This window comes from Variovorax sp. E3, assembly GCF_016082275.1.
In the GTDB taxonomy this organism is placed as follows: Bacteria; Pseudomonadota; Gammaproteobacteria; order Burkholderiales; family Burkholderiaceae_C; genus Variovorax.
In genome coordinates this window covers 56,720-112,479 of sequence record NZ_MOWM01000008.1, presented here as the reverse complement: position 1 = coordinate 112,479, position 55,760 = coordinate 56,720, and the positions used below count along the sequence as shown (strand labels likewise).

49 protein-coding genes and 13 pseudogenes (2 of these 62 running past the window's edge) are annotated in these 55,760 nt (G+C 66.2%); 12 read left to right on the top strand and 50 right to left on the bottom strand.

The features are described from left to right. Both BMG07_RS05245 and mscL read left to right on the top strand, forming a co-directional pair. On the top strand, positions 1-1,880 hold the 3' portion of the coding sequence (locus tag BMG07_RS05245; RefSeq protein WP_198083654.1) for a tetratricopeptide repeat protein. The gene continues 625 nt to the left of window position 1, outside the view; only the last 1,880 of its 2,505 coding nucleotides appear in the window; its start codon lies beyond the left edge, outside the window; the stop codon is at positions 1,878-1,880. A 59-nt stretch (positions 1,881-1,939) separates the two neighbouring features. After that, on the top strand, positions 1,940-2,374 hold the full coding sequence (gene mscL, locus BMG07_RS05240; protein ID WP_198083653.1) for a large conductance mechanosensitive channel protein MscL: 435 nt from the start codon (positions 1,940-1,942) through the stop codon (positions 2,372-2,374). A 13-nt stretch (positions 2,375-2,387) separates the two neighbouring features. On the opposite strand, the gene pdxA is transcribed toward mscL, so the two are convergent. Both pdxA and BMG07_RS05230 read right to left on the bottom strand, forming a co-directional pair. Further along, positions 2,388-3,431, bottom strand: a complete 1,044-nt coding sequence (gene pdxA / locus BMG07_RS05235) for a 4-hydroxythreonine-4-phosphate dehydrogenase PdxA (protein WP_198083652.1) — start codon at positions 3,429-3,431, stop codon at positions 2,388-2,390. Further along, positions 3,428-4,201 (bottom strand): Nif3-like dinuclear metal center hexameric protein, encoded by a 774-nt coding sequence (locus BMG07_RS05230; RefSeq protein ID WP_198083651.1) that lies wholly within the window; start codon positions 4,199-4,201, stop codon positions 3,428-3,430. The genes pdxA and BMG07_RS05230 overlap by 4 nt, the downstream gene beginning before the upstream one ends. Before the next feature lie 103 nt (positions 4,202-4,304). Here BMG07_RS05230 and BMG07_RS05225 point away from each other — a divergent pair, with 103 nt between their 5' ends. After that, the gene (locus tag BMG07_RS05225) at positions 4,305-5,465 is read left to right on the top strand and encodes a trypsin-like peptidase domain-containing protein (RefSeq protein ID WP_198083650.1); all 1,161 of its coding nucleotides are present in this window, start codon (positions 4,305-4,307) and stop codon (positions 5,463-5,465) included. A gap of 238 nt (positions 5,466-5,703) precedes the next feature. Here BMG07_RS05225 and tatC read toward each other — a convergent pair whose 3' ends face one another. The 9 genes and pseudogenes from tatC to BMG07_RS05180 form a co-directional block, all read right to left on the bottom strand. Continuing rightward, a complete protein-coding gene (tatC, locus tag BMG07_RS05220; RefSeq protein ID WP_198083649.1) occupies positions 5,704-6,519 on the bottom strand; it encodes a twin-arginine translocase subunit TatC in 816 nt (271 codons plus the stop codon). A 66-nt stretch (positions 6,520-6,585) separates the two neighbouring features. Beyond that, positions 6,586-7,053 carry a Sec-independent protein translocase protein TatB gene (gene tatB / locus BMG07_RS05215; protein WP_198083648.1) on the bottom strand — a complete coding sequence of 156 codons (468 nt, stop codon included), beginning with the start codon at positions 7,051-7,053 and terminating at the stop codon, positions 6,586-6,588. A 13-nt stretch (positions 7,054-7,066) separates the two neighbouring features. Continuing rightward, positions 7,067-7,315 (bottom strand): Sec-independent protein translocase subunit TatA, encoded by a 249-nt coding sequence (gene tatA, locus BMG07_RS05210; RefSeq protein ID WP_198083647.1) that lies wholly within the window; start codon positions 7,313-7,315, stop codon positions 7,067-7,069. Between the two features lie 65 nt (positions 7,316-7,380). Then, a pseudogene (locus tag BMG07_RS05205) lies at positions 7,381-7,739 on the bottom strand (histidine triad nucleotide-binding protein). Positions 7,740-7,744: 5 nt separating this feature from the next. Continuing rightward, entirely contained in the window at positions 7,745-8,113 is a 369-nt protein-coding gene (locus tag BMG07_RS05200; protein WP_198083646.1) for a hypothetical protein, read from the bottom strand. Then, a complete protein-coding gene (locus tag BMG07_RS05195) occupies positions 8,110-8,517 on the bottom strand; it encodes a phosphoribosyl-ATP diphosphatase (protein WP_198083645.1) in 408 nt (135 codons plus the stop codon). The genes BMG07_RS05200 and BMG07_RS05195 overlap by 4 nt, the downstream gene beginning before the upstream one ends. Next, entirely contained in the window at positions 8,514-8,903 is a 390-nt protein-coding gene (gene hisI / locus BMG07_RS05190; protein WP_081266437.1) for a phosphoribosyl-AMP cyclohydrolase, read from the bottom strand. Before hisI ends, BMG07_RS05195 begins: the two co-directional genes overlap by 4 nt. A gap of 38 nt (positions 8,904-8,941) precedes the next feature. Next, positions 8,942-9,721, bottom strand: coding sequence for an imidazole glycerol phosphate synthase subunit HisF (gene hisF, locus BMG07_RS05185; RefSeq protein ID WP_198083644.1), 780 nt, complete (start codon positions 9,719-9,721; stop codon positions 8,942-8,944). Positions 9,722-9,741: 20 nt separating this feature from the next. Next, entirely contained in the window at positions 9,742-10,575 is an 834-nt protein-coding gene (locus BMG07_RS05180; RefSeq protein ID WP_198083661.1) for a D-hexose-6-phosphate mutarotase, read from the bottom strand. A 168-nt stretch (positions 10,576-10,743) separates the two neighbouring features. Between BMG07_RS05180 and BMG07_RS05175 the strand changes: the two are divergent. After that, positions 10,744-12,050 (top strand): annotated as a pseudogene (locus tag BMG07_RS05175) (dicarboxylate/amino acid:cation symporter). Between the two features lie 11 nt (positions 12,051-12,061). After that, the gene (locus BMG07_RS05170; RefSeq protein ID WP_269758663.1) at positions 12,062-12,985 is read left to right on the top strand and encodes an amino acid ABC transporter substrate-binding protein; all 924 of its coding nucleotides are present in this window, start codon (positions 12,062-12,064) and stop codon (positions 12,983-12,985) included. A gap of 27 nt (positions 12,986-13,012) precedes the next feature. Here BMG07_RS05170 and BMG07_RS05165 read toward each other — a convergent pair whose 3' ends face one another. The 7 genes and pseudogenes from BMG07_RS05165 to BMG07_RS05135 all read right to left on the bottom strand — a co-directional run bounded on the left by BMG07_RS05165 (position 13,013) and on the right by BMG07_RS05135 (position 18,398). Further along, positions 13,013-14,194, bottom strand: coding sequence for an AAA family ATPase (locus BMG07_RS05165; RefSeq protein WP_198083643.1), 1,182 nt, complete (start codon positions 14,192-14,194; stop codon positions 13,013-13,015). A gap of 19 nt (positions 14,195-14,213) precedes the next feature. After that, entirely contained in the window at positions 14,214-14,954 is a 741-nt protein-coding gene (gene hisA / locus BMG07_RS05160) for a 1-(5-phosphoribosyl)-5-[(5-phosphoribosylamino)methylideneamino]imidazole-4-carboxamide isomerase (RefSeq protein ID WP_198083642.1), read from the bottom strand. A gap of 63 nt (positions 14,955-15,017) precedes the next feature. Continuing rightward, positions 15,018-15,677: an imidazole glycerol phosphate synthase subunit HisH gene (gene hisH / locus BMG07_RS05155; protein WP_198083641.1), complete on the bottom strand. Its 660-nt coding sequence runs from the start codon at positions 15,675-15,677 to the stop codon at positions 15,018-15,020. 19 nt (positions 15,678-15,696) lie between these two features. Continuing rightward, positions 15,697-16,305 (bottom strand): imidazoleglycerol-phosphate dehydratase HisB, encoded by a 609-nt coding sequence (hisB, locus tag BMG07_RS05150; protein WP_198083640.1) that lies wholly within the window; start codon positions 16,303-16,305, stop codon positions 15,697-15,699. Continuing rightward, a pseudogene (gene hisC, locus BMG07_RS05145) lies at positions 16,302-17,391 on the bottom strand (histidinol-phosphate transaminase). Before hisC ends, hisB begins: the two are co-directional and overlap by 4 nt. A 22-nt stretch (positions 17,392-17,413) precedes the next feature. Continuing rightward, entirely contained in the window at positions 17,414-17,731 is a 318-nt protein-coding gene (locus tag BMG07_RS05140) for a hypothetical protein (protein WP_269758662.1), read from the bottom strand. Positions 17,732-17,741: 10 nt separating this feature from the next. Further along, positions 17,742-18,398 carry a hypothetical protein gene (locus BMG07_RS05135; RefSeq protein ID WP_269758661.1) on the bottom strand — a complete coding sequence of 219 codons (657 nt, stop codon included), beginning with the start codon at positions 18,396-18,398 and terminating at the stop codon, positions 17,742-17,744. Positions 18,399-18,401: 3 nt separating this feature from the next. Between BMG07_RS05135 and BMG07_RS41520 the strand changes: the two genes are divergently transcribed. Next, the gene (locus BMG07_RS41520) at positions 18,402-18,539 is read left to right on the top strand and encodes a hypothetical protein (RefSeq protein WP_269758660.1); all 138 of its coding nucleotides are present in this window, start codon (positions 18,402-18,404) and stop codon (positions 18,537-18,539) included. 47 nt (positions 18,540-18,586) lie between these two features. Here the strand turns inward: BMG07_RS41520 and hisD are convergent, their stop codons facing one another. From hisD to BMG07_RS44000, 17 genes and pseudogenes are all read right to left on the bottom strand, one after another. Further along, complete coding sequence (gene hisD, locus BMG07_RS05130) at positions 18,587-19,909, bottom strand: histidinol dehydrogenase (protein ID WP_198083639.1); 1,323 nt, start codon at positions 19,907-19,909, stop codon at positions 18,587-18,589. A 20-nt stretch (positions 19,910-19,929) separates the two neighbouring features. Further along, positions 19,930-20,571 (bottom strand): ATP phosphoribosyltransferase, encoded by a 642-nt coding sequence (gene hisG, locus BMG07_RS05125; RefSeq protein ID WP_099795302.1) that lies wholly within the window; start codon positions 20,569-20,571, stop codon positions 19,930-19,932. After that, positions 20,568-21,856, bottom strand: a pseudogene (gene murA, locus BMG07_RS05120) (UDP-N-acetylglucosamine 1-carboxyvinyltransferase). Before murA ends, hisG begins: the two are co-directional and overlap by 4 nt. Before the next feature lie 42 nt (positions 21,857-21,898). Beyond that, positions 21,899-22,141, bottom strand: coding sequence for a BolA family protein (locus BMG07_RS05115; RefSeq protein ID WP_007835251.1), 243 nt, complete (start codon positions 22,139-22,141; stop codon positions 21,899-21,901). A gap of 119 nt (positions 22,142-22,260) precedes the next feature. Then, a complete protein-coding gene (locus BMG07_RS05110; RefSeq protein ID WP_198083638.1) occupies positions 22,261-23,025 on the bottom strand; it encodes an ABC transporter permease in 765 nt (254 codons plus the stop codon). Beyond that, positions 23,022-23,969, bottom strand: coding sequence for an ABC transporter ATP-binding protein (locus tag BMG07_RS05105; RefSeq protein WP_198083637.1), 948 nt, complete (start codon positions 23,967-23,969; stop codon positions 23,022-23,024). Before BMG07_RS05105 ends, BMG07_RS05110 begins: the two co-directional genes overlap by 4 nt. A 161-nt stretch (positions 23,970-24,130) precedes the next feature. Beyond that, positions 24,131-24,406, bottom strand: a complete 276-nt coding sequence (locus tag BMG07_RS05100) for a lipid asymmetry maintenance protein MlaB (RefSeq protein WP_198083636.1) — start codon at positions 24,404-24,406, stop codon at positions 24,131-24,133. A gap of 13 nt (positions 24,407-24,419) precedes the next feature. Then, positions 24,420-25,076, bottom strand: coding sequence for a phospholipid-binding protein MlaC (locus BMG07_RS05095; RefSeq protein ID WP_198083635.1), 657 nt, complete (start codon positions 25,074-25,076; stop codon positions 24,420-24,422). A 164-nt stretch (positions 25,077-25,240) separates the two neighbouring features. After that, positions 25,241-25,957: a VacJ family lipoprotein gene (locus BMG07_RS05090; RefSeq protein ID WP_198083634.1), complete on the bottom strand. Its 717-nt coding sequence runs from the start codon at positions 25,955-25,957 to the stop codon at positions 25,241-25,243. Between the two features lie 26 nt (positions 25,958-25,983). After that, positions 25,984-26,475, bottom strand: a complete 492-nt coding sequence (gene mlaD / locus BMG07_RS05085; protein WP_198083633.1) for an outer membrane lipid asymmetry maintenance protein MlaD — start codon at positions 26,473-26,475, stop codon at positions 25,984-25,986. A 39-nt stretch (positions 26,476-26,514) separates the two neighbouring features. Next, positions 26,515-27,297 (bottom strand): lipid asymmetry maintenance ABC transporter permease subunit MlaE, encoded by a 783-nt coding sequence (mlaE, locus tag BMG07_RS05080; RefSeq protein WP_198083632.1) that lies wholly within the window; start codon positions 27,295-27,297, stop codon positions 26,515-26,517. Further along, entirely contained in the window at positions 27,294-28,154 is an 861-nt protein-coding gene (locus BMG07_RS05075) for an ABC transporter ATP-binding protein (protein ID WP_198083631.1), read from the bottom strand. Before BMG07_RS05075 ends, mlaE begins: the two co-directional genes overlap by 4 nt. A gap of 66 nt (positions 28,155-28,220) precedes the next feature. Then, a pseudogene (locus BMG07_RS05070) lies at positions 28,221-29,697 on the bottom strand (glutamate synthase subunit beta). A gap of 170 nt (positions 29,698-29,867) precedes the next feature. After that, entirely contained in the window at positions 29,868-30,677 is an 810-nt protein-coding gene (locus tag BMG07_RS41515) for a hypothetical protein (RefSeq protein WP_269758666.1), read from the bottom strand. A 333-nt stretch (positions 30,678-31,010) separates the two neighbouring features. After that, positions 31,011-34,606: pseudogene (locus BMG07_RS05065) on the bottom strand (glutamate synthase-related protein); the annotation flags it as partial. A 185-nt stretch (positions 34,607-34,791) separates the two neighbouring features. Then, positions 34,792-35,486: pseudogene (locus BMG07_RS05060) on the bottom strand (transposase). A 37-nt stretch (positions 35,487-35,523) separates the two neighbouring features. After that, a complete protein-coding gene (locus BMG07_RS44000; RefSeq protein ID WP_198083630.1) occupies positions 35,524-35,808 on the bottom strand; it encodes a hypothetical protein in 285 nt (94 codons plus the stop codon). A gap of 5 nt (positions 35,809-35,813) precedes the next feature. On the opposite strand from BMG07_RS44000, the gene BMG07_RS43995 reads away from it, so the two are divergent. Further along, positions 35,814-36,269, top strand: a complete 456-nt coding sequence (locus BMG07_RS43995) for a DUF1266 domain-containing protein (protein WP_198083629.1) — start codon at positions 35,814-35,816, stop codon at positions 36,267-36,269. Positions 36,270-36,284: 15 nt separating this feature from the next. On the opposite strand, the gene BMG07_RS05045 is transcribed toward BMG07_RS43995, so the two are convergent. The 11 genes and pseudogenes from BMG07_RS05045 to BMG07_RS04995 form a co-directional block, all read right to left on the bottom strand. Then, the gene (locus tag BMG07_RS05045) at positions 36,285-37,172 is read right to left on the bottom strand and encodes an SAM-dependent methyltransferase (RefSeq protein ID WP_198083628.1); all 888 of its coding nucleotides are present in this window, start codon (positions 37,170-37,172) and stop codon (positions 36,285-36,287) included. Next, positions 37,169-37,744 (bottom strand): DUF1415 domain-containing protein, encoded by a 576-nt coding sequence (locus BMG07_RS05040; RefSeq protein ID WP_198083627.1) that lies wholly within the window; start codon positions 37,742-37,744, stop codon positions 37,169-37,171. The genes BMG07_RS05045 and BMG07_RS05040 overlap by 4 nt, the downstream gene beginning before the upstream one ends. Further along, a pseudogene (locus tag BMG07_RS05035) lies at positions 37,741-38,991 on the bottom strand (CynX/NimT family MFS transporter). Before BMG07_RS05035 ends, BMG07_RS05040 begins: the two are co-directional and overlap by 4 nt. Then, positions 38,988-40,114 (bottom strand): annotated as a pseudogene (locus BMG07_RS05030) (deoxyguanosinetriphosphate triphosphohydrolase). Before BMG07_RS05030 ends, BMG07_RS05035 begins: the two co-directional pseudogenes overlap by 4 nt. Then, a complete protein-coding gene (gene aroB / locus BMG07_RS05025) occupies positions 40,111-41,220 on the bottom strand; it encodes a 3-dehydroquinate synthase (protein ID WP_198083626.1) in 1,110 nt (369 codons plus the stop codon). Before aroB ends, BMG07_RS05030 begins: the two are co-directional and overlap by 4 nt. Before the next feature lie 34 nt (positions 41,221-41,254). Then, a pseudogene (locus BMG07_RS05020) lies at positions 41,255-41,802 on the bottom strand (shikimate kinase). Positions 41,803-41,825: 23 nt separating this feature from the next. Next, positions 41,826-43,970, bottom strand: a complete 2,145-nt coding sequence (gene pilQ, locus BMG07_RS05015; RefSeq protein WP_198083625.1) for a type IV pilus secretin PilQ — start codon at positions 43,968-43,970, stop codon at positions 41,826-41,828. 16 nt (positions 43,971-43,986) lie between these two features. Continuing rightward, positions 43,987-44,526 (bottom strand): pilus assembly protein PilP, encoded by a 540-nt coding sequence (locus BMG07_RS05010; protein ID WP_198083624.1) that lies wholly within the window; start codon positions 44,524-44,526, stop codon positions 43,987-43,989. After that, the gene (locus BMG07_RS05005) at positions 44,523-45,200 is read right to left on the bottom strand and encodes a type 4a pilus biogenesis protein PilO (RefSeq protein WP_198083623.1); all 678 of its coding nucleotides are present in this window, start codon (positions 45,198-45,200) and stop codon (positions 44,523-44,525) included. The genes BMG07_RS05010 and BMG07_RS05005 overlap by 4 nt, the downstream gene beginning before the upstream one ends. Before the next feature lie 6 nt (positions 45,201-45,206). Further along, the gene (locus tag BMG07_RS05000) at positions 45,207-45,830 is read right to left on the bottom strand and encodes a PilN domain-containing protein (protein WP_198083622.1); all 624 of its coding nucleotides are present in this window, start codon (positions 45,828-45,830) and stop codon (positions 45,207-45,209) included. Then, a complete protein-coding gene (locus tag BMG07_RS04995; RefSeq protein WP_198083621.1) occupies positions 45,827-46,906 on the bottom strand; it encodes a pilus assembly protein PilM in 1,080 nt (359 codons plus the stop codon). Before BMG07_RS04995 ends, BMG07_RS05000 begins: the two co-directional genes overlap by 4 nt. Positions 46,907-47,145: 239 nt before the next feature. On the opposite strand from BMG07_RS04995, the pseudogene BMG07_RS04990 reads away from it, so the two are divergent. Continuing rightward, positions 47,146-49,553: pseudogene (locus tag BMG07_RS04990) on the top strand (penicillin-binding protein 1A). Between the two features lie 9 nt (positions 49,554-49,562). Here the strand turns inward: BMG07_RS04990 and cyaY are convergent. Continuing rightward, a complete protein-coding gene (gene cyaY, locus BMG07_RS04985) occupies positions 49,563-49,898 on the bottom strand; it encodes an iron donor protein CyaY (RefSeq protein ID WP_198083620.1) in 336 nt (111 codons plus the stop codon). Between the two features lie 157 nt (positions 49,899-50,055). Between cyaY and BMG07_RS04980 the strand changes: the two genes are divergently transcribed. The 4 genes and pseudogenes from BMG07_RS04980 to lysA all read left to right on the top strand — a co-directional run bounded on the left by BMG07_RS04980 (position 50,056) and on the right by lysA (position 52,675). After that, the gene (locus tag BMG07_RS04980; RefSeq protein ID WP_198083619.1) at positions 50,056-50,457 is read left to right on the top strand and encodes a hypothetical protein; all 402 of its coding nucleotides are present in this window, start codon (positions 50,056-50,058) and stop codon (positions 50,455-50,457) included. 611 nt (positions 50,458-51,068) lie between these two features. Next, positions 51,069-51,200: pseudogene (locus BMG07_RS43990) on the top strand (hypothetical protein); the annotation flags it as partial. 15 nt (positions 51,201-51,215) lie between these two features. After that, the gene (locus tag BMG07_RS43985) at positions 51,216-51,392 is read left to right on the top strand and encodes a hypothetical protein (protein ID WP_307866874.1); all 177 of its coding nucleotides are present in this window, start codon (positions 51,216-51,218) and stop codon (positions 51,390-51,392) included. Then, positions 51,389-52,675 (top strand): diaminopimelate decarboxylase, encoded by a 1,287-nt coding sequence (lysA, locus tag BMG07_RS04970; RefSeq protein ID WP_198083617.1) that lies wholly within the window; start codon positions 51,389-51,391, stop codon positions 52,673-52,675. The genes BMG07_RS43985 and lysA overlap by 4 nt, the downstream gene beginning before the upstream one ends. A 16-nt stretch (positions 52,676-52,691) precedes the next feature. Here lysA and BMG07_RS04965 read toward each other — a convergent pair whose 3' ends face one another. From BMG07_RS04965 to ccsB, 3 genes and pseudogenes are all read right to left on the bottom strand, one after another. Continuing rightward, complete coding sequence (locus BMG07_RS04965; RefSeq protein WP_198083616.1) at positions 52,692-53,357, bottom strand: sulfite oxidase heme-binding subunit YedZ; 666 nt, start codon at positions 53,355-53,357, stop codon at positions 52,692-52,694. A gap of 28 nt (positions 53,358-53,385) precedes the next feature. After that, a complete protein-coding gene (gene msrP / locus BMG07_RS04960) occupies positions 53,386-54,408 on the bottom strand; it encodes a protein-methionine-sulfoxide reductase catalytic subunit MsrP (protein ID WP_198083615.1) in 1,023 nt (340 codons plus the stop codon). 116 nt (positions 54,409-54,524) lie between these two features. Beyond that, positions 54,525-55,760 (bottom strand): annotated as a pseudogene (ccsB, locus tag BMG07_RS04955) (c-type cytochrome biogenesis protein CcsB) (it continues 80 nt past the right edge of the window).

Sequence of the window (55,760 nt, the reverse complement as noted above, 5' to 3'; positions counted from 1 at the left end):
TGACGTCGCTCGAGCGGGCCGCCGCCGACCCGCTGGACTTCGAGGCCTCGTACCTGCTGGCCCGGGCGCTGCTCAGCGGCGGCCGCGCCGAAGACGCCATCGCGCCGATGCAGCATGCCATGCGCAGCTGGTCCGCGGAAGACCGGCACAAGGTGCTGTCGGACCCCGAAGGCATCACCGCGCTGTACGGCGTGTGCGGCACGCTCGAAGGCGCGTCGATGCGCTTCGACGAATCGGCCGAGCTCTACAAGCTGGCGCTCGAAAGCCTGCCCGAGAACGAGCTGCTGCTGAACAACCTGGGCACGGTGAACTTCCGCCAGGGCGACTACGACAAGGCCATCGAGGTGCTCAGGAAGGCCCTCGAGGCCCACCCGCGCCAGGTGCTCGCGCGCTGCAACCTGGGTGTGACCTACGTGATGGCCGGGCAGTCGGAAGCGGCCATCGCCGAGTTCGAGCAATGCCTGCGCGACGATGCGAACTTCATGCCCGCGATGGTCTGGATGCTCGGCGAAAAATCGCATATCGCGCGCTGGGACGGCGTGCCCGAGCTGCGCGCCCGCATCGCCTCGCTGCTGGACAACCCGACCAATGACCAGGCGGTGTCGTCGTTCATCCTGATGTCGAACTACGACGACGCGCGCCGACTGATGAGCTGGACCCATCGCTCCGCCACGCTGGCCGACAAGAGCTCGACCATCAGGCCTTTCGCCGACGCCGACGCCGGGGCGCGCCGCACCGCGCCGCGCATCCGCGTCGGCTACTACTCCTTCGACTTCCGCAACCACCCCGTGGCCCACTTGACGGCCGAGCTGTACGGCCTGCACGACCGCAAGGACTTCGAGGTCTTCGTGTACTCCTACGGCCCCGACGACGGCCATCCGGCGCGCGCGCGCATCGCGGCGTCGGTCGAGCACTTCGTCGACATGCACGGCCAGTCGATCCAGCAGATGGCCGAGCGCATCCGCGAGGACGAGATCGACATCCTGATCGACCTGTCGGGCGACACGCGCGGCGCCAAGCCGCAGGTGATGGCCTACCACACGGCGCCCGCGCAGCTCATGTGGCTGGGCTACATGGGCACCAGCGGTTCCGCCAACTACGACTACCTGGTGTCCGACAACTTCCTCTCGCCGCCGGGCACGGAAGACTGCTACACCGAGAAGCTGCTGCGCCTGCCCGAGACCTTCCAGGTGATCGACACCAGGCGCCCCGTCAACCCGCTCAAGGCCACGCGCGCGGCGCACGGCCTGCCGGACGACGCGTTCGTGCTGTGCAACTTCTCGCAGTCCTTCAAGATCCAGCCCGAGACTTTCGACGCCTGGACGCGCATCGTGCAGGGCATTCCGAATGCGGTGCTGTGGCTGGCGCAAGGACCGAACGGCTTCGAGCAGAACCTGCGCGCGCAGTGGCACAAGGCCGGCTTGGCGGCCGAGCGCCTGATCGTGTCGCCGCGCATGCCGGTGGACCAGCACCTGGCGCGCATCGGGCTGGCCGACCTGTTCATCGACACCTTCCCCTACAGCAGCGGTGCCACCGCGAACGACGTGCTGTGGTCGGGCGTGCCGCTGCTCGCGCTCACCGGCTCGACGATGGTGTCGCGCATGGCCGGCAGCCTGCTCGGGGCCATCGGCCTGCCGGAGCTGGTGGCCACCAACCACGCGGAGTACGTGCAGAAGGCCATTCACTACGCCACGCATCCAAACGAGCTGGCCGCGCTGCGCGCACGGCTCGTCGCCACGAAGGACGCGCGCCGGGGCTACTTCGACACGCCGCGCCTCGTGCGCCACCTGGAAGACGGCTTCCGGCAAATCGCCGCCAGAAGTCGTGAAGGGTTGCCCGCGGCACACGTCAGCGTGGCGCCACGCCCGCTGGAGAAGTGAGCAATCGCGGGCATACTCGGACCTCCTTCAACAGCAGAGCTCCAGCAGCCTTTTGAATCATGAGCATCCTCAGTGAATTCAAGGAATTTGCCGTCAAGGGCAACGTGATCGACCTGGCGGTCGGCGTGATCATCGGCGCCGCCTTCGGCAAGATCGTCGACTCGCTCGTGGCCGACATCATCATGCCGCTGGTCGGCGTGGTGTTCGGGAAGCTCGACTTCTCCAACCTCTACGTGGTGCTCGGCACCGCGCCGGCCGGTGTGGCGAACACGCTGGCCGACCTGAAGAAGGCCGGCGTTCCCGTGCTGGCCTATGGCAACTTCATCACCATCGCGGTCAACTTCGTGATCCTGGCCTTCATCATCTTCATGATGGTCAAGCAGATCAACCGCCTGCGGCGCACCGAAGAGCCGGCACCCGCCGCCGCGCCCGCAACGCCCGAAGACATCGTGCTGCTGCGCGAGATTCGCGACAGCCTCAACAAGCGCCCCTGAGCGCCCGGGGGGCCTACGCGCCCTTGAGCGCGCGGGCCATGCGCAGCGCCTCCACGAGGCTGGCCGCATCGGCCTGCCCCGTGCCCGCGATGTCGAACGCGGTGCCGTGATCGGGGCTGGTGCGCACCAGCGGCAGCCCCAGCGTCACGTTCACGCCCTTCTCCACGCCCAGGTACTTGACCGGGATCAGGCCCTGGTCGTGGTACATCGCAACCACCACGTCGAACTCGCCGCTGGACGCCACGCCGTGCTTGGCGCGGGCGCGCATGAACACGGTGTCGGGCGCATAGGGCCCGTGGGCGTCGATGCCTTCGGCGCGCGCGGCCTCGATGGCGGGCAAGATGATTTCGCGCTCTTCCGAACCGAACAAACCGCCCTCGCCCGCATGCGGGTTCAGGCCCGCCACGCCGATGCGCGGCACGCGGCCCAGCGCATGCGTCAGGGCCCGGTGCGTGATGCGCAGCGTTTCGAGCACGCCCTCGAAGCGCACGGCCTCGATGGCATGGCGCAGCGACATGTGGATGCTGACGAGCACGGTGCGCAGCTCGTCGTTGGCCAGCATCATGCGCACCGGCACGTCGGCCACGGCGCGGCCCAGGTGCGCGGCCGCTTCGGCCTGCAGCAGCTCGGTGTGGCCGGGGTACGGAAAACCAGCGGCGGACAGCGCCTCCTTGTGCAGCGGCGCGGTCACGATGGCGGCGATTTCGCCGCGCAATGCGGCCCGCGCGGCCCAGACCACGCATTCGCCCGCCACGCGGCCGGCCTCGGCGCTGACCTGGCCGATGTCGATGTGTGATGGCGGCGCGATCACCTGCAGCACGGGAATGCAGCCCGGCGGCGCGCTGGCGGCCTCGGCGACGGATTCGATCTCGAGCACCGGCCACGCCGGCTGGCCCGAAGCAGCCAGCGCCTGCGCGGCCCGGCGCATCGTGCCGACGTCGCCGGCCACGAAAGTGCCGCGCGCGGCCTCGGGCGCGTCGCGAAAGGCCTTGGCGATGATCTCGGGGCCGATGCCCGCGGGATCGCCCAGGGTGATGGCGATGGACGGGTTGCTCATGCCGGGTTGTCGATGTCGATGAATTCGTGCTGCAGCCCCAGCTGCGCCGCCACATGCCCGGCCACCGCCTGCGCGCCATAGCGCTCGGTCGCGTGGTGGCCGCAGGCCAGGAAGGCCACGCCCATCTCGCGGGCGTAGTGGGCCTGCGGCTCCGAGATCTCGCCGGTGATGAAGGCGTCGGCGCCGGCCGCGATGGCGGCCTCGAAGTAGCCCTGGGCGCCGCCCGTGCACCAGGCGATGGTCTTGATGGGGCGGTGCGCCGTGTCCAGCAGCGTGACGGGGCGCTTCAGCACGCCCTCGACGTGCGCGGCGAGCGCCTTGGCGTCGGCAAAACCCTCGCCGTTTTCAGGCGTGCCCAGAAAGCCCAGCTCCTGCTCGCCGAAGCGTCCGGTCGCGCCGGCATGGGCGACGAGCCCCAGCTGCAGCCCGAGTTGCGCGTTGTTGCCCAGCTCCGGGTGCGCATCGAGCGGCAAGTGGTAGGCGAACAGATTGACGTCGTCGCCCAGCAGCAGGCCCAGGCGCTGCTTCATCCAGCCGGTGACGCAGCCGCTCTGGCCGCGCCAGAACAGGCCGTGGTGGACGAAGATGGCGTCGGCTTCGGCGCGGATGGCGGCTTCGATCAGCGCGCGGCTGGCGGTCACGCCCGAGACGATCTTGCGGACCACGGTGCGCCCCTCGACCTGCAGGCCGTTGGGTCCGTAATCCTTGAAGCGCCCGGGGGCGAGCAGCAGGTCGAATGCGTGCAGCAGTTCGTGGCGGGTGGTGCTCATCGCGACATTGTCGCGCGGACCACGGGCCGTGCCGTTGAGGGACAATCGCAGACAGTGCCGCGCCCGGAATGGCGCCCTCCGAACGTCTTTTGATCAAGTTTTCATGAAACGCACCTGGCTGCTCTTTGCCCAAGCCGTGACTGTCCTGCTCGCGGCTTATTTCGTCGTTGCGACGCTCAAGCCCGAGTGGCTCAACAAGCGCGCGACCTCGCTGGGCGGCGTGGTGTCGGTCGTGCAGGCGCCCAGCGGCGGCCCTGTCATGCCGGCCCCCGGCAGCCTGAGCGTGCCGGCCAAGAAGGCCTCGCCGGCGGTGGTGAGCATCAACACCAGCAAGGCCGCGCAGCGCCACCCGCGCAGCAACGACCCGTGGTTCCGCTTCTTCTTCGGCGACCAGGACGACCAGCCCCAGGTGGGCCTGGGCAGCGGCGTGATCGTCAGCACCGACGGCTACATCCTCACCAACAACCACGTGGTCGAGGGCGCCGACGAAATCGAAGTGACGCTGAACGACAGCCGCCATGCGCGCGGCAAGGTGATCGGCACCGACCCCGACACCGACCTGGCCGTGCTCAAGATCGAACTCGACAAGCTACCGGTGATCGTGCTGGGCGACTCCGACGCGCTGCAGGTGGGCGACCAGGTGCTGGCCATCGGCAACCCCTTCGGCGTGGGCCAGACCGTGACCAGCGGCATCGTGTCGGCCCTGGGCCGCAACCAGCTGGGCATCAACAATTTCGAGAACTTCATCCAGACCGACGCGGCCATCAACCCCGGCAATTCGGGCGGTGCGCTGATCGACGTCAACGGCAACCTGCAGGGCATCAACACCGCGATCTACTCGCGCTCGGGCGGCAGCATGGGCATCGGCTTCGCGATTCCGGTGTCGATGGCCAAGATCGTGCTCGAGGGCATCGTCAAGGAAGGCCAGGTTCGCCGCGGCTGGATCGGCGTGGAGCCGAGCGACCTGTCGCCCGAACTGGCCGAGACCTTCGGCGTGAAGGCCGATGCGGGCGTGATCATCACCGGCGTGCTGCAGAACGGCCCCGCGGCCAAGGCCGGCATTCGCCCGGGCGACGTGATCACCTCGGTGGGCGAGAAAAAGACCGACAACGTGCAGGCGCTGCTGACCGCCGTGGCCGGCCTGAAGCCGGGCAGCACCTCGCGCTTCGCGCTGCAACGCGGCAGCGACAAGATGGAACTGGATGTGACACCGGGGCTGCGGCCGAAGAGCCCGGTCAAGCAAGTCCCCAACCAAACGGAATAGGGCTCGCCCCCAGGCTGCGCGCACTTCGTGTCGCTTCGCCTTCCCCCTGCCGGGGGCAACACCTGAGGCCTGGCGAAGCCAGTTCCTCGGTGTTTTTGGGCTCGCCCCCAGCTGCGCGCACTTCGTGTCGCTTCGCCTTCCCCCTGCCGGGGGCAACACCTGAGGCCCGGCGAAGCCAGTTCCTCGGTGTTTCTGGGCTGAATTCCTGAGCCTCTTCTCGGGGCTCGGGGGAGTTGGGTCAGCTGGAAGCTGAATCCGCGCTCTGCTCTTCTTCGTCTTCCGGCTTCCGGCCGGAGCTGGCGAAGTACTTGGCACCGATGATGCCGACCTCGTACAGCAGGCACATGGGCACGGCCAGCGCGAGTTGGGACACCACGTCGGGCGGCGTGAGCACGGCGGCCACCACGAAGGCCACCACGATGAAGTAGCCGCGGAAGGACTTCAGCTTCTCGATGGTCACCATGTTGAAGCGCACCAGCAGCATCACCACGATCGGCACCTGGAAGGCGACGCCGAAGGCGATGTAGAGCGACAGGATGGCCTCGACGTAGGACGAAATATCCGGTGTCGCCTGCACCGCCGCGGGCGCGAAACGCTGGATGAAGCTGAACATCTTGTCCAGCACGAACAGCTGCACGAAGGCAATGCCCGCATAGGCCAGCAGGCTGCCGAAGAAGATCAGCGGCAGCGCGAACTTCTTTTCGTGGCTGTACAGGCCTGGCGCCACGAACATCCACGCCTGGTACATGAGCCAGGGCAGCGCCAGCAGCACGGCCGCCATCATCAGCACCTTCAGCGGCACGAAGAAAGGCGAGAACACGCCGATGGCGATGAGCTTCGCGTCGTGCGGCATGTGGGCCTTGATCGGCATGGCGATCAGGTCGATCAGCCCGCCGGGGCCCGGCCAGATGGCCAGCAGGATGCCGGCGACCACCAGCCCGTAGACGCAGTAGAGCAGACGGTCGCGAAGCTCGACCAGGTGCGCCACGAACGGCTGCTCGGTGCCCGCCAGCTCGTCTTCTTTATCTTTGTTCTTGTTGTCGGAATCGGCCATTGGAAAAGAAGAAAGCGTGACGTCGGCCGGCGTGCGGCGCGTGCAGAACGCGGTGTTGGGGAAGCGCTAGTTGATCTTGTTGATCGTGTGCGGGCGGAAGCGGGCCACCCGCGCCGCGCCCGACAGCGCCTTGGTGCGCACGCCGTTGCGCGCCTTGTACCACTGCGGCGTGGCGCCCTGCTTCAGGCGCCAGTTCTTGCGCGGGTGCTTGTATTCGGGCACCGACTGCTCCGGCTCGGCCAGCGCCGAGAGGGTTTCGCCCGAACCGGAGAACTGCTTTTCGAACTCGCTCGCGCCGGTGTGGATGCTGTGCTCGACGTCGCGCGCCGCATCCTCCACCGTGGTCTTCATCTTGCGAAGCTCGTCCAGCTCCATCGAGCGGTTGACTTCGGCCTTGACGTCGTTCACGTAACGCTGCGCCTTGCCGAGCAGGGTGCCGACGGTGCGCGCCACGCGCGGCAGCTTCTCCGGGCCGATGACGATCAGCGCCACGACGCCGATCAGCGCCAGCTTCTCAATGCCGAGGTCGAGCACGTGCGGTCCGCGCTCAGGACTTCTGGCGCGCTTCGACGTCGATCGTCGACTTGTCGCTGTTGGCCGGCTGGCCGGTCACTTGCTGGGCGGGGGCCGACGAGGCGGCGGGCGCGTCGGACGAGGAACCGTCCTTCATGCCGTCCTTGAAGCCCTTGACGGCGCCGCCAAGGTCCGAACCCATGTTCCGCAGCTTCTTGGTGCCGAAGATCATGACCACGACGAGCAGCACGATCAGCCAGTGCCAGATAGAAAAAGAACCCATGGAAGACTCCTAAGAATGTGTCCGATTTTAGTCGGGCGTAATGTGACAGTTTGGCTTAATGCGGCTCAGCCGCGAAGCCATGGCCGGGGACCGCCCATGACATGGACATGGAGATGATGAACCTCCTGCCCACCTTCGCGCCCGTATTGACGACGACCCGGTAGCCGCCGTCCGGATAGGGCCTGCAGCCCTGCTCCAGCGCCAGCCTGGGGGCCAGCGTCATGATCTTGCCCATCAGGGCCGCGTCGTCGGGCGTCAGCTGGGCCATCGAGGCGATGTGCTTCTTGGGCACCAGCATGAAATGCACCGGCGCCCAGGGCGCGATGTCGTGGAAACCGAACAGGTCTTCGTCTTCGTAGACCTTGCGCGAGGGAATCTTGCCCTCGATGATTTTGCAGAAGATGCAGTTGGGATCGTGTGACATGGTGGTTAGACAGCCATCGGCTTGCGTTCGCTCCAGTTCAGCCAGCCCTTGACCAGGCGGTAGATCATCCATACGGCCGTGGCGAAGAGGATGACGAAGCCCACCAGGATCCAGATGGTGATGAAGCCCACGATGGACCAGCACAGCCCCCACCAGAAGGTGCGGATCTGCCAGGTGAAGTGGCTCTGGTAGAGCGTGCCCTGGGCGTCTTCGCGCTTGATGTAGTTCAGCACGATGCCCACGATGCCCGTCAGGCCGCCCGTGAACCACGACAGCGCATACAGCACATAGACCGCCAGGGTGATCTGGCGCAAGCTTTCGAGCTGTTCGGGCGTCTTGCCGGAAAAGTCTTCGGTTGCGGTGAGCTCGTTCATGGGGAGGCCTCCTCGCCTTTTTCGTCGCTGGCGCGCTGCTGCACCTTGCGCAGCGCCTTTTCCTCGATGCCGCTGGTGCCCTCGCGGCGCTCCAGTTCGGCGACCACGTCGGCCGGCGAAAAACCGTAATGCGCCAGCGCGACCATGGTGTGAAACCACAGGTCGGCCACTTCGTAGACTATTTTCGAGCGGTCGCCGCCGTGATCGGCGTCCTTGGCGGCCATGACGACCTCGGTGGCTTCCTCGCCGATTTTCTTGAGAAAGGCGTCAGGGCCCTTGTGCAGCAGGCGCGCGACGTAGCTTTTCTCGGGGTCGCCGCCGCGCGCGGGCAGGCGGCCCTCGATGACGGCGGCCAGGCGCGCCAGGGCGTCGGAAGTGTGGGTACTGTTCACGGTGCCGGTCATTTGTAGATCGACTCCGGGTCTTTCAAGACGGGTTCGACCACGGTCCAGTTGCCGTTTTCGTACTTGCTGAAGAAGCAGCTGTGGCGGCCGGTGTGGCAAGCGATGCCGGGCTCGTGGCCGAGCTGGGTGACCTTGAGCAGCACCACGTCGTTGTCGCAATCGAGGCGGATCTCGTGCACGGTCTGCACGTGGCCCGACTCTTCGCCCTTGAACCAGAGCTTGTTGCGCGAGCGGCTGAAATACACGGCGCGGCCCAGCTCGGCGGTCTTTTCAAGCGCCTCGCGGTTCATCCACGCGAACATCAGGACGTCGTTGCTGCCCTGCTCCTGCGCGATGACCGGCACCAGGCCGTTCGCGTCCCACTTCACTTCATCGAGCCAATTCATGGAGGTATTGTCGGGGATAGAAAAAGACCCTCAAAGGCTCAGCTGCGCACGGGGATTCCGCGCTCGGCCATCCGGGCCTTGGCCTGCCCGACGGTGTATTCGCCGTAGTGGAAGATGCTGGCGGCCAGCACCGCGTCGGCGCCGCCGGTCTGGATGCCGTCGGCCAGGTCGTCCAGGTTGCCCACGCCGCCTGAGGCGATCACCGGCACGCCGACCGCGTCGCTCACCGCGCGGGTCAGGGCCAGGTCGAAGCCGCTCTTGGTGCCGTCGCGGTCCATGCTGGTCAGCAAGATCTCGCCGGCGCCGCGGCGGACCATCTCGGCGGCCCATTCGACGGCGTCCAGGCCGGTGTTCTTGCGCCCGCCGTGGCTGTACACGTCCCAGCCGGCGCCACGGGTGGCGGCTTCCTCAGGGGTGCGGCGCTTGGCGTCGATGGCCACCACGATGCACTGCGAGCCGTATTTCTGCGAGGCGGCATCGATCACGTTCGGGTCGGCAATGGCGGCCGAGTTGAAGCTGGTCTTGTCGGCGCCCGCGTTGAGCAGCCGGCGCACGTCGGCCACGGTGCGCACGCCGCCGCCCACGGTCAGCGGAATGAAGACCTGCGCGGCCACGGCCTCGATGATCGGCAGAATCAGGTCGCGGCCGTCGCTGGTGGCGGTGATGTCCAGGAAGGTCAGCTCGTCGGCGCCCTGCGCGTTGTAGCGCGCGGCAATTTCGACCGGGTCGCCGGCATCGCGCAGTTCGAGAAAGTTGACACCCTTGACGACACGGCCGCCGGTGACGTCGAGGCAGGGAATGATGCGTTTGGCAAGCATGGGGATGAACCGGAAAAGAATCAGAGAACGCAAAGCTGTTGCCAGCCCTGCCATTGGGCGCCGGGTGCCAGCAACACCGGCTCGTCGATGCGGGCCGCCTCGACGCAGAGCATGTGGCGAAAGCCGTCTTCGGGCATGTCCGCGAGTTTCGCACCGAGCACGGCGCCCGGGTTCCAGACCACGGTTTCGGTGCAGTTCGGGCTTTGCGAGATTTCAAGCGTGCCGGCCGGCTGCACCAGCCGCAGCGGCTGGGCGGGCGCGGCGTAAACGCTGTCGAATTCGGCATCGAAATGCAACGCCGCCGCGGTTTCCTCGTAGCGGTCGTCGCGCAGCGAATCCCAGCGTTTGGCGCCCTGCAGGCCCTCCAGGCGCACATCGGCGATGTCGTCGACGCGCAGGTAGGTGTGCAGCGCGGCGGCAAAGGTCCAGGGGGCGCTGTCCACGTTGACGAGGGTGAGCGAGGTGTGCAGCTGTCCGGCCGACAGGCGCGCTTCGAGATGCGCCTCAAAAGCGTGCGGCCAGAGCTGGCGGGTGGCTTCTGTGTCGCGCAGGGTCAGGCGCAACGTGCCGGGCGTGCCCGAAGCCTCCGGGGCCCAAGGCAAATTGCGCATGAAGCCATGCTTGGGCAGCATGCCGCGCTGGTTGAACTGGGGGCAGCAGATCGGCACGCCGCCGCGGATGGCGGCCTGCCCGTCGAACACGGCGCGCGGGCTCAGATAGAGCCTTTCCACCCCGTCGGCCGTGGTCCAGGAGAGCACTTGCGCGCCATGCAATGCCACGGTGAGGGCACTGCCGTCGGCGCCCACGGCACGGACGGCGGGCTGGCCGCGAAACTCGATCGAGCTGATTTCCATGCAAGGAATTGTAGGCAGCGCACGCCGCATGGCACGGAATTGGCTGCAGGGCCATTGCGTGCCCGGGGCCTTCTTGGATACCCTGTGGCTGCTTGCATCGGGGGACAACGTGCAGGTCGGCCCCGTGCACCCGAGAAAAAACACTCTTACACGTCAAAGGGGATACGCATGAAGAAGAAGCTGCCGATGGCCGCCTGGATCCTGATCGCCATGGTGCTCGGCATCATCGTGGGCTACATGATCTTCTCGAGCTTTCCGGACAAGAAGGCCGCGAAAGAGATCGCGGACTACGTCTCCATCGTCTCGGACGTGTTCCTGCGCCTGATCAAGATGCTGATCGGCCCGCTGGTGTTTTCCACGCTGGTGGTGGGCATCGCGCACATGGGCGACGCCAAGTCGGTGGGCCGCGTGTTCGGCAAGGCCATTGGCTGGTTCCTCACGCGTCGCTGATCTCGCTCGTGATCGGCCTGATCATGGCCAACCTGCTCGAGCCCGGCGAGAACCTGGGCCTGCCGCTGCCCGACATCGGCGCCTCGGCCAACCTGGCCACCGCCAAGTTCACGCTGAAGGACTTCGTGAGCCACACGGTGCCCAAATCGTTCGTCGAGGCCATGGCCAACAACGAGATCCTGCAGATCGTGGTGTTCTCGATGTTCTTCGGCGTGGCGCTCGCCTCGCTGGGCGACAAGGCCAAGACGCTGGTGGCGGCCATCGAGGAGCTGTCGCACGCCATGCTCAAGATCACGGGCTACGTCATGAAGCTCGCGCCCCTGGCGGTGCTGGCCGCCATGGCCGCCACGGTGGCCGTGAACGGCCTGGGCATTCTGCTGAAGTTCGCGGTGTTCATGGGCGACTTCTACCTGGGCCTGTTCGTGCTGTGGAGCGTGCTGGTGCTGGCCGGGTTCCTGTTCCTGGGCCCGCGCGTGTTCAAGCTGCTGGTGCTCATCAAGGAGGCCTTCCTGCTGTCTTTTGCCACGGCCAGTTCGGAGGCGGCGTACCCCAAGATCCTGCAGGCGCTCGACCGTTTCGGCGTGAAGCGCAAGATCTCCAGCTTCGTGATGCCGATGGGCTACTCGTTCAACCTCGACGGCTCGATGATGTACTGCACCTTCGCCGTGCTGTTCATCGCGCAGGCCTACAACATCCACATGCCGATCAGCACGCAGGTCACGATGCTGCTGATCCTGATGCTCACCTCCAAGGGCATGGCCGGCGTGCCGCGCGCCTCGCTGGTGGTGATTGCCGCCACGCTCAACCACTTCGACATTCCGGAGGCCGGCCTGCTGCTGATCCTGGGCGTGGACACCTTCCTGGACATGGGCCGCTCGGCCACCAACGCGGTGGGCAACTCCATCGCCACGGCGGTGGTCGCCAAGTGGGAGGGCGAGCTGCTCTCCGAGAGCGACGCCGACATCAACGCCAGGGCGCTCGACGAGGAGGCCAACGCCACCCTCGCCCACCCAGCGCACGCGTAAGCCGCGACGCCATGAGTCGCAATGCCATGAGCCGCAACGCCGTGAAGCGCATCGGCCTGCTGTTCGCCACCGCGGTGCTGCTGGCCGCGGCGGTGGTTCCGGTGCAGGCGCAGGAGCTCACCGGCACGCTGGCCAAGGCGCGCCAGACCGGCACCATCGCCATCGGCTACCGCGAGTCGTCGGTGCCGTTCTCCTACCTCATCAATACGCGCAAGGAGCCGATCGGCTATTCGATCGAACTGTGCCGCTCGCTGGTGACGTCCATCGAGGACGCGGTGAACAAGAGCCTCAAGATCGATTGGGTGCCCGTGACCTCGGACTCGCGCATCGACGCGGTCGTGAACGGCAAGGTCGACCTGGAGTGCGGCTCCACCACCAACAACCTGGAGCGCCAGAAACGCGTGAGCTTCTCGCCGACGATGTTCGTCTCGGGCACCAAGGTGCTGGTGAAGAAGGGCTCGCCGATCAAGTCGTTCCGCGACCTCGCGGGCAAGAAGGTGGCGGTGACGGCCGGCACCACCAACGAGAAGACGCTGCGCGACCTGTCGGAGAAGTTCAAGCTGAACATCGACCTGCGGGTGGCGCGGGACCATGCGGAGTCGTTCGGGCTCGTGAAGAGCGGGCAGGTCGACGCGTTCGCGACCGACGACGTGCTGCTCTACGGCCTGATCGCGCAGGACGCGGCCAAGTCGCAGTACGAGGTGGTCGGCGACTTCCTCTCCTACGACCCCTACGGGATCATGTACCGCAAGAACGACCCGCAGCTCGACAAGCTGGTCGTCGACGCCTTCCAGGTGCTGGCGGAAGACGGCGAGATCGAGCGGCAGTACAAACGCTGGTTCCTGCGCAAGCTGCCCACGGGGGAAAGCCTGAACCTGCCGATGAGCGCGCAGCTGGAGACGATCATCCAGACGATGTCGGTGAAGGCCGAGTAGGCCTTTTCCGGCTTTCTTCGCCCGGCCCTACCGCGCGGGCCACTCCCAGCGCGGGATTTCGCTCATGTCCAGGTTGGCGATGCGCGTTTCGCCGAACTGCTTCTCCAGCACCACCGGCTGCATGCCGTCGCTGTCGTCCAGCGCGGCGATCAGCCGCGCGGCGTGCGACACCACGATCACCTGCGAATGCCGCGCGGCCTGCGCGATGAGGCGGCCCAGCGCGGGCAGCAGGTCGGGGTGCAGGCTGGTCTCGGGCTCGTTGAGCACCAGCAGCGCGGGCGGGCGCGGCGTGAGCAGCGCCGCGATCCACAGCAGGTAGCGCAAGGTGCCGTCGGACAGCTCGGCGGCCGTGAGGGCGCGCAGCAGGCCGTGCTGGTGCATCAGCGTTTCGAAGCGGTCGTCCACCACTCGAATCTCGATACGAGCACCCGGAAACGCATCTTCCACGGCACGGTCCAGTGCTTCGTCGTCGCCAATTTCGCGGATGGTCTGAAGGGCCGCGGCCAAGTCCATGCCATCGTTCGCGAGAACGGGTGTGTAGGTGCCGAGCTGCGGCTGCCGTGCAGGAGCCTCGGCATCCGAACGAAAGTGGTCGTAGAAGCGCCATGAACGCATCTGCTCGCGCAGCGTGAGCATTTCGGGCGCGTCGCGCGGGTCGGCGTACTCGGTCATCATGCTGGCGAAGGCAGGAATCGGCCGGCCCACGGCCTGCCAGCCCCTGCCTTCACGCAGGCGCAGCGCAGCGCCTTTGCGATCGACCAGATGGGTCGCGGGGCGCAGCAAAGGGCCGCTCCAGATAGCCTCGTGCTTGATTTCCGGATCGTGCGAAAAAGCCGTCGGCGGCATGGGAGGCGATGGCGGCGGCAGGCCGATATCGATGGCGTAGCCGAAGTCGTCGGAGGTGGTACCGGCAAAGCCGAGCTTGAGCGCCACCGGCTCGTTGCGCCGCGTGCCCTGCACCGGCAGCTCCCCGCGCAGCATGGCTGCCGAAAAGCGCTCGGGCCCGGCCCACAGCGTCGATGAAAGCCCGCCTTCGCGCACCAGCGACCGGATCACGCCGCCGTTGGCGATGTCGGCCAGGAGCCGCATCGCCCGGTACACGCTCGACTTGCCGCTGCCGTTGGCCCCGGTCACGACCGTGAGCCGGCCCAGCGGCACCGTCAGTTGCCGCAGCGAGCGGTAGTTGGCAATGGCGAGCGCGGAAAGCACGCGCTGCGCCGTGGGGACGTCAGGCCGCCAGTTCGTCCGCGCGGGCTTGCGCGGCGGCGAAATCGAGGTCGCCCGAATAGATCGCGCGGCCGCAGATCACGCCTTCGACGCCGTCGGACTCGACCGCGCAGAGCTTGTCGATGTCCAGCATGTTCGACAGGCCCCCCGAGGCGATCACCGGAATGGTCAGCGCCTGCGCCAGCTTGACGGTGGCCTCGATGTTGATGCCCGAGAGCATGCCGTCGCGGCCGATGTCGGTATAGATGATCGACTCGACGCCGTAGTCCTCGAACTTCTTGCCCAGGTCGGCCACTTCGTGGCCCGTGAGCTTGCTCCAGCCGTCGGTGGCGACCTTGCCGTCCTTGGCGTCCAGGCCCACGATGATGTGGCCGCCGAAGGCGCTGCAGGCGTCCTTCAGGAAGCCGGGGTTCTTGACCGCGGCGGTGCCGATGATCACGTAGCGCAGGCCGTCGTCGATGTAGCGCTCGATGGTGTCGAGGTCGCGGATGCCGCCGCCCAGCTGCACCGGAATGTCGTCGCCCACCTCTTTCAGGATCGCCTTGATCGCCGCGTGGTTCTGCGGCTTGCCGGCGAAGGCGCCGTTCAGATCGACCAGGTGCAGCCGCCGCGCGCCGGCCTCGACCCATTTGCGGGCCATGGCAGCGGGGTCTTCGCTGAAGATGGTGGACTGGTCCATGTCGCCCTGCTTGAGGCGAACGCAGTGGCCGTCTTTGAGATCAATGGCGGGAATGAGGAGCATGGAAGTGACGCGAGTGAGCTGAAGCCGGGCTTTGAAGGTTTCGGCCCGGTCGGAAAAATAGGTTCAGGGATTCCAATGGAGGAAATTGCGATAGAGCTGCAACCCGTGGTCCGCACTCTTCTCCGGGTGGAACTGGGTGGCAAAAATGTTATCGCGTGCAATGGCTGCGGTAAAGCTCGCGCCGTAATCGGCCTCGCCCACGCTGTGCCGGGCGTCGGCCGGACGGGCGTAGAAGCTGTGCACGAAGTAGAAGTAGCTCAGGTCGGGAACGCCCGCCCACACCGCGTGCGGCCGGGCCTGGCGCACCTGGTTCCAGCCCATCTGCGGCACCTTGAAGCGGCTGCCGTCGGCCTGCAGGCGACCGGCCAGGTCGAACTTGACGACCTCGCCCGGAATGAGGCCCAGGCCGTCGGTCGGGCCCTCGTCGCTGCGCGACAGCATCATCTGCATGCCCACGCACACGCCGAACAGCGGCTTGCTGGCCGCCGCCTCGAGCACCGATTCCTGCAGGCCCGAGTCGCGCAGCTCGCGCATGCAGTCGGGCATGGCGCCCTGCCCCGGCAGCACCACGCGGGTGGCCTTGCGGACCACGTCGGGGTCGGAGGTGACGAACACCTCCACGCCCACCTGGTCTGCCGCGTGGCGCACGGCCTGCGACACCGAGTGCAGGTTGCCCATGCCGTAGTCGACGACCGCGACCGTATTTGCTGCTACAGATTTCATAGCTGTTCGCCGGGGAGTTTCAGAGCGAACCCTTGGTCGATGGAATCACCCCGACCGAGCGGGGATCGAGCTCGAGCGCGCCGCGCATGGCGCGGGCGAAGGCCTTGAACACCGTCTCGCACTGGTGGTGCGCATTGACGCCCTTGAGGTTGTCGATGTGCAGCGTGACGAAGGCGTGGTTCACGAAGCCCTGGAAGAACTCGTAGGTGAGCTGGCTGTCGAAGCCGCCGATCATGCCGCTGGTGAAGGGCACGTGCATCACCAGCCCCGGGCGGCCCGAGAAGTCGATGACGACGCGGCTCAGGGCCTCGTCGAGTGGCACATAGGCGTGGCCGTAGCGGCGGATGCCCTTCTTGTCGCCGATGGCCTTGGCCACGGCCTGGCCGAGCGTGATGCCGACGTCTTCCACCGTGTGATGGCCGTCGATGTGCAGGTCGCCCTGGCAGTCGATGTCCAGGTCGATCAGCCCGTGGCGGGCGATCTGGTCGAGCATGTGGTCGAAGAAGCCGATGCCGGTGGCCAGCTTGGCCTTGCCGGTGCCGTCCAGGTTGACGCTGACGGTGATCTTCGTTTCGGCGGTATTGCGGGTGACCGACGCGATGCGGTCGGCGGGCTGTGGGGTGGTCATAGTGAGGCTTCGAGCGCCGCGAGCATCCGCGCGTTCTCGTCGGACGTTCCGACGGTCAGGCGCAGGCAATTTGCGAGCAGTTCGTGCATTTTAGAAACGTTCTTCACAAGAACCCCGTGAGCCTTCATGCCTTCGAAGGTCTTGGCGGCATCGGGCACGCGCAAAAGGATCATGTTGGCGTCGCTGGGCCAGGTCTTCACGCCCGGCAGGCGGCCGAGCCCCGTCATCAGGCGCTCGCGCTCCTCGCGGATCTGGCGGGCCTGGGCCTCGAACACCGCGGTGTGTTCCAGCGCGAACAGCGCGCACTCGCAGTTCAGCACGCTGATGTTGTACGGCGGGCGCACCTTGTCGATTTCCGCGACCAGCGCGGCCGGCCCCATGAGGTAGCCCAGGCGGATGCCGGCCAGGCCGAACTTGCTGAGCGTGCGCATCAGCAGCACGTGGCGGTGCTTCGCCAGCCGGTCGATGTAGCTGCGGGCGGCAAAGGCTGGTAGGCCTCGTCGATGACGACCAGCCCGCCTTGCGCGCCCTGGGCTTCGACGATCTTCTCGACGACGGCGTCGTCCCACAGGTTGGCGGTCGGGTTGTTCGGGTAGGCCAGGTAGACGATGGCGGGCTTCTCGCGCGCGATGGCGGCCAGCATGGCGGCCTCGTCGAGCTCGAAGTCGGCCGTGAGCGGCACGCCGCTGAACTTCAGGCCCTGCAGCTGCGCGCTCATGGCGTACATGACGAAGCCGGGCACGGGCGCCAGCACGGTCGCGCCGGGCAGGTCGCAGGCAATGGCCAGCAGCGAGATCAGTTCGTCGGAGCCGTTGCCCAGCATCAGCGAGAAGCCTTCGGGCATCTGCGCGTGGGCGGCCAGCGCGCGCTGCAGGTCGGCGCCGCGGTCGCCCGGGTAGCGGTTGAGCGCCAGCGCGCCCAGCCGTGCGCCCAGCTCGCCTGCAGCGCGGGCGGCAGGCCGAAGGGGTTTTCCATCGCGTCGAGCTTGATGAAGCCGCGCGCGTCCTGCACCGCATAGGCATGCATGGACCGCACGTCGGGGCGGATGCGGTCGAGCGGCGGGCGGGCGGATTCTGGAGCGGTCATCGGGTGCAGCGGTAGCTGTTTTTCAGGGCGCGGCCATGACCAGTTGCACGGGCATGTCGGCTTCGTAACTGTCGGCGTTGCGGGTCAGTTCGGTCTGGTAGAGCGAGCGCGCCATGGCGGGTTCGAGGCGGCGGCCCTCGACGCAGAACACGGGCTTCTGCCCGTTGCGCTGCGACGATTCGACGCCTTCGCGCAGGCCTTCGAGCACGCCCACGAGGTAGTAGCTGGCGTAGGCCTTGCCGTCCTTCTCGCCGGCCTCGAGCGTGCGCAGTTCGCGGATGCTCATGGCCTGCGCGCCGGCGGCGGCCAGCGCGAGCAGCAGGAAGGCGGCACGTTTCATGGCTGCGGCGTCACTGGCGGTAGCGCGGCGGCGGCGCGTAGCTGCCGTCGGCCGGGAAGGCGCTCGGCTGCGACGGCGAAGCGTCGCGACGCGGGCGGCGCGGTGCGTCGCGCTCTTCGAGCTCGAACAGCGCGGCGCCGATCACGCCGATGTTGCGCACGTCGCCGGCCTCGGTGTTCGCGGCGTAGGCGCGGCCGGGCGTGGCGAAGCGGAAGGCCGCGACCTCGTTCTGGCTCTTGCGGAAGCCCTCGATGGTCAGGGCCTGCATCGGGCGCAGCACGTAGCCGCCGTTGCGCAGGCTGCCGGGCTTGCCGTTGAGCACGTCCAGGCCGTCGACCGTGGCGATCACCTCGTAGCTGCGCTCGCTGAGGTTGCGAAAGCGCAGCGTGTAGCGCGAGCCCTCGACGCCGGCCAGGCGGAACGTGTCGTCGCCGCCGCTGCCACGGCGGGCGCGCTGCAGCGGCAGCGGGTTGCCGCTCTCGTCGAGCACCGACCATTCGACGTCGCCGTCGGCCAGCAGCAGGTTCAGGCGGCGCTCAGGATTGGCGCCCACCGCGCGGCGCACGGTCGAGGCTTCGTTGTAGCCCAGCGAAGCCACGTCGTCGGGCTGCTCGGACAGGCGCTTGGCCGCGACCGTGCGGGTCTCGACTCCAGCCCCTCGCCCCACTGCGTGCCGAGCCGCGGCGCGGGTGCGGCGGCGCTGGGCGCGGTGCTGGTGGTGGCTGTCTGCGGCATCTGGCTGCAGGCCGCGAGCAACGCGGCACCGGCAACGAGGCCCGTGGCGAACTTGAACAGGCGCGAACGATAGAGACGATCGATCATCTTGCTGGCTCCTCCCGGAGGGTTTGTGGAGCCTCAGATCTTACGCAGGCGCATGCGGGCGGCTTCGGCGTGCCCTTGCAGGCCCTCGCCTTCGGCCAGCGTCACGGCGATCGGGCCCAGCACCTGGGCGCCGGCCTCGCTGACCTCGATCAGGCTGGAGCGCTTCTGGAAGTCGTACACGCCCAGCGGGCTCGAGAAACGCGCCGTGCCGCTGGTGGGCAGCACGTGGTTCGGACCGGCGCAATAGTCGCCCAGGCTCTCGCTGGTGAAGGCGCCCAGGAAGATCGCGCCGGCGTGGCGCAGCAGCGGTTCCCAGCGATTGGGCTCGCTGCTGCTCACCTCGAGGTGTTCGGGGGCGATGCGATTGCTGATCTCGCAGGCCTCTTCCATGCTCTTCGTGTGGATCAGCGCGCCGCGGCCGTTGAGCGAGGCGGCGATGATTTCGGCGCGCGGCATGGTCGGCAGCAGGCGGTCGATCTCGGCCTGCACGCGATCGATGTAGGCGGCGTCGGGGCACAGCAGGATGCTCTGGGCGAGCTCGTCGTGCTCGGCCTGGCTGAACAGGTCCATGGCCACCCACTCGGGCGGGGTGCTGCCGTCGGCCAGCACCAGGATCTCGCTCGGGCCCGCGATCATGTCGATGCCCACGGTACCGAACACGCGGCGCTTGGCGGCGGCCACGTAGGCGTTGCCGGGGCCGGTGATCTTGTCGACGGCGGGCACGGTGGCGGTGCCGTAGGCCAGCGCGGCCACGGCTTGCGCGCCGCCGACGGTGAAGCCGCGCGTCACGCCGGCCACATAGGCGGCGGCCAGCACGAGCGGGTTCTTCTCGCCCTTGGGCGTCGGCACGACCATGATGATTTCGCCCACGCCCGCCACGTGCGCCGGAATGGCGTTCATGAGCACGCTCGACGGGTAGGCGGCCTTGCCGCCCGGCACGTAGATGCCCACGCGATCGAGCGGCGTGACCTTCTGGCCGAGCAGCGTGCCGTCGGCGTCGCGGTAGCTCCAGCTCTCGCCGCTGGCCTTCTTCTGGGCCTCGTGATAGCTGCGCACGCGGCGCGCGGCGGCTTCGAGCGCATCGCGCTGAACGGCAGGCAGCGATTCGAACGCGGCCTTCAGCTCGGCCTGCGTGAGCTCCAGCTCGGGCAACGTCTTCGCGTCCAGCTTGTCGAAACGGTTGGTGTATTCCAGCACCGCCTCGTCGCCGCGCTTTTGCACGTCGGCGAGGATGTCGGCCACGACCTTCTCGATGGCCGCGTCGTCGTCCGCGGACCAATGCAGCCGCGCCTTGAATTCAGCGTCGAAGCTGGCTGAAGTCGTGGACAGTCGGGCGGGGGCTGCTTTCAGAGTCATGTGCGTGAGGTTCGTGGATTTCAGGCGGAGGGAATGGCCGACGCGAACGCGTCGATGATGCGGCGAATGGGCTCGCGCTTGAGCTTCAGCGCGGCCTGGTTGACCACCAGGCGGGCGCTGATGTCCATGATGCGTTCCACCTCGACGAGGTGGTTCGCCTTGAGCGTGTTGCCGGTCGAGACCAGGTCGACGATGGCGTCGGCCAGGCCCGTGAGCGGCGCCAGTTCCATGCTGCCGTAGAGCTTGATCAGGTCGACGTGCACGCCCTTGCTGGCGAAGAAGTCGCGCGACAGGCCCACGTACTTGGTGGCCACGCGCAGGCGCGAGCCCTGCTTCACGGCCGAGGCGTAGTCGTAGTCGGCGCGCACGGCCACGCTCAGGCGGCAAGCGGCGATGCGCAGATCGAGCGGCTGGTACATGCCCTGGTTGCCGTTCTCCAGCAGCACGTCGAGCCCGGTCACGCCGAGGTCGGCACCACCGTACTGCACGTAGGTGGGCACGTCGGACGCGCGCACCAGCACCACGCGCACGTCGGGGCGGGTGGTCTCCAGAATCAGCTTGCGCGACTTCTCGGGGTCTTCGGTGACCTCGATGCCGGCGGCGGCCAGCAGGGGCATCGTCTCTTCGAAGATGCGGCCTTTGGAGAGAGCGAGCGTGATCATGCGGCGGCTCCCGTCACGCGTTCGATGTCGGCACCCAGGCCGCGCAGTTTCGATTCCATGCGGTCATAGCCCCGGTCCAGGTGGTAGATGCGGTCGACCAGCGTCTCGCCCTCGGCCACGAGGCCGGCGATGACGAGGCTGGCGGAGGCGCGCAGGTCGGTGGCCATCACGGTGGCGCCCGACAGCTGCTGCACGCCCTCGACCATCGCGACCTTGCCTTCGACGTGGATGGTCGCGCCCAGGCGCACCATCTCGTTCACGTGCATGAAGCGGTTCTCGAAGATGGTCTCGGTGACCATCGAGGCGCCGCGCGCAATGACGTTCAGCGCCATGAACTGGGCCTGCATGTCGGTCGGAAAGCCCGGGTATTCGGTGGTGCTGAAGCTCTGCGCCTTCAGGTGTTCGTAGGCCGGGCCCTTGGAGCTGATGCGCACGCCGTCTTTCTCGGGCGTGACGGTGCAGCCGGCATCGCGCAGCTTGTCGATCACGGCGTCCATGTGGTCGCCGCGCGCGTGGCGCAAAAAGGCCTCGCCGCCCGTGGCCGCGACGGCGCACAGGAAGGTGCCGGCCTCGATGCGGTCGGCCACCACGCGTGTTCGCAGCCGTGCAGCTTCTCGACGCCCTGGATGCGGATGTGGCTGGTGCCGTGGCCTTCGATCTTCGCGCCCATGCGGATCAGCATTTCGGCCAGGTCGACGATCTCGGGCTCCTGCGCGGCGTTCTCGAGCAGCGTCTCGCCCTCGGCCAGCGCGGCAGCCATGAGGAAGTTCTCGGTGCCCGTGACGGTGACCATGTCGGTCAGGATGCGCGCGCCCTTCAGCCGCGTGCGGCCCGCCGGCAGGCTGGCCACCATGTAGCCGTGGTCGACCACGATCTCTGCGCCCATCGCCTGCAGGCCCTTGATGTGCTGGTCGACCGGCCGCGAGCCGATGGCGCAGCCGCCGGGCAGCGACACCTTGGCATGGCCGAAGCGCGCCAGCAGCGGGCCCAGGGCCAGCACGGAGGCGCGCATGGTCTTCACGAGTTCGTACGGCGCCTCGGGATTGGTCAGGTCGGCGGCGTTCAGGCGCACGGTGCCGTTGTCGTCGCGCTCGGCGGTCACGCCCATGTTGCGCACCAGCTTGAGCATGGTCGACACGTCCTGCAGGCGCGGCACGTTATGCAGCACCACGGGCTGGTCGGTCAGCAGCGCCGCGCACAGCTCGGGCAGCGCGGCGTTCTTGGCGCCGGAAATGAGTACTTCGCCGCGGAGCTCTCGCCCGCCGCGAATCAGAAGTTTGTCCATCGAAGTTCCAGCGAAATCAGGGGCCCCGGGAGGGGCGAAACGTTATTTTTCCACCGCCGCCCATTCGGCCGGCGTGTAGGTCTTCATCGAAAGCGCATGCACCTCGTCGGTGTGCATTTTCGCACCGAGGGTGGCGTAGACCCGTTGATGGCGCTGGATGGCGCGCTTGCCCTCGAATTCGGCCGAGACGATGGTGGCGTACCAATGTCGGCCGTCTCCCTCGAGCGTGATGTGCTCGCACGGGAGATGGGACTGGATCAGGGCCTGGAGTTGTTCGGCGGTCATGGGATTGGTAATTTATCGGGAAACGCTGCGGAACCGGCTTTGCCGGGCCGCCGGCGTTGCCCCCGGAAGGGGGTTGGCGAAGCGACACGAAGTGCGCGAAGAGGGGGGAGAGCCATGACTCAGCCTCTGATTTTGTAGCCGATTCGCAGCAGGTGGACGGCAATGGCGCTCACGACCAGCCAGGCGGTGCCGACGATGCCCAGGCTGAGCCAGGGCGAAGCGTCGCTCACGCCGAAGAAACCGTAGCGAAAGCCGTCGATCATGTAGAAGAACGGGTTCAGGTGGCTCACCTTCTGCCAGAACGGCGGCAGGGAACCAATCGAATAGAACACGCCCGACAGGAAGGTCATGGGCATGATCAGGAAGTTCTGGAACACCGCCATCTGGTCGAACTTCTCGGCCCAGAGCCCGGCGATGAGGCCCAGCGTGCCCAGCATGGCCGCACCCAGCAGCGCGAACACGAAGATCCAGACCGGCGCCACGAAATCGGGCACGGCGAAGAAGATGGTGACCACGAACACGCCCAGCCCCACGGCCAGCCCGCGGATGATCGACGAGCCCACGTAGGCCAGGAACCAGCCCCAGTGCGACAGCGGCGTGAGCAGCACGAACACCAGGTTGCCCATGATCTTGCTCTGGATGATCGACGACGAGCTGTTGGCGAAGGCGTTCTGCAGCACGCTCATCATCACGAGGCCGGGCACCAGGAAGGCCGTGTAGCCGACCGTACCGTAGACCGTCACGCGGCCTTCGAGCACGTGGCCGAACACCATGAGGTACAGCAGCGCGGTGAGCACCGGCGCGCCCACGGTCTGGAAGCCCACCTTCCAGAAGCGCAGCGTCTCCTTGTAGAGCAGCGCGCGCCAACCCGTGACGGCCATCATCGCGCCACCTCCAGGGGAGTCTGCTCGCCGGCCATCAAGTCGATGAACACGTCTTCCAGGTCGGCCTTGCGCATTTCCACGTCTTCCACCGCGACGCCGGCTTCGCGGATCGCGGCCAGCAGTTGTTCGACTTCATGGGCGTTCTGCGCGGGCAGTTGCACGATGCGCCCGGTGATGCGCGCATGCTGGGCAATGGCCCACGGCAGCATGGCGTCGGTCTTGAAGCGCAGCACATTGCTCGCGGCCGACTTCAGCAGCTCGCTGGTGCGGTCGAGCGCAATCACCTTGCCCAGCTTGAGCATCGCGATGCGGCTGCACAGCGCCTCGGCCTCTTCAAGGTAATGGGTGGTCAGCAGCACGGTGCTGCCCTGCTTGTTGAGCCTGGCGACGAACTGCCAGAGCGTCTGTCGCAGCTCGACGTCGACGCCGGCCGTGGGCTCGTCGAGCACGATCACCGGCGGCTTGTGCACCAGCGCCTGCGCCACCAGCACCCGGCGCTTCATGCCGCCCGAGAGCTGACGCATGTTGGCCGTGGCCTTGTCGGCCAGGCCCAGGCGTTGCAGCAGCTCGTCGATCCAGGCTTCGTTGTTCTTGATGCCGAAGTAGCCCGACTGGATGCGCAGCGACTCGCGCACGTTGAAGAAGGGGTCGAACACCAGCTCCTGCGGCACGATGCCCAGCTGGCGCCGCGCCTCGCCGTAGTCCCGCTGGACGTCGAAACCGTGCACGCTGATGGCGCCGGACGTGGGGCGCGAGAGCCCCGCGAGCATGCTGATCAGGGTGGTTTTACCGGCGCCGTTCGGGCCGAGCAGGCCGAAGAACTCGCCCGGCTCGATCTGGAAGCTGACCTCGTCGACCGCCTTCAGCCCTTGTTTGCCTTGGGCTTTCTGCTGTCTGGAGGGGGGGTAGGTCTTGGAGACCGATTGGAATGAGATCGCGGGCATGGGAGCCCGCGATTTTACGGGGCGAGTCCGAAAGCTGCCGCGCAGCGGCTCGATGCCCTCATGCGGCCGCCGTCGGGCCGCCCCAAGGCGAACCGCGCCTCCCCCTCGGGGGGTGGCGAATTACACGCAGCGAAGCGAAGTGAAAAGCCGGGGGCCAACGCTCAGGGGGCGGCCGGCAAAAGGCCCGCAACGCCGTACAGGGCCGCCAACTCGCGCAGGCGCGGCGACAGGCCCTTGACCGAGAAGCCCCGGCCCAGCGCGCTCGACTCGCGGCGGCATTCCAGCAGCACGGCCAGCGCCGACGAATCGAACTGCGCCAGCGCGGTCGCGTCCACCACGGTGGACGACGAATCGGTCTGGCCCTTCAGCCCCTGCTGCAGCATGCGCATGCAGGCGGGGGCCTCGTCATGGGTGAGTCGGGTGGGCAGGACCAGCATCGCGCGCTGCCTCTCAGCCCTTGCCGTTGCCCTTGTTGCGCGCGGCCAGCGCGGCGATCAGGCCGTCGATGCCGCGGGCATTGATTTCCTGCGAGAACTGGGTGCGGTAGGTGTCGACCAGCCACACGCCCAGCACATTCAGGTTGTAGACCTTCCAGCCGGCGCCCTGGCCGGGGGTCTTTTCGAGGCGGTAGTCGAGCTGGACCGGGTCGCCACGGCCCTTGACTTCGGTACGCACCAGCACGTCGGTGTCGCTGGGCGAACCGCGGAACGGACGGATGGTGACGGACTGGTCGGTCACCTGGTCGAGCGCGCCGGCGTAGGTGCGCACCAGCAGGGTCTTGAACTCGTCCTGCAGGCGCTTTTGCTGCTCGGGCGTGGCGGTGCGCCAGGCCGGGCCGACGGCGGAAGCCGTCATGCGCTGGAAGTTGACGTTGGGCATGATCTTGCTGTCGACCAGCAACATGATCTTGTTGACGTCGCCCGACTTGATGGTCGGATCGGACTTGATGGTTTCCAGCACGTCGGTCGACAGGCGCTTGACGAGCGCGTCGGGCGCTTCGTCGGCGGCGCGCGCGGGCTGCACGAAGGCAACGGCGGCGCCGAACAGCACGGCGCCGGCCAGCACCAGGCGGCCGATATCGCGTCGTTGCAAGGTCTTGATGTTCATGGAGAGTCCCTCAATCAAATTTGAAAATCCGCGAAGCACGTCGGGAAAGCGATGTGCTGAGACAGAAACGGATTCGAGCGGCGCGGGGCCGACCGGGTTCCTGTCCCGCAGGTGAAGCCTTGCAACCGGATGCAAGCAGGCTTCCCTCCCGCGGGCCACCCTTTTTACTTTCCGCTGCCGTCGTCCGGCGGATTGCCGTCGTAGACCTGGCTGCGGCGGCGCTGCAGGAACGCGTCGCGCGTGAACGAATACTTGTCCAGCGCGGCGTCGCCGAGCAGGCGGCTGGCACGCAGGTACTGCGCGCGCGTATCGACCACGCGCAGCACGGTCAGCGAATTGCGCCACGGGATGTCGTGCACGTGGTTCAGCGGGTCGCCGTAGAAGTCCAGCGGCTTGGCGGCGGTGTCGCGCAGGGTCGACGAGCCCAGCAGCGGCAGCACGATGTACGGGCCAGGGCCCACGCCCCAGTAGCCCAGCGTCTGGCCGAAGTCTTCTTCGTGGCGCTGGATGCCCGCCTCGCTCGCGACGTCGAGCAGGCCGCCCAGTCCGAAGAAGGTGTTGACGTTCAGGCGCATGAAGGTCTCGGCGCTGCCCTGCAGCTTGAGCTGGGCCACGTTGTTGGCCAGGCTCCAGACGTCGCCGATGTTGCCGAAGAAGTTGTTCACGCCGGTACGCACCATCGAGGGCAATACCTTCTGGTAGGCGGTGGCGGCGGGAATGAGCACCGCGTCGTCGACGCCGTCGTTGAAGCGCGAGACGCCGCGGTTGAACGGCTCGAGCGGGTCGGCCGGGTTGGCGTTGGGGCCCGTTGCGCATCCGGCCATGAGCGCGAACACCGCTGCGGCACTTGCCCAGCGCGCGCTACCAGCTATGTTTTTCATAGCAATTGACAGATTTGATCGTGTTTTCATTTTTTGCTGGCTGTGGCGGGCGTGGAGGTATTACCTTCCGCCGCCTTGCTGTACAGGAACTGACTGATCAGGTTCTCCAGCACCACGGCCGACTGGGTCGCGGTGATGGTGTCGCCTGCCTGCAGGTTCTTGTCGTCGGCGCCCGCCTCGATCCCGATGTACTGCTCGCCGAGCAGGCCACTGGTCAGGATCTTCAGAGAGCTGTCCTTGGGAAAACTGTAACGGTTTTGCAATGCCAGTGTGACGTCGGCCTGAAAGGTCTTGTCGTTGAAGGCAATGGACTCCACGCGGCCGACCACCACGCCCGCGCTCTTGATCGCGGTTTGCGGCTTCAGGCCGCCGATGTTGTCGAAGCGCGCAGTCACCGAATACGTCTTCTGGAAATTCAGGCTCAGCAGGTTGGCCGACTGCAGCGCGAGGAACAGCAATGCCGCCGCGCCGATCAGCACGAACAGGCCGACCCAGATGTCGTTGTTGGAACGTTGCATGGTTTGCACTCTCTGTCTAGAACGATGGGGCCGCCCCTTTTAGATACTGAACATCATGGCGGTGAGCAGGAAATCGAGCCCCAGCACCGCCAGCGACGCCGTGACCACGGTCTTGGTGGTCGCGCGCGACACGCCTTCGGGCGTGGGCTGGGCTTCGTAGCCCTGCAGCAGCGCGATGAAGGTCACGGTGAAGCCGAAGACGATGCTCTTGATGACGCCGTTGCCGACGTCGCGCCATACGTCGACGCCGCCCTGCATCTGGCCCCAGAACGCGCCCGGGTCGACGCCCAGCATGAGCACGCCCACCACGTAGCCGCCCATGATGCCGACCGCGCTGAAGACCGCCGCGAGCAAGGGCATCGTGATGACGCCGGCCCAGAAGCGCGGCGCGAGGATGCGCTGCACCGGGTCGACCGCCATCATTTCCATGGCACTCAATTGCTCGTCGGCCTTCATGAGACCGATCTCCGCGGTGAGCGAGGTGCCGGCGCGGCCGGTGAACAGCAACGCCGCCACCACGGGGCCGAGTTCGCGCACGAGACTCAGCGTGACCAGCAGGCCCAGCGCTTCGGAAGACCCGTAGCGCTGCAGCGCGTAGTACATCTGCAGGCCCAGCACGAAGCCCACGAAAAGGCCCGACACGCCGATGATGGCCAGCGAGTAGTTGCCCAGGAAATGGATCTGGTCGCGCACCAGCCCGAAGCGCCGCATGATCTGCGCGCCAGGACCGACGAGGCGCATGAAGAGCTTCGCGCCATGGCCCACATTGGCCAGATGGCGGCGCACGGCGTAGCCGACATCGGCGGGCTTCCACCAACTCATGAACGGCCCCCTTCGACATTGCCGAAATCGGCTTCGATGCTGACGCCCGGATAGTGAAAGCGCACAGGCCCGTCGGGCAAGGCGTTCACGAACTGATGCACCAGCGGGTCGCTGCTGTGGCGCACCTCGTCGGGCGCGCCCTGCGCGGCGATGCCGCCGTTGGCCAGAATGATCACGTGATCGGCGATGCGGAAGGTTTCTTCCAGGTCGTGCGACACGATGATGCTCGTGAGACCCAGCGTGTCATTGAGCTGGCGGATCAGCCGCGCGGCGGTGCCGAGCGAGATCGGGTCCAGGCCCGCGAAGGGCTCGTCGTACATCACGAGGTCGGGGTCGAGCGCAATGGCACGCGCCAGCGCCACGCGCCGCGCCATGCCGCCCGACACCTCGTTGGGCATCAGGTCGCGCGCGCCGCGCAGGCCCACCGCATCGAGCTTCATGAGCACGATGTCGCGCACCAGCGCTTCGGAGAGTTGCGTGTGTTCGCGCAGAGGAAAGGCCACGTTGTCGAACACGGTCATGTCGGTGAACAACGCGCCGAACTGGAACAGCATGCCCATGCGACGCCGCGCCGCATAGAGCGCCGGGGCGTCGAACCTGACGACGTCCTGACCGTCGAACAGCACTTCGCCGCGCTGCGCGCGCTGCTGTCCGCCGATCAATCGCAAGACCGTGGTCTTGCCGCCACCCGATGCGCCCATGAGCGCCGTCACCTTGCCGCGCGGTACGGAGAAAGAAACGCCGTCGAGGATCGCGCGCGCGCCATAGCCGAACGTGACGTCGCGAAACTCTACGAAAGGATGTGGCTGTGTGGCTGGGTCCATCTCAATAAAAAAGCCGGGCGCTCTTTCAAGCATCCCGGCATGCGGTTTTGCAGCGGATGATAACGGGGCCGCGCGAGCGCTCCGAAATTGAAACAAAAATCAGCGCGGTAAGTCGCTGAATCCCATCAAAAACTCGTCCACCGAACGCGCCGCTTGACGGCCTTCGCGAATTGCCCACACGACAAGCGATTGACCGCGACGGATATCGCCGGCGGCAAACACTTTGGGCACATTGGTCACGTAGCCGCCGATGAAGTCGACGCTCGCCTTGGCGTTGCCGCGTGCGTCCTTCTCGACACCGAAGGCATCGAGCACGGTGGCCACGGGGCTGATGAAGCCCATGGCCAGCAGCACGAGGTCGGCCTTGAGGACTTGCTCGCTGCCGGCCACTTCCTGCATCTTGCCGTCCTTCCATTCGACGCGAACGGTCTTCAGGCCGGTGACCTTGCCCTTTTCGCCGATGAACTCCTTGGTGGAGATCGCGAACTCGCGCTCGCAGCCTTCTTCATGGCTGGAACTGGTGCGCAGCTTGACCGGCCAGTAGGGCCAGGTCATGGGGCGGTTTTCTTCCTCGGGCGGCTGCGGCATCAGTTCGAACTGGGTGACGCTCACGGCGCCGTGGCGGTTGCTGGTGCCCACGCAGTCGGAGCCGGTGTCGCCGCCACCGATGACGATGACGTGCTTGCCGTCGGCGCGCAGCTGGCCCTTGACCTTGTCGCCTGCGTTGACGCGGTTCTGCTGCGGCAGGAACTCCATCGCGAAATGGATGCCGTCGAGATCGCGGCCGGGCACCGGCAGGTCGCGCGACTGCTCGGCACCGCCGGTCAGCAGCACGGCGTCGAAGTCTTTCTGCAGCTGCTCGGGCGTGATCGTTTCTTTGGCCAGGTTCGTGACCTTGGAGCCCTTGCCCAACGGGTCCTTGGCGGCGCCGATCATCACGCCGGTGCGGAACACCACGCCTTCGGCCTTCATCTGCTCGACGCGGCGATCGATGTGCGTCTTCTCCATCTTGAAGTCGGGAATGCCGTAGCGCAGCAGGCGCCGATGCGGTCGTTCTTCTCGAACAGCGTCACGTCGTGGCCGGCGCGCGCCAGTTGCTGCGCCGCCGCCATGCCGGCCGGGCCCGCGCCCACCACCGCGACCTTCTTGCCGGTCTTGTGCTTGGCGACGCGCGGCGCCACCCAGCCTTCGTCCCAGGCGCGGTCGATGATCGCGTGCTCCAGCGACTTGATGCCCACCGCGTCGTCGTTCACGTTCAGCACGCAGGCTGCTTCGCAAGGCGCGGGGCAGATGCGGCCGGTGAACTCGGGGAAGTTGTTGGTCGAGTCGAGCACCGCGAAGGCGTTCTGCCAGTCGTTGCGGTACACCAGGTCGTTGAAGTCCGGAATGATGTTGTTGACCGGGCAGCCGCTGTTGCAGAACGGCGTGCCGCAGTCCATGCAGCGCGCGCCCTGCACCTTGCCTGATCGGTGTTCAGGCCGACGACGAATTCCTTGTAGTGCTTGACGCGTTCGTCGACGGGCTTGTAGCCCTCTTCGACGCGCTCATGCTCCATGAAGCCGGTGATCTTTCCCATCGTGAATCCTTTCACACCCCCGTTGCTTGCTCACTTCGTGTCGCCGCCTCCCCCTCAAGGGGGCAACATCTGCGGCCCGGCAAAGCCGGTTCCGCGATGTTTCCCCAAAGGGATGTGACGGTTTCAAGAGTGAGGTGCGACTGGGGCTTCTTTTGTGTTTTGGTTGATCTTCAAACGGCGGCCGGTGCGACCAGCGCGTGCGGCTCGAGGCCGACGTGTGCGTTGTTGCCGCTGCTCGTGAGCTCGACCTTGCGGTCGTGCAGCTCGGCCAGCGCGCGCTTGTATTCGTTCGGGAACACCTTCACGAACTTCGTGCGCGACACGGGCCAGGTGTCGAGCAGCTCGCGCGCGCGCTTGCTGCCGGTCCAGCGGTGGTGCTCTTCGAGCAGCTTCTTCAGCTGGGCTTCGTCGGTCTCGCCGCCGTGCCAGATCTTGCGATGCACGCTGGCGATCTGCTCGGCCGAGGTCAGCACCTTGTCGAGCGACACCATCGAGAGGTTGCAGCGCGAAGCGAACTGGCCGTCTTCGTCGTAGACAAAGGCCACGCCGCCGCTCATGCCGGCCGCGAAATTGCGGCCCGTCTTGCCGAGCACGGCCACCGTGCCGCCGGTCATGTATTCGCAACCGTGGTCGCCGGTGCCTTCGATGACCGCCGTGGCGCCCGACAGGCGCACCGCGAAGCGTTCGCCGGCCACGCCGCACAGGTAGGCCTCGCCGGTGGTCGCGCCGTACAGCGCGGTGTTGCCGACGATGGTGTTGCGCACGGCTTCACCCCGGAAGTCGAGACTGGGGCGCACCACCACGCGGCCGCCCGACAGGCCCTTGCCGGTGTAGTCGTTGGCGTCGCCGATCAGGTACAGCGTGATGCCGCGTGCCAGGAAGGCGCCGAACGACTGGCCGCCCGTGCCTTCGAGCTGGATGCGGATCGAGTCGTCGGGCAGGCCTTGCGGATGCACCTTGGTCAGCGCGCCCGAGAGCATGGCGCCCACCGAGCGGTTGACGTTGCGCGCCACCTCGATGAACTGCACCTTCTCGCCCTTGTCGATGGCGGGACGCGACTTCTCGATGAGCTTGACGTCCAGCGCGCGTTCCAGGCCGTGGTCCTGGCTCTCGACATGGAAGCGGGCCACGTCGGCCGGCACGTTCGGCAGCGCGAACAGGCGGCTGAAATCGAGGCCCGAGGCCTTCCAGTGTTCGATGCCCTTGCGCATGTCGAGCAGGTCGGCGCGGCCGATCAGGTCGTCGAACTTGCGGATGCCCAGTTGGGCCATGATCTGGCGCACCTCTTCGGCGACGAAGAAGAAGTAGTTGACGACGTGCTCGGGCTTGCCCGAGAACTTCTTGCGCAGGATCGGGTCTTGCGTGGCCACGCCCACCGGGCAGGTGTTCAGGTGGCACTTGCGCATCATGATGCAGCCCTCGACCACCAACGGCGCCGTGGCAAAGCCGAACTCGTCGGCGCCCAGCAGCGCGCCGATGGCGACGTCACGACCGGTCTTCATCTGGCCGTCGGCCTGCACGCGGATGCGGCTGCGCAGGCGGTTGAGCACCAGCGTCTGCTGCGTTTCGGCCAGGCCGATTTCCCACGGGCTGCCCGCGTGCTTGATCGACGACCAGGGCGAGGCGCCCGTGCCGCCGTCATGGCCGGCGATCACGACGTGGTCGCTCTTGCACTTGGCCACGCCGGCCGCGATGGTGCCGACGCCGATTTCGCTCACCAGCTTCACGCTGATGCTGGCGTGCGGCGCGGTGTTCTTCAGGTCGTGGATCAGCTGGGCCAGGTCTTCGATCGAATAGATGTCGTGGTGCGGCGGGGGCGAGATGAGGCCCACGCCCGGCACGGCATAACGCTGCTTGCCGATGTACTCGGTGACCTTGCCGCCCGGCAGTTGACCGCCCTCGCCCGGCTTGGCACCCTGCGCCATCTTGATCTGTATCTGGTCGGCCGAATGCAGGTACTCGGCCGTGACGCCGAAGCGGCCCGACGCGACCTGCTTGATGCGCGAACGCAGCGAGTCGCCGTCGCGCAGCGGCATGTCGACCTCGACGTTGGCCGCGCCGATCACGCTCTTGAGCGTGTCGCCCTGCTTGATCGGGATGCCCTTGAGTTCATTGCGGTAGCGCGCGGGGTCTTCGCCGCCTTCGCCGGTGTTGCTCTTGCCGCCGATGCGGTTCATGGCCACGGCGAGCACCGAGTGCGCCTCGGTGCTGATGGAGCCCAGCGACATCGCACCGGTCGCAAAGCGCTTGACGATTTCGGCGGCAGCCTCGACCTCGTCGACCGGGATCGCCTTGGCGGGATCGATCTTGAACTCGAACAGGCCGCGCAACGTGAGGTGGCGGCGGTTCTGGTCGTTGATGAGCTGCGCGTATTCCTTGTACGTGTTCCAGTTGTTGGAGCGCGTGCTGTGCTGCAGCTTGGCGATGGCGTCGGGCGTCCACATGTGCTCTTCGCCGCGCGTGCGCCAGGCGTATTCGCCGCCGGCGTCCAGCATGCTGGCGAGCACCGGGTCGTCGCCGAAGGCGGCCTTGTGCATGCGGATGGCTTCCTCGGCGATCTCGAAGACGCCGATGCCTTCCACGCGGCTGGCGGTGCCGGTGAAGTACTTGCTCACCGTCTCGCTGTTCAGGCCGATGGCTTCGAACAGCTGGGCGCCGCAGTAGCTCATGTAGGTGCTGACACCCATCTTCGACATGATCTTCGACAGGCCCTTGCCGATGGCCTTGACGTAGTTGTAGACCGCCTTGTCGGCGCTCAGGTCGCCCGGCAGATCGGCGTGCATGGCCGTGAGCGTTTCCATGGCCAGGTACGGGTGCACGGCTTCGGCGCCGTAGCCCGCGAGCACGCCGAAGTGATGCACTTCGCGCGCCGAACCGGTCTCGACCACCAGGCCTGCCGTGGTGCGCAGGCCTTCGCGAACGAGGTACTGGTGCACCGCCGACAGGGCCAGCACGGCGGGAATGGCCACCTGCGTCGGGCTCACGCCGCGGTCGCTGATGATCAGGATGTTGTGACCGCCCTTGATGGCGTCCACCGCTTCGGCGCACAGCGAAGCCAGCTTGGCTTCGACGCCTTCGTCACCCCACGCGAGCGGGTAGGTGATGTCGAGCGCATAGCTCTTGAACTTGCCTTGCGTGTACTTGCCGATGTCGCGCAGCTTCGCCATGTCGGCGAAGTCGAGAATGGGCTGGCTCACTTCGAGCCGCATCGGCGGGTTGACCTGGTTGATGTCCAGCAGGTTCGGCTTGGGGCCGATGAAGGACACCAGCGACATCACGATCGCTTCGCGGATCGGGTCGATCGGCGGGTTCGTCACTTGCGCGAACAACTGCTTGAAGTAGTTGTACAGCGGCTTGTTCTTGTTCGAGAGCACGGCCAGCGGGCTGTCGTTGCCCATGGAGCCGATGCCTTCTTCGCCGGCTTGCGCCATCGGGCTCATCAGGAACTTGATGTCTTCCTGGGTGTAGCCGAAGGCCTGCTGGCGGTCGAGCAAAGCCACTTGCGACAGCGGCGCGGACACGGGTTCGGCCTTGACGCTGTCCAGCTTGATGCGCAGGTTCTCGATCCACTGCTTGTAGGGCTTGCTGTTGGCGAGGTTGGACTTGACCTCCTCGTCGTCGATCATCCGGCCCTGTTCGAGGTCGATCAGGAACATCTTGCCGGGCTGCAGGCGCCACTTGCGCACGATCTTCTGCTCGGGCACGGGCAGCACGCCCGACTCCGAGGCCATGATGACCAGGTCGTCGTCGGTCACGCAGTAGCGCGAGGGGCGCAGGCCGTTGCGGTCGAGCGTGGCGCCGATCTGGCGGCCGTCGGTGAAGACGATCGATGCGGGGCCGTCCCACGGCTCGAGCATGGCGGCGTGGTATTCGTAGAACGCGCGGCGGCGCGGGTCCATGGTGGCGTGCTGTTCCCAGGGCTCGGGAATCATCATCATCACGGCCTGGCTGATGGGGTAGCCGGCCATCGTCAGCAGCTCGAGGCAGTTGTCGAAGGTGGCGGTGTCGGACTGGCCCGCGAAGCTGATGGGGTAGAGCTTCTGCAGGTCAGCGCCCAGCACGGGAGAGGACATCACGCCCTCGCGCGCCTTCATCCAGTTGTAGTTGCCCTTGACCGTGTTGATTTCGCCGTTGTGGGCGACGTAGCGGTACGGGTGGGCCAGCGGCCACTCGGGGAAGGTGTTGGTGGAGAAGCGCTGGTGCACCAGGCCCAGGGCCGAGATGCAGCGCTTGTCCTGCAGGTCCATGAAGTAGGTGCCGACCTGGTCGGCGAGCAGCAGCCCCTTGTAGACCACGGTGCGGCTCGACATGCTGGGAACGTAGTATTCCTTGCTGTGCTTGAGCTTCAGGCGCTGGATGTTGGCGCTGGCGGTCTTGCGGATCACGTAGAGCTTGCGTTCCAGCGCGTCCTGCACGATCACGTCGTTGCCGCGGCCGATGAAGACCTGGCGCAGCAGCGGTTCCTTTTCGCGCACGGTGGGCGACATGGGCATGTCGCGGTTCACGGGCACGTCGCGCCAGCCCAGCAGCACCTGGCCTTCGGCCTTGATGGCGCGTTCCATCTCCTGCTCGCAGGCTTCGCGCGAGGCGTGTTCCTTCGGCAGGAAGATCATGCCGACGCCGTACTCGCCCGGCGGGGGCAGCGTGACGCCCTGCTTGGCCATTTCTTCGCGGTACAGGTGGTCGGGCAGCTGGATCAGGATGCCGGCGCGTCGCCCATCAGCTTGTCGGCGCCCACTGCGCCGCGGTGGTCGAGGTTTTCGAGGATCTTCAAGCCCTGCAGCACGATGGCATGGCTTTTTTCGCCCTTGATATGTGCAACGAAGCCGACGCCGCAGGCGTCGTGCTCGTCGGCACCGGAATACAGACCGTGTTCTTGGAGATGTTGAATCTCGGCAGCCGTCGTCATGGGCGCGCTCCTTCAGTTTTCGCAGGGAAAGGGAGCATATTGCGATGCACAAAGAATGCCAAACACTTTAATAGGGGTCAGATTCGAATTAAATGTTGAGTTTTCTTATCGGAATTTAATTAGGGACACATTAAAAATGCGAGCAAAAGATCCTTTGCAGGCAAAGGCTTGGCGCCGCCCTGCGCTCAGGAAGTACCGCTGGAAGGCGGCCGGCCGGCCTTGGCTTTGACCACGCGACGCTCCGTGGACTTCTGCAGCGTCCCCAGAAAATCTTCGTCGCCGGCCGCCCAACCACGCAGCGTGGCCTCGGTCAGCGTGGCCTGATCGGCCGTTCGCACGCCGCCGCGCACCAACTCGACGTAGGCGGCCTCACGCGCAAACGGCGTATTGCCCAGCTCCCAGTACAGCGGGTGCGGCGTCAGCAGCTTGTCGTGCCGCAGGCCGGCGTAGTGGCCGTGGCTGGACCACGGGAAGTCGCGCGCATCGACCGCCATGCCGGCGCGCACCGGGTTCAGGTCGATGTAGGCCATGCAGGTCAGCAGGTAGCGATCGGTCTGGATCAGCGTCGACCTGTAGCGCCCTTCCCACAGGGTGCCGCTGCGACCGTGGCGGTCGTGAAGTAGCGCACGTAGCTGCGCCCCACCGATTGCATGAACTGCGGCAGGCCGGTGGTGCTGCTGGGCGTGGCCAGCAGGTGGAAGTGGTTGTCCATCAGCACATAGGCGTGCAGCGCGACGCCGAAGCGCACGGCGTTCTCGGCCAGCAGGGCGAGCAGCTTTTCGTGGTCCGCCCGGTCCACGAAGATCGGCTGGCGGTTGTTGCCGCGCTGGATCACGTGGTGCGGCATGTCGGCCAGTGTGAGACGGGGGAGACGGGCCATGGGGCCATGGGTTGGGTTGACGCTCGAGACTTGTATCCTAAGCGGCCCGTTTACAAATACCTGGAGGGAACCGCGAATGTTCAAGCTTTTCAAGGAATTGATCGACTCGGTGAAGGAAGGGATGGCGGAGGGAAAGGCCGAACTGGCGCAGGAAGCCGCCGAACGCGAGGCCAAGCAGCAGGAGGGCAATGCCCCGCTGGAGGCCCGGCTCGCGGCCTCGTCCCGCTTCGAGAACTTTGCCGTGGCGCTGGCCGCCGTGTACCGCGAGACCTTCGCGTCCGACCTGCGGGATGCCGAGGAAATGAAGCGCAGCGCGGTGCACCTGCTGTGCATCGGCATCCCCGAAAAGAGATCGCCCCCTGGAAGAAACTGCTGGACCGCGATTTTTCGGTCACGGACGAAGAGAGTGCGGAGGCCACGGTGGCGACGATCGTCGGCGAGCTCGCCACGCAGGCCAATGACGGCGACCTGGCGCTCTGGATCGGCCGCGCCGCCCACCTCGCCACGGGCGCGGCGGCCGTGGGCCATGTCGAACCCACAAAAGCGCTCGAATGGCTGGTGCCAGCGGTCGAACTGGCGATCGAGCGCTTCAGCGGCTGGGACGACTACGCCCGCAGCTTCCTACTGGGCGAGCGCGAGGCGCCGGGCAGCAATTTCGTCGGGCGCAAGCTGCTGGCCTCGGTGACGGAAAAGCTGCTCGCGAGCGAACGCAGCCCGTGGAAGACGGTGACGTGGCCCACGCGGGACGACCTGGCCGCGTTGCTCGCCTCCCGCCCGGCGTAAGGGCGGCCGGCGGACTCAGCCCAGCTTGAAGCGCGTGTCGCCCAGCGCGTCGAGCCCGAACTGCGACAGCAGCTCGCCCAGCCGTGTCGCCGCACTCGCCTTGCGCTGGCCGGTGTAGCGCGCCAGGATCAGCTCGTTCTTCATGCTGTGCTCCCAGCCGACCAGCTCGGTGACGGTCACGCTGTAGCCGTTGGCTTCGAGGAACAGGCAGCGCAGCACGTTGGTGAGCTGGCTGCCGATTTCGCGCGTGTGCAGCGGATGGCGCCACAGCTCGGCCAGCGGCGTGCGCGAAAGCGCCAGCGCCTTGGTCTCGCGCAGGCAGGCCGCGACCTCGGCCTGGCAGCAGGGCACCAGCACCATGCAGCGCGCCTTCTTCGCAAGGCCGAAGGCGATCGCGTCGTCAGTGGCCGTGTCGCAGGCATGCAGCGCGGTGACGACGTCGATCTGCGCCGGCAATTCGCTCGCTTGCGCCGACTCGGCCACGGTGAGGTTCAGGAACGACATGCGCCCGAAACCCAGCCGCTGTGCCAATGCCCGCGAGCGCTCGACCAGCTCGGCGCGCGTTTCGATGCCGTAGACATGCCCGCCCTGCCGCGCGCGGAAGAACAGGTCGTAGATGATGAAGCCGAGGTACGACTTCCCCGCGCCATGGTCGGCCAGCGTGGCGCCCGCGCCCTCTTCCGGCAGCTCGCGCAGCAGTTGCTCGATGAACTGGAACAGGTGGTAGACCTGCTTGAGCTTGCGCCGCGAGTCCTGGTTGAGCCGGCCCTCGCGGGTGAGGATGTGCAGCTCTTTCAGCAGCTCGACGGACTGGCCCGGCTTCAGCACCTCGGCCAGTTCGGCGTCGGCCTTGGCGACCTTGTTCGTCTTCACCGCGGTCTTGGCCGCGAATTTCGTGTTCATGGCTTGGCGCTCCCGGGGCCGACGTCGAGTGCCGCCCAGCCCGCGGGGCCCAGCGCTTCGAGCGTCTCGATGTTGCGTTCGAAGATGTCTTGCGCGTCGGGAAACGCCTCGACCGCGCGGCTCACGCTGTCTTCGCGCAGCAGGTGCAGCGTCGGGTACGGCGCGCGGTTGGTGGCGTTGCCGATGTCGTCGGCTTCGGTGCCGGCGAACTGGAACGACGGGTGAAAGCTGGCGAGCTGGAACACGCCGTCGAAGCCGGCGCGCGCAAGCCGGCGTTCGGCTCGCGCCGTGAAATCGTTGAAGTCCAGAAAATCCGCCAAGGTGTTGGGTGCCATCAAAAGGGTGGTGTCGCGCACGGAGGCGTCGAGCGCAGCGAGTGCCGTGGCCTCGGCCAGAAGCGCGTCCATCAGGCCGGCGTCTTCGGCCGGCTCGTACACGGCGTAATGGATCTGCGCCTTCACATGCACGGCTTTTGCGAACGGGCACAGGTTGAGGCCGATCACCGCGCGCTCCAGCCAGCGCCGCGTGTCGGCTTCGGCCTGCGCGGGGCCGATTGTCGCCGGGCCGGTCATGCCATCTCCGCCGCAGGGCGAATCCGCCCCAGGCGCCGCGCGATCGCCATGCCGACCAGCGAGCAGGCCAGCGTGGCCGTCCAGGTCCAATGCCAGCCGCCGACGCGGTGGGCCACCCAGGCGACGGCCGGTGGCGCCAGGAACTGGCCCAGCGACGAGGCCTGCTGCATCAGGCCGACCGTGGTGGAAACGGTGGTGGGCCCGGGCGCGAACCGCACGCCCAGCAGGAACAACGTCGCCGGCACCATGCCACCGCCCAGGGAAAAGGCACAGACCGCCACGTAGCGCAACACAGGCGGAAGGCTCAGCGCCTCGGCGCCCTGCCCCGCTTGCGCGAAAGCCGCGACGCCGCCCAGCGCCATCGTGAGGAACCCCCATTGCAGCAGCCGCTCGGGCGCCACGCCGCGCTGCAGCCAACGGCCGCCCGCGATGTTGCCGACGATGTTCATGGCGGCGGCCAGCGCGGTCAGCACCGCGTTCCAGCCGGCCGGCACACCGCGCCGGCGTAGATGGCAGGGAGAAAACCGATCACGGCCATCCATTGGGCCGAGTAGACGGCAAAGGTCAGCGCGATCAGCCAGCGCGCGCGCGCCCACCGTGGCGCGCAGGCGGGACGACCACGCCCCGGCGGCATTGCCTGTCGCGGCCGGGCGAAGCCTGTCTGCGGGCACGGCGAGCCGCAGCCAGAGGGCAGCCACCGCCGAGACGACCGAGAGCGCCCACCACCAGTCCGGCCAGCCGCCCCAGGCGATCAGGGCCGGCCCCACCAGCAGCGCAAAGGCGACGCCGAGCGGCATGTAGGCGCCCCACAACCCCAATGCGGCCTTGTCGGCGCCCGGCGGGGTCAATGCACGGATCAGCCCCGGCCCGGGCATGACCGTCAGCAAGAAGCCGACGCCCTCCACGGCACGCAGCACGAGCAGCCATTGCACGGCATGGGCACCCGAGCCACCGCTGCCGACCAGGCCACCCAGCAAGCTGGCGACCGTCAGCACCACCAGCCCCGTCAGCATGCTGCGCCGCAGGCCGATGGTGTCGGCCGCCAGACCAGCAATCAGCCCCAGCGTCATGCTCGCGACCTGCACCAGCGACAGCAGGAACCCCGCCTCGACCAGCCCGATGCCGAGCGACGCCTGCAATGCCGGCACGGCGGGCGGCAGCTTGCCCAGGTGCAGCGCGCCGCTGACACCGCCCAGCAGGACGGCGAAAACGGCGACAGGCACGCGGGGGCGCTCCGCCTGGCTCACGCGATGCCCCGCCGTCCGGTGAGCCTCTCGTGCTCGCGCACGGCGAAGCGATCGGTCATGCCGGCGATGTAGTCGGCCACGGCGCGGGGCCTGTCGCGGCGCTCGGCGTACGAGGCGGGCATTTCGCCGCCGCGCTCGATGTACGCGTCGAACAGCTCGCGCACGACTTGCTGCGCCTGGTCGGTGGTCTGCGTGCCTGCGGGTGGCGGTAGAGGTTGCGGAAGAGGAAGCGCTTGAGCGCTTCGGATTGCGCCTGCATCGTCTCGCTGAAAGCGACGAGCGGCGGCGCCATGCGCACGGCATCCGCATCGGCGGGCGCCAGGGTTTCGATCGCCGCGCGGGTCGCGTCGATCACGTCGTAGACCTGCGCGCTGAGCATGCGCCGGATGGTCTCGTAGAGCACGCGGCGGCCTTCCAGCTGCGGGTACTCGGCAAGCGCCTCGCGGCGATAGCGCTCGAACAGCTCCACTTCACTGAGCTGTTCGACGCTGATGAGCCCGGAGCGCACGCGTCGTCGATGTCGTGCGCGTTGTAGGCAATGGCGTCGGCCAGGTTGCACAGCTGCGCCTCGAGCGCCGGCTGTGTGCGGTCCAGGAAACGCCGGGCCACGCGTGCGGCTCGGCCGCTTCCAGGCGCTCGGCATTGGCGCGCGAGCAGTGCTTGAGGATGCCCTCGCGCGTCTCGAAGCTGAGGTTCAGGCCGTCGTACTGCGGATAGCGGTGCTCCAGCGCATCGACCACGCGCAGGCTCTGCAGGTTGTGCTCGAAGCCGCCATGGTCGGCCATGCAGGCATTGAGCGCGTCCTGGCCCGCGTGGCCGAAGGGCGTGTGGCCCAGGTCGTGGGCCAGCGCGATCGCCTCGACCAGGTCTTCGTTGAGGCGCAGGCGCGGGCGATCGAGCGACCCAATTGGGCGACTTCGAGCGAATGCGTGAGCCGCGTGCGGAACAGGTCGCCTTCGTGGTTCAGGAAGACCTGTGTCTTGTAGACCAGCCGCCGGAAGGCCGTGGAATGCACGATGCGGTCGCGGTCGCGCTGGAAGGCGTCGCGCGTGGGCGCGGGCGGCTCGGCATGGCGCCTGCCGCGCGACTGCGCGGGCTGGCAGGCGTAGGCCGCGAGGCTCATCCCGCGCAGCACTGCGCGAGCACTTCGCGCACGAGCGCGTCGGGCGCGCTGCTGACCGCGGCCGAGCCGGGCTTGTCGATCACCACGAAGCGGATCTCGCCCGCTTCCGACTTCTTGTCGACGCGCATCAGTTCCAGGTAGCGCTCCGCGCCCAGGTCCGGGCCGATGATCGGCAGGCCGGCACGCTCGATCAGGCGCGTCAGGCGTGCGACGAACGCCGCGTCGACGCCGCCGAGCCGCTGCGACAGGTGCGCCGCCATGACCATGCCGCACCCTACGGCCTCGCCATGCAGCCATTCGCCGTAGCCCAGGCCAGACTCGATCGCGTGACCGAAGGTGTGGCCGAAATTGAGGATGGCGCGCAGGCCGGTCTCGCGCTCGTCCTGGCCGACGACCAGCGCCTTGATCTCGCAGCTGCGCTTGACGGCGTAGGCCAGCGCGGCGGGGTCGCGCGCGGTCAGCGCCTCGATGTTGGCCTCGATCCAGTCGAAGAAGGCCATGTCGTAAATCGGGCCGTACTTGATGACTTCAGCCAGCCCGGCGCTGAGTTCGCGCGGCGGCAGCGTCTGCAGCGTGCCCAGGTCGCAGACCACGAGCTGCGGCTGGTAGAACGCGCCGATCATGTTCTTGCCCAGCGGATGGTTGATGGCCGTCTTGCCGCCCACCGAAGAATCGACCTGCGCCAGCAGCGTGGTCGGCACCTGGACGAAGGGCACGCCGCGCATGTAGCTGGCGGCGGCGAAGCCCGTCATGTCGCCCACCACACCGCCGCCGAGGGCGAACAGCACGGTCTTGCGGTCGCTGCCGTGGCCCAGCAGGGAATCGAAGATCAGGTTCAGGGTCTGCAGGTTCTTGTGCACTTCGCCGTCGGGCAGCTCGAGCAGGTGCACCGTGCGGAAACGGCCGGCCAGCGCGGTCTGCAGCGCTTTCGCGTACAGCGGTGCCACCGTGGTGTTGCTGACGATCAGGGCGGAAGCCGCGGCCGGCGTGGCGGCAAAGCTCTCGGGGTCATCGAGCAGCCCTGCACCGATCAGGATCGGATAGCTGCGGTCGCCGAGCTGGATGTCGACGCGTTCTGGCGGAGCGGAAAGTACGGGCAAGGACATGGCAGCGAGTTTAGGCGCTGCGGCCAACGCCGGCTCAGGCGGAGGGCTCTTCCGGGTGCGCGCCCGGCTCGACGATGCCGGCCAGTTCGAGCTGCATCACGATGATGTTCACGAGCATGGCGATGGACGGACGGCCGGTGTCGACCACGTCATGGGCGGTTTCCCGGTAGAACGGGTCGCGTGCGTCGTGCAGTTCACGCAGCCGGCCCAAGGGGTCGCGACCTGCAGCAGGGGGCGCTTGACATCGTGGCGCAGGCGCCGGAACAGGTCTTCGGGAGAGGAGCGCAGGTAGATCACATGGAAGTGATCGCGCAGCTGGGTGCGGTTGGCTTCCCGCAGCACCGCGCCGCCTCCGGTGGCCAGCACGCCCTGGGCATTGGCGGCCAGGTCGGCGATCACGGTCTGTTCGAGGTCACGGAAGGCGGCCTCTCCCTCCCGATCGAAATAATCACGGATCGAGCAGCCGATGCGGTGCTCGATCACGTGATCGGTGTCGATGAATGGAACGTCCAGCCGCATCCCCAGGCGCCGGCCCACTGCGGATTTTCCGGCGCCGGGCAAACCGACGAGTGCGACCGCCACGCGGTGGCTGCTACGCCCGCGCGTCAGCGCGCGGCGTTGCGGTCGGTAATCATCTTCGGGGTGATAAAGACGAGCATTTCAGTCTTGTTGGCAATGCGTTCGCGCTTGCGGAACAGTGCACCCAGGTAGGGCACCTCACCCAGCACCGGCACGCGCGATTCGTCATTGGTTTCGGTGAGTTCGAAGATACCACCGATGACGACCGTGCCGCCGTTCTCGACCAGCACTTCGGTCTGCACGTGCTTGGTGTTGATGGCCGGACCCGCCGAAGTATTGACGCCGCGGGCGTCCTTGCTCACGTCCAGGGTCAGGATGATGTTGCCTTCGGGCGTGATCTGCGGGGTCACTTCCAGCTTCAAGACCGCCTTGCGGAACGAGATGGAGGTCGCGCCGCTGGACGTGGCCTGCTGGTAAGGAATTTCTTCACCCTGCTCGATCAGCGCCTTGGTCTGGTCGGCGGTGATGACGCGAGGGCTGGACACCAGCTTGCCCTTGCCGTCGGCTTCGAGCGCCGAGATTTCGAGGTTCAGCATGCGCGAGAAGCTCGAATTAAACAGCGAGAACGCGAAGGAGCCTGGGCTTGCACTGTTACCGGTCGGATCGGTTGCTGGCAGGTTGATGAAATTGCTGCTGGTTGGCGAGCCGAATGTGACGTTCGGACTGGTGGAGGTTGTATTGGCAACGCCGTTAGTCACCGTCGTCGTGGAGCCCCCTCCAGTGACCGTTGGAAAGGTACCAAGGGAGTTGTTGCGATTGATCACACCACCGCCCAGCTTGACACCGAGCGACTTACCGAAGGTATCTGACGCTTCGACGATGCGGGCTTCAATCAGCACCTGGCGGACCGGGATGTCCAATTTCTGGATCAGTTCGGCAATCTGCGCAAGACGTGACGGAATGTCAGAGACGAACAGCTGATTCGTACGGGATTCCGCAATCACACTGCCACGAGGGCTCAGGATGCGAGAAGTCGTGCCCCCGCTACCGCCGCCCCCACCGCCGGCGGACGCGCCCGTGCCGGTCAAGCCCTGTGCGATGACAATGGCCTTGGTGTAGTTGAGTTGAAATGACTGAGTGCGCACCGGCTCCAGATTTTCAATGGTTGCCTTGGCTTCGAACTCAAGCTTTTCCTTGGCATTGATTTCGTCCTTCGGCGCGATCCACAGCACGGAGCCGTTCTTGCGCATGCCGAGGTTCTTCGCCTGCATGATGATGTCGAGCGCCTGGTCCCAAGGCACATCCTTCAGGCGAAGCGTCAGCGCGCCACTCACCGAATCCGAGGTCACGATATTGAAGTTCGTGAAGTCCGCGATCACCTGCAGCAGCGAACGGATTTCGATGTTCTGGAAGTTCAGCGAAAGCTTTTCACCGTTGTAGCCGACGCCTTGCGTGAGCTTGGTCGGATCGACCTTGCGGGCCCGCATTTCGACCACGAACTGGTTTTCGCTCTGGTAGGCGCTGTGCTCCCAATCACCCTTCGCCTCGATCGTCATGCGAACGCGGTCGCCGGACTGCTGCGAAGTGATCAGTTGGACCGGCGTGCCGAAGTCGGCCACGTCGAGACGGCGGCGCAGGCCTTCGGGCAAGGTCGACTTGGTGAATTCGACGATGAGGTTCTTGCCTTGCTGCTTGACGTCGACACCCACCTGGTTGTTGGCCAGGTCGACGATCACGCGCCCGGTGTTGTCGGAGCCGAGACGGAAATCGACGTCCTTCAGCGGCAACGTGTCGCGATTGCGATTCTCGGCAAAGGTGGTGGCAGCAGAGACGGCAAGCGCCGCACCGGCCACGGGCTCAAGCACGACCAGCAACGACTTGCCTTGAATTTCAGCCTTGTAGGCTGTTGCCTGCTTCAGGTTCAGCACCACGCGGCTGCGGTCGCCGGCCTGGACGACGTTGACCGAACGCAGGTTGCCCTGGTTCACCTCGATGGCGGACCGACCGATGGCATTCGTGACACCCGGGAAGTCCAGCGCGATGCGCGCGGGCGTCTGCACGGCGAAACCGGCCGGCACTGCCGTGAGCGGTTGCGACAAGTCGATCCGGATCACTTCCGCGCCCGATTGCGTCGAACTGGTCACGGACTCGATCGCGTTTTGCGCATGGGCCACGGCCAATGCGCCGAAGGTCAGCAGACCCAGCCCGGCAGCGCGCAGCCACTGTGCCATCGTTGATTTTTCTGGTTCATTTCGCACTCTCTTGCAACTGCAGCGTGGCTACGCGTTCGATCCATTCACCGGCGGCGTCTTGCACGATCTCACGCAAGGCGACTTCGGTTTCGTTGATACGGGTGATGCGCCCGTAGTTGAGTCCCAGGTATTCGCCGACGCGCACCTTGTAGAGCAGCTTGTCGACACGAACCAGCGCCACCGGCTGGCCGTTGCGGTTCATGCTGCCGACCATGGCCATCGAATCGAGCGGAAAGGCTTCGAGCGCCTCCTTGCGGCGCGCCAGCTCCGGCGCGATCAGCTCCGACGTGCTCGGCTGGTTCGATTCGCGACGCAGCGCCTGCGTCAGCTTCAGCATGTTGAAGGGCTCGAAGGACGAGGCCTCGGTATAGGCCTGCGGCGTGAACTTCTTGGGCTCCGTGATGGGAGGCACCGAGGGCTTCACCTGGGCACGCTGCTCGGCCATCCAGCGCTGCAGGTCTTCCTGGTCGGAATCGCATGCGCTCAGGCCTGCCGCGGCCAGCATGACGCAAAGAACTTTGGCGGCGATCTTCATTTCTTCGCCTTCGGTGCGGCCGCGCGTTTCTGGGCTGCGCGTTCCTCTTCGTCGAGGTAACGGAAGGTGCGCGCCGTGGCGTCCATCGTCAGCGCATCCTTGTCCTTCTGCGGCGTGATCGTCACGTTGTTCAGCGTCACAATGCGCGAAAGGCCCGCGACGTCGGCGGCGAAGGCGCCCATGTCGTGGTACTTGCCTGTCACGCGGACCGAAATCGGCAGTTCGGCGTAGTAGTCCTTGACCACCACCTGGCCCGGCCGGAACAGTTCGAACTGCAGGCTGCGGCCGAGGCCCGCCTGGTTGATGTCGGACAGCAGCGCATCCATTTCAGCCTTGCTCGGCAATTGCTTTTCGAGCAGGGTCACGTACTGCTGCACCTGTTCGCGCTGCTTCTTGAGCAGGTCGAGATTGGCCGCTTGCGCGACCTTCTTCGTGTAATCGGCCTTGAGCGCGACTTCCTTGCTGCGCTCGGACTCGAGTTCGTCGTTCGAGTTGGTCAGCCAGACAAACCACAGCGCCACCAGCACCAGCGCGGTCACCGCCAGGCACAGCGCATAGCGCGGAATGGCCGGCCACATCGACGGGTCGTTGGGATTGAGCCCACGGAACTGCTCGCCGAAGCGCAGCAGTGCCGCGCCGACATCTACTTTGGGTAAGGAACGATTGCTTGCCATGATCGGTTACCCCTTGGATTGCACCGCCGAGGCAGCCAATGCCTTGTCGGCCGCCGCTTTCTGGGCGTCGGTGGGGCGCTTCAGGCCGATACGCATCGTGAAATTGGCGACACGTCGTTGGTCGCGCTGGCTCAAGTTGACGTTGGCGGAAGTGATTTCGACCAGCTCCGGCTTCACCAGCCACGGACTGTTGTTGCCCAGGTTGCGCAGCAGCTCGGACACGCGTTCGTTCGATTGCGCCATGCCTTGCAGCGTGACGGTCTGGTTGTCCTGCTTCATGCTGGTCAGGTAGACACCGTCGGGCAATTGGCGCACCAATTCATTGAAAAGGTGCACCGGCAGGTTGCGATCGCCCTGCAGGTCTTCGACCGCCTGCTGGCGCGCGCGCAGGGCCGCGATTTCTTCTTGCAGCGTCGAGATCTCCTTGATCTCGACCTCGAGCTTCTTGATCTCGCCCTGCAGAAAGGTGTTCTTCGATTGCTGGGACGAGATCTGGGCTTCGTACCAGAGGTAGCCCAGCACCGCGATCAGAAGACCCAGAACGGCGGCACCGCCGAGCGTCCCATAGAAAGCCTCGCGCCGCCGCTTGCGCGCGGCTTCGCGATGCGGAAGCAGATTGATCAGGATCACTGCAGGAACCTCCGCATGGCCAGCCCGCACGAGGTCAGGTACGAAGGCGCCTCACGCCGGACCTTCTTTTCCCGGATGTTCGGGCCGAATTCCATGCCGTCGAAAGGATTCACGAGGGAGCAGGCGAAAGACGTCTGACGTGTCACGGCGTTGGTCAGTCCGGGCAATGACGACGAACCGCCGGCCAGCAACACATAGTCGACACGGTTGTGCGGCGTGCTCGTGAAGAAGAACTGGAGCGCGCGCGCAATTTCCTGCGCGATGCTTTCCACGAACGGCTTGAGCACGCCCGAGCCGTAGTCGTCGGGCAAGTCGCCGCTGCGCTTCTTGGCTTCGGCTTCTTCAGCGGAAAAACCATACTGGCGAACGATCAGCTGTGTCAGTTGCGCACCGCCGAACGCCTGGTCGCGGTCGTACAGCACTTCCTGGTTGCGCAGCACCTGCATGCTGGTGGTGAAAGCGCCCACTTCGAAAAGCGCCACGACGGCGTCGACGCCCTTGCCGGGAAGTTGTTCGATCAGCCGCGCGGTCGCAAGACGCGAGGCATACGACTCGACGTCCAGAATCATCGCCTTCAGGCCGGCAGCTTCCGCCAGGCCTTCGCGGTCCTGGACCTTTTCCTTGCGGGACGCGGCAATCAGCACTTCCACATCGCCAGCGGACGTCGCGCTAGGGCCTGTGACACAGAAGTCGAGGCTCACTTCGTCCAGCGAGAACGGGATGTACTGGTTGGCTTCCGACTCGACCTGAATCTCGAGCTCCTGCTCGCTCATGCCGCCCGGAAGAATGATCTTCTTGGTAATGACAGCCGACGGCGGCAGCGCGAGCGCGACATTGCGCGTGCGCGTTCCGCTCTTGCGGACGACGCGGCGCACCGCCTCCGCGACCTCGTCGAATTTCTCGACATTGCCGTCAGTGATCCAGCCACGCTCGAGGGGCTCGATGGCACAGCGTTCCAGAACCAGCTTGCCGCTGGCCTCACGGCCGAGCTCGACCAGCTTGACGCTGGACGAACTCACGTCCAACCCCAGCAGGGGAGCGTTCTGACGACGAAACAATGATCCAAGAGCAGCCAAGTTAGGTCCCTCTCCCCCTGTATTTGTAACCAATGGAAAAATTTGCGTTCGGTTGCATGCTAGCAGCAGGCGTAGCGCCAACCAAGCAACGCCGGGGGGCAAAACCGTCAAGCGTTGTCAAAACCTGACGTCAAAGCCGCATTCTGTAACTTTTGGATTAGGCCGTCGCAACGGTCACAAAGATCGGATGGTGCGAAGGGGGCGGCTTTTTATAATGTCCGGTGACTCCCCGGCCCCCCATGCAAGAAACTTCAAGCCCCAAAGGGCCAGCCAAGACCCCGAAACCCGCACGCCCAGCCTGGCTGAGATGGCTGCTGCGATTCTTCTTCTGGGGGTTCGGCATTGCCGTGGCCGGTGTGCTCGCGGTCCTGTGCGTGGTGGCCGTGGCCCTGGCGGTCGCCTACCCCAATCTGCCGGACATCAGCGAGCTCTCCGACTACCGGCCCAAGCTGCCGCTGCGCGTGTTCTCGGCCGAAGGCACGCTGATCGGCGAGTTCGGCGAAGAGCGCCGCAACCTGACCCCGATCTCGGCCATTCCCAAGGTCGTGAAGGACGCCGTGCTCGCCGCGGAAGACGCGCGCTTCTATGACCACGGCGGGGTCGACTACAAGGGCATGGTCCGCGCGGGCCTGGCCAACCTGAACCGCGTGAAGAGCCAGGGCGCCTCGACCATCACCATGCAGGTCGCGCGCAACGTCTACCTGAGCTCCGAAAAGACGCTGACCCGCAAGATCTACGAGGTGCTGCTGACCTTCAAGCTCGAGCACCTGCTGACCAAGGACCAGATCTTCGAGATCTACCTGAACCAGATCTACCTCGGCAACCGGGCCTACGGCTTCGCCGCCGCGTCCGAAGCCTACTTCGGCAAGCCCGTGCAGGAACTCTCGATCGCGCAGGCCGCGATGCTGGCCGGCCTGCCCAAGGCACCGGGCGCGAACAACCCGGTCAACAACCCGCAGCGCGCCCGTGGCCGCCAGTTCTACGTGATCGACCGCATGCAGGAGGCCGGCTTCATCACCGCCGAGCAGGCGGCCGAAGCCAAGAAGGAAGAACTGCACCTGCGCGACGCCGCCGACCCGAACCGCCTGCACGCCGAGTACGTCGCGGAAACCGTGCGCCAGCTGATGTACGCCCAATATGGCGACAGCACCTACACGCGCGGCCTCAAGGTCTATACCTCCCTGGTCGCGGCCGACCAGGCTGCGGCCTACAAGGCCCTGCGCAAGGGCATCATGGACTACGAGCGCCGCCAGATCTATCGCGGCCCCGAGAAGTTCGTCGACCTGCCCAACGACGCCAAGGACCTGGACGAAGCGGTGGACGACGCGCTCAGCGACCACCCCGACAACGGCGACGTCATGGCCGCCGTGGTGCTCAAGGCCACGCCCAAGCAGATCGATGCGGTGCGCGCCAACGGCGACCCTGTACAGATCACGGGCGACGGCCTGAAGCCCGCGCAGTCCGGCCTGTCGGACAAGGCACCGCCCAACATCAAGATCCGCCGCGGCGCCGTGATTCGCGTCGTGAAGACACCCAAGAACACCTGGGAAATCACCCAGTTGCCCGAAGTGGAAGGCGCCTTCGTCGCCATGGACCCGCGCGACGGCGCCATCAAGGCGCTGGTCGGCGGCTTCGACTTCGGCAAGAACAAGTTCAACCACGTGACGCAGGCCTGGCGCCAGCCGGGTTCGAGCTTCAAGCCGTTCATCTATTCGGCCGCGCTCGAAAAGGGCTTCACCCCCGCCACCGTCATCAACGACGGCCCGCTCTTCTTCGACGCCGGCACCACCGGCGGCCAGCCCTGGGAACCGAAGAACTACGGCGGCGGCTACGACGGCCCGATGTCGATGCGCACCGCGCTCATGAAGTCGAAGAACCTCGTGTCGATCCGCATCCTGCAGTCCATCGGCACGCGCTATGCCCAGGAGTGGATCACCAACTTCGGCTTCGACAAGGACAAGCATCCCGCCTACCTGCCGATGGCGCTCGGCGCGGGCTCGGTCACGCCGATGCAGATGGCGGTGGGCTACTCGGTGTTCGCCAACGGCGGCTATCGCGTCAATCCGTACCTCGTGACGCGCATCACCGACCACAAGGACAAGGTGCTGGTCGACAAGCAGCCGCCGCTGCTCAACGAGTCGCTGCGCGCCATTCCGCAGCGCAACGCCTTCATCATGGACACGCTGCTGCAGTCGGTGGCGCGCGCCGGCACCGCGGCCAAGGCCCAGGCCATGCTCAAGCGGCCCGACCTCTATGGCAAGACCGGCACCACCAACGACTCGCTCGACGCGTGGTTCGCGGGCTTCCAGCCGACCATGACGGCCATCTCGTGGATCGGCTACGACACGCCGCGCAACCTGGGCGACCGCGAAACCGGCGGCGGCCTGAGCCTGCCGATCTGGATCAACTACATGGAAACCGCCATCAAGGGCGTGCCAGTGACCGACATCGCCACCGCGCCGCCCTCAGGCATCGTGAACGTGGGTGGCGAGTGGTACTACGACGACTACGCACCGGGCCGCGGCGTCGCGACCCTGGGCGTGGAGTCCACGCCCGCGGCGCCGGCGGAAGCCCTGACTGGCGCGCCGGTGAGCCCGCCGCTCCGCCCGAGGAGCGCAACCGCATCCTCGACATGTTCCGGAACTGACGTGATGGATCAGGCAGCCGCCGCAAACGCCAGCGGCTGCCCGGCCTGCAGCGTCGCTTCGCGCGACAGGTTGCCGAAGAACTCTTCTCCGGTCTTCGTGTCTACCCAGGCCTGCCCGTCGTGCCGGTAGTGGTAGCCGCCGGAACGCGCCGCCAGCCAGATTTCCTGCAGGGGCTTTTGCAGGTTCACGATCAACTGGCTGCCGTTCTGGAATGACATCGTGATCATCCCGCCCACTCTCTGGTTGTCGATGTCGGCGTCGGTCGCGTCGTTGATGCGGTCGCAGCCCTGCTCGATGGCGGCGAGCGCGGCTTCGGCGCAGTCCATGTACTCGGTGTCGGTCATTACTACTTGCTCATGAAGTTCATGAGCCCTTTTCGGAATTCTCTGATTATGCGGACAACATCTCCCAAGCGCATTCAAGCCGCTGAGAGAATGACCTAAGCAGCGATCATCGACTGCAACCACCCGCGCCCCCCCCGAGTACAAACAAGGATTGTGTATGCGTCAGATGAGATGGATACGGTACGTTTTCTACCTCCTGCTCCCTGCGATTCTCTTGGCATGCAGTCACATCGACGAGATCACCCCGCGCTCTTATGTTGCTCTGGTCGTCAGCGACACGGCATCGCTGCGCGATGAGATAGCGCAAACATTAGTGGCAGGCCAATCCGTTTCAGTTCGAGGAGAGTTGGCGCCTGAGCCGAAAGGTGAAGGACTGAAAGCGGCCTCCGTCGATTTTGGATGGGTAACGCACGGTGGTTCTGTCGTGATCCACAACAAAAAGTATGGGGTCGTAGTGATTCAGGAACCCATCCTCTCAAAAGAAGGAGTGACGTGGAGTTGCATCGTCTACCCGGTTGAATCAAAACCGAACGTTTGTGGGACAGCTTCAAGATCCTGAGCCAGCCTAGCGCTCGTATCAGCGGCATCACGCCGCGCATTTGAAGTTGTCGCAGTCTCGCCATTGCCTATACCCATCAATGGCTGCTGTCGCCTTACGCGTCGAAAATCACGGCCATCTATTTTTTGGACTGGCTACTCCAACCAGCCTCAACAGTCCACACTCGCTACGAGCAACCAGTCCGGCAACTCTCCCTCCACCCCTCTTCATATGCTGTCCATAACGCGTCAACCTGTCGATTGCAACGGAACACTTGTGCGCGTGGGGTCGCGAGTTCGGGTGCTGAGCCTCTCTGGCGACTGGTATGACCAACTGCCTCCGGATGAGGTCAAGCGTGTTGCCTCAATGGTTGGCGAAGTTTTTCAGATCGAGGAAGTCGATGAGCATGGACAACCATGGGTCTGCAAGCGATGGCCCAACGAAGACGAGGGTACTTGCCAGTCGCATTCGGTCGCACTCGAGCCTCAAGAAATGTTGTGTGTCGATGTCGAAGATCAATGAATGCCACGCATGAAGCGCCACAGGTCACCGCTTGCATGCGGCAATGACGTTTTCAAGGACTGGCTCAAAGACCTTGTTGCAAAGCAGTCAATAACCGCACTTGCCGGGACATGCCCGTGCCCCGCAGTGTCGAAAAGTACAATTTCGCTATGTTGAATGTTCGCCAAATTCTAGTGAGCCCTCGCGTCCGCGCCGTGCTCATGGTCTGCCTCGCCGCAGGCACCACCGGTCTGGCCGCTTGCGGCCAGAAGGGAGCCTTGTACCTCCCGACCGATCCCGCGGCCAGCCAGCGAGCCACGCTGCCTCAGCTTCTGACGCCGGGCGGCCTGGGCGCTTCGTCCAGCGACGCCACGCCAGCCGCCGCCACGCCGAGCGAAAAACGCGACGGCGCCACCACAACGAACAACAACAGCGAAGCCGGAACCCGCAAATGACCGGCAACGTTTCGTCCGCCCCCCTCCCCGGCCACCCGCACATCGCGGACCGCGACGGCGCGCTGCACGTCGAAGGCCTCGCGCTCGACGCGCTGGCCCGCGAACACGGCACGCCGCTTTTCGTCTATTCGAAGCAGTGGATGCTCGACGCCCTGGCCGCCTACCAGCGCGGCTTCGAGGGCCGCGATGCCCTGATCTGCTACGCCATGAAGGCCAACTCCTCGCTCGGCGTGCTGCGCGTGTTCGCCGAGGCGGGCTGCGGCTTCGACATCGTCTCGGGCGGCGAGCTGTCGCGCGTGCTGGCCGTCGGCGCCGACCCGAAGAAGATCATCTTCTCGGGCGTCGGCAAGACCCGCGCCGAAATGCGCCAGGCCCTCGCGGCCGGCATTGCCTGCTTCAACGTCGAAAGCGAAGCCGAGCTCGACGTGCTGAGCGAAGTGGCCGCGGCCGAAGGCAAGCGCGCGCCGATCAGCATTCGCATCAACCCGAACGTCGACCCCAAGACGCACCCCTACATCTCCACCGGCCTGAAGGGCAACAAGTTCGGCATCGCGCACGACCGCGCGGTCGAGGCCTACCGCCATGCCGCCCGGCTGCCGGGCCTGGAAGTGGTGGGCATCGACTGCCACATCGGCTCGCAGATCACCGAGGCCTCGCCGTACCTGGACGCCTGCGACCGCGTGCTGGACCTTGTCGAGGCCATCGAGGCGGCCGGCGTGCCGATTCATCACCTGGACTTCGGCGGCGGCCTGGGCATCGACTACAACGGCGAAGTGCCGCCCAAGGCCGATGCGCTGTGGCAGCAGCTGCTTGCCAAGCTCGACGCGCGCGGCTTCGGCCAGCGCAAGCTGGTGATCGAACCCGGCCGCTCGCTGGTCGGCAATGCCGGCGTGTGCGTGACCGAGGTGCTCTACACCAAGCCCGGCGAAGACAAGAATTTCTGCATCGTCGACGCGGCCATGAACGACCTGCCGCGTCCCGCGATGTACCAGGCCTTCCAGCGCATCGTGCCGCTGCGCACGCGTGCCGGCGATGCGCCGGTCTACGACGTCGTCGGCCCGGTCTGCGAAAGCGGCGACTGGATCGGCCGCGACCGCGCGCTCAACGTGGCGGCCGGCGACCTGCTGGCCGTGCTGTCGGCCGGCGCGTACTGCATGAGCATGGCCAGCAACTACAACACGCGCGGCCGTGCCGCCGAGGTGCTGGTGAGCGGTGCGAGCGCCAGGCTGATCCGCCGTCGCGAGACGATGGAAGACCAGCTGCGCAGCGAGATCGACGGCTAGTCGATCGCTTCGTCGTTCAGCCGGTGGTGCGCAGCGGCTTCTCGCCGCCGCGCGCCGCGGCCACGCCGACGGACGATTTCGCCTTCCGCTTGCTCGCGAAATTCCACACGCGCCATGCAAGCAGCACCCCGATGATCGCCACGTAGACGAACACTTCGGCGAAGTTGTTCTTGCCCGCGCGCATCCAGAAGAAGTGCAGCAGGCCGAGCCCCGCGATCACATAGACCAGCTTGTGCAGCATCTGCCAGCGCCTGGCGCCCAGGGCCTTGATGGCGCGGTTGAACGACGTGGCCGCCAGCGGCGTCAGCAGCACGAAGGCTGTGAAGCCCACGAGAATGAACGGCCGCTTCGCGATGTCCTTCGCGATGTCGCCCCACTCGAAGCCCATGTCGAACCAGCTGTAGCACAGCAGGTGCAGCACCACGTAGAAGTACGCGAACAGGCCCAGCATGCGGCGGTAGCGCGCCAGCGCATTCCACTTGCTCATCACGCGCAGCGGCGTGACCGCCAGCACGATGCAGATGAAGCGCAGCGTCCAGTCGCCGGTGGCGCGAATCAGGAACTCGGCCGGGTTGGCGCCGAGCCCGTCGGTGAATGCGCCGTAGCCCAGCCGGATGAAGGGCAACAGGCACAGCAGGAAGACGACCGGCTTGGTCGCCGGATGCATGAGCAGCTTGTTCATGGGGCGAGGGCCGTGGAACGATGCCGGCTCAGTAGTTCTTCTTCAGGTCCATGCCCGCATAGAGCTGGCCGACCTGGGCTTCGTAGCCGTTGAACATCTCGGTCTTGCGCCGCTTGGCGAACAGGCCGCCGCCGTCGCCGATGCGGCGCTCGGTGGCCTGGCTCCAGCGGGGATGGTCGACGTTCGGGTTCACGTTCGAATAGAAGCCGTACTCGTTGGCGGCCGCCTTGTTCCAGGCCGTGCTCGGCTCCTTCTCGACGAAGCGGATCTTGACGAGCGACTTGGCCGACTTGAAGCCGTACTTCCATGGCACCACCAGGCGCACCGGCGCGCCGTTCTGATTGGGCAGCACCTCGCCGTACATGCCGAAAGCCAGCAGCGTGAGCGGGTGCATGGCTTCGTCCATGCGCAGGCCCTCGGTGTAGGGCCAGTCGAGCACATGCGAGCCGACGAAGGGCATGGTCTTGGGGTCGGCCAGCGTCACGAACTCGATGAACTTGGCGTTGCCCTGCGGCTCGACCTTCTTGATCAGCTCGGCCAGCGAATAACCGACCCACGGAATGACCATCGACCAGCCTTCGACGCAGCGCAGGCGGTAGATGCGCTCTTCCTGCGCACTGAGCTTGAGCAGGTCTTCGATGCCGTACTTGCCCGGCTTCTTGACCAGGCCTTCGACCTCGACGGTCCACGGGCGCGTCTTCAGTGTGCCGGCGTTCTTGGCCGGGTCGGCCTTGTCGGTGCCGAACTCGTAGAAGTTGTTGTAGGTCGAGACGTCCTTGTAGTCGGTGAGCTTGTCCATCGACATGGCACCCGCCACGGCCGACTTGCCCCCCGGCAGCGGTGCGAGCTTGTTCGGTCGCGCGGTCTGCGCCGAGGCGTCGCGCGCCGCGAAGCCCGCCAGTGCCGCGCCCGCCGCGCCGCCGGCCATGAGCTTGAGCAGGTCGCGCCGGCCTTCGTAGGCCGCGCGCGGCGTGATCTCGCTGGACAGCGGATGAATGAAGCCGTTGTCGTTGCTGCTGTTGCGACGCACCGGACGGGAATGGAACGACATGGCAAGCCTTTCGCTGGAATCGTTGGTCTCAGGGTAGTTCGTGGCCGACCCTGATCTGGTTACGCGCCATCAGGGCGCGCGGTTTCAATTCTTCGCGAAAGGCCGAAAGCGCGTGCCTACAGCGTGCCGTAGCTGTGCAACCCGCTCAGGAACATGTTCACGCCCAGGAAGGCGAAGGTCGTGACCGCCAGGCCGCCCAGCGCCCACCAGGCCGCCACGGTGCCGCGCAGACCCTTCACGAGCCGCATGTGCAGCCACGCCGCATAGTTGAGCCAGACGATCAGCGCCCAGGTCTCCTTCGGGTCCCAGCTCCAGTAGCCGCCCCAGGCGTCGGCCGCCCACAGGGCGCCGAGCACGGTGGCGATGGTGAAGAAGGCGAAGCCGACCGTGATCGACTTGTACATGACGTCGTCGAGCACCTCGTTGGCCGGCAGCCGCGCGGCGATGCGCTTGCGCCCCAGCAGGATGCCCGCCGCGATCAGCGCCGAGATGCCCGCGTAGACCACCCAGTAGCTGCCGCCGGCTTCCTGCACGCGCTGGCGGAACGCCACCGGCACGAAGCACAGCGCCACGCCCAGCAGCCAGATCGGCGTGAGCTTGTACCAGCGCTTCTCGTCGGCCTGCTCCTTGATGAGGTACGCGAAGGCCACCATGGCCGACAGCGCGAAGGTGCCGTAGCCGATGAAGTTGGCGGGCACGTGCAGCTTCATCCACCAGCTCTGCAGGGCCGGCACCAGCGGCTGGATTTCATGCGCCTCGCGCACGATCGTGTACCAGAGCAGAAAACCGACCGCCGCGCTGACCACCAACATCACGAAGGCGCCGAGCGCGCGCGTGTTGTAGCGCTCCTCGAAGTAGAGGTAGAACGCGGCCGTCAACCAGCAGAACAGCACGAACACTTCGTACAGGTTGCTGACCGGGATGTGGCCGATGTCCGGGCCGAGCTGGTGGCTTTCGTACCAGCGCACCATGGTGCCGATCAGCGCCATCGTCACGGCCGCCCACGCCAGGCGCGAGCCGATCATGTCGAAGGTGTCCGACTGCTTGCCGCCGAAAAAACCGAGCCAATAGAAGATCGTGCTCATGAAGAACAGCACGCTCATCCACAGGATGGCCGACTGGCTCGACAGGAAGTACTTGAGCCAGAACACCGTGTCCGCGCGCGCAGGTCGCCCTGGTACGAGCTGATGGCCAGCAGCGAGGCTGCGGCCACCACGAGGGCCAGCACGCGCAGCGGCCGCCAGAACCAGCCGATGGAAATCATCGCGATCACCGCGGCGGCGAGGATCGGTTTCTCGTAGTAGTCCATCGACCCCGCGTAGCGCGTGAACGCGAACAGGCCGCCCGCCAGC

What these genes read in the sequence shown, in the direction of transcription:
- BMG07_RS05010 (WP_198083624.1), bottom strand. Translation starts at nt 44,526, where the DNA reads ATGAAGATCGCCGCCAAAGTTCTTTGCGTCATGCTGGCCGCGGCAGGC.
- BMG07_RS05140 (WP_269758662.1), bottom strand. Translation starts at nt 17,731, where the DNA reads ATGAAACGTGCCGCCTTCCTGCTGCTCGCGCTGGCCGCCGCCGGCGCG.
- msrP (WP_198083615.1), bottom strand. Translation starts at nt 54,408, where the DNA reads ATGTCGTTCCATTCCCGTCCGGTGCGTCGCAACAGCAGCAACGACAAC.
- hisD (WP_198083639.1), bottom strand. Translation starts at nt 19,909, where the DNA reads ATGACTCTGAAAGCAGCCCCCGCCCGACTGTCCACGACTTCAGCCAGC.
- BMG07_RS04965 (WP_198083616.1), bottom strand. Translation starts at nt 53,357, where the DNA reads ATGAACAAGCTGCTCATGCATCCGGCGACCAAGCCGGTCGTCTTCCTG.
- hisG (WP_099795302.1), bottom strand. Translation starts at nt 20,571, where the DNA reads ATGATCACGCTCGCTCTCTCCAAAGGCCGCATCTTCGAAGAGACGATG.
- BMG07_RS05095 (WP_198083635.1), bottom strand. Translation starts at nt 25,076, where the DNA reads ATGAACATCAAGACCTTGCAACGACGCGATATCGGCCGCCTGGTGCTG.
- lysA (WP_198083617.1), top strand. Translation starts at nt 51,389, where the DNA reads ATGACCGGCAACGTTTCGTCCGCCCCCCTCCCCGGCCACCCGCACATC.
- hisF (WP_198083644.1), bottom strand. Translation starts at nt 9,721, where the DNA reads ATGCTTGCCAAACGCATCATTCCCTGCCTCGACGTCACCGGCGGCCGT.
- mlaD (WP_198083633.1), bottom strand. Translation starts at nt 26,475, where the DNA reads ATGCAACGTTCCAACAACGACATCTGGGTCGGCCTGTTCGTGCTGATC.
- mscL (WP_198083653.1), top strand. Translation starts at nt 1,940, where the DNA reads ATGAGCATCCTCAGTGAATTCAAGGAATTTGCCGTCAAGGGCAACGTG.
- hisI (WP_081266437.1), bottom strand. Translation starts at nt 8,903, where the DNA reads ATGAATTGGCTCGATGAAGTGAAGTGGGACGCGAACGGCCTGGTGCCG.
- BMG07_RS05195 (WP_198083645.1), bottom strand. Translation starts at nt 8,517, where the DNA reads ATGACCGGCACCGTGAACAGTACCCACACTTCCGACGCCCTGGCGCGC.
- BMG07_RS05040 (WP_198083627.1), bottom strand. Translation starts at nt 37,744, where the DNA reads ATGACCGGCCCGGCGACAATCGGCCCCGCGCAGGCCGAAGCCGACACG.
- aroB (WP_198083626.1), bottom strand. Translation starts at nt 41,220, where the DNA reads ATGTCCTTGCCCGTACTTTCCGCTCCGCCAGAACGCGTCGACATCCAG.
- BMG07_RS05105 (WP_198083637.1), bottom strand. Translation starts at nt 23,969, where the DNA reads ATGCCCGCGATCTCATTCCAATCGGTCTCCAAGACCTACCCCCCCTCC.
- cyaY (WP_198083620.1), bottom strand. Translation starts at nt 49,898, where the DNA reads ATGACCGACACCGAGTACATGGACTGCGCCGAAGCCGCGCTCGCCGCC.
- BMG07_RS05005 (WP_198083623.1), bottom strand. Translation starts at nt 45,200, where the DNA reads ATGGCAAGCAATCGTTCCTTACCCAAAGTAGATGTCGGCGCGGCACTG.
- BMG07_RS41515 (WP_269758666.1), bottom strand. Translation starts at nt 30,677, where the DNA reads ATGCTCTCGGGCGCGCTGACCAAGGTGCATCCGCAAGGCCTGCCCGAC.
- mlaE (WP_198083632.1), bottom strand. Translation starts at nt 27,297, where the DNA reads ATGAGTTGGTGGAAGCCCGCCGATGTCGGCTACGCCGTGCGCCGCCAT.
- BMG07_RS05115 (WP_007835251.1), bottom strand. Translation starts at nt 22,141, where the DNA reads ATGACCGCCGAACAACTCCAGGCCCTGATCCAGTCCCATCTCCCGTGC.
- BMG07_RS04980 (WP_198083619.1), top strand. Translation starts at nt 50,056, where the DNA reads ATGCGTCAGATGAGATGGATACGGTACGTTTTCTACCTCCTGCTCCCT.
- BMG07_RS05075 (WP_198083631.1), bottom strand. Translation starts at nt 28,154, where the DNA reads ATGCTTGAAAGAGCGCCCGGCTTTTTTATTGAGATGGACCCAGCCACA.
- BMG07_RS05200 (WP_198083646.1), bottom strand. Translation starts at nt 8,113, where the DNA reads ATGAACGAGCTCACCGCAACCGAAGACTTTTCCGGCAAGACGCCCGAA.
- hisA (WP_198083642.1), bottom strand. Translation starts at nt 14,954, where the DNA reads ATGCTCCTCATTCCCGCCATTGATCTCAAAGACGGCCACTGCGTTCGC.
- BMG07_RS05100 (WP_198083636.1), bottom strand. Translation starts at nt 24,406, where the DNA reads ATGCTGGTCCTGCCCACCCGACTCACCCATGACGAGGCCCCCGCCTGC.
- pdxA (WP_198083652.1), bottom strand. Translation starts at nt 3,431, where the DNA reads ATGAGCAACCCGTCCATCGCCATCACCCTGGGCGATCCCGCGGGCATC.
- BMG07_RS05180 (WP_198083661.1), bottom strand. Translation starts at nt 10,575, where the DNA reads ATGGAAATCAGCTCGATCGAGTTTCGCGGCCAGCCCGCCGTCCGTGCC.
- pilQ (WP_198083625.1), bottom strand. Translation starts at nt 43,970, where the DNA reads ATGGCACAGTGGCTGCGCGCTGCCGGGCTGGGTCTGCTGACCTTCGGC.
- tatA (WP_198083647.1), bottom strand. Translation starts at nt 7,315, where the DNA reads ATGGGTTCTTTTTCTATCTGGCACTGGCTGATCGTGCTGCTCGTCGTG.
- BMG07_RS05110 (WP_198083638.1), bottom strand. Translation starts at nt 23,025, where the DNA reads ATGATGGCCGTCACGGGTTGGCGCGCGCTGCTCTACAAGGAGACGCTG.
- BMG07_RS05225 (WP_198083650.1), top strand. Translation starts at nt 4,305, where the DNA reads ATGAAACGCACCTGGCTGCTCTTTGCCCAAGCCGTGACTGTCCTGCTC.
- BMG07_RS05230 (WP_198083651.1), bottom strand. Translation starts at nt 4,201, where the DNA reads ATGAGCACCACCCGCCACGAACTGCTGCACGCATTCGACCTGCTGCTC.
- BMG07_RS05090 (WP_198083634.1), bottom strand. Translation starts at nt 25,957, where the DNA reads ATGAAAAACATAGCTGGTAGCGCGCGCTGGGCAAGTGCCGCAGCGGTG.
- BMG07_RS05045 (WP_198083628.1), bottom strand. Translation starts at nt 37,172, where the DNA reads ATGAACACGAAATTCGCGGCCAAGACCGCGGTGAAGACGAACAAGGTC.
- hisH (WP_198083641.1), bottom strand. Translation starts at nt 15,677, where the DNA reads ATGAAATCTGTAGCAGCAAATACGGTCGCGGTCGTCGACTACGGCATG.
- tatC (WP_198083649.1), bottom strand. Translation starts at nt 6,519, where the DNA reads ATGGCCGATTCCGACAACAAGAACAAAGATAAAGAAGACGAGCTGGCG.
- hisB (WP_198083640.1), bottom strand. Translation starts at nt 16,305, where the DNA reads ATGACCACCCCACAGCCCGCCGACCGCATCGCGTCGGTCACCCGCAAT.
- BMG07_RS05170 (WP_269758663.1), top strand. Translation starts at nt 12,062, where the DNA reads ATGAGTCGCAATGCCATGAGCCGCAACGCCGTGAAGCGCATCGGCCTG.